This window comes from Microcoleus sp. M2_D5, assembly GCF_036701935.1.
Taxonomy (GTDB): Bacteria; Cyanobacteriota; Cyanobacteriia; order Cyanobacteriales; family Microcoleaceae; genus Microcoleus.
This window is the reverse complement of sequence record NZ_JAUBRP010000045.1, coordinates 1-51,118: the sequence shown is the minus strand read 5'-3', so window position 1 is coordinate 51,118 and position 51,118 is coordinate 1. Positions and strand designations below refer to the sequence as shown.

The window sequence follows — 51,118 nt, the reverse complement described above, 5'->3', positions numbered from 1 at the left end:
CATGACGGGCCCGACGCCCATCCCACTTTCAAGAGTGGAAGTTATTTAATTCTCATTCCTAAGCCGCCCACCTTACAAAAGAAGGCGGGCGGCTTAAGAATTACTGAATACTGGGCTTAAATCTTCTAAGCCCCACACGCTAAAAAAATCTCAAATTAAGCTTTGGGAGCGGGATCTGCAATGTATTTGAAAGTAGGTTCCGAGTTCCAAGGGCCGCGTTCATCCTTGCCATTTGTGGATAAGTTAAAGTAGAGATCCACAGTGGAATCTGGTTGAATATTGCCGAACATCGGATCGGTGAGTTTACCCAGCGATTCCAGAGCTTTCATGAACATTTGAGTGTGAGAAATTTCGCGAGTCAACAGAAACTGCAATGTCTTTTTCGTTCCCATATCCGGCGCTAGTTTAATCAACTCTTCGTAGGTTTGGCGAGCTCCTGCTTCCGCACCGATATTAGCGCGCAAATCGCGCACTACCTCCCCGCCTTCGTTGACATAAGCTGCCGTCCAAGCTTGACCTTGGCTGTCCAACAAGTGCGGGCCTACACCGCGCACCGCAAATAAAGTGCTTTTGTAAGCTTCTGTTTGGTCAACGTTTTTGGTGTGCATTTCGATAAGTTGGCCCACCATTTCTAAGTGGCTGAATTCTTCTATTGCAATATCTTGGAGCATATCCTTAATCCCTGCATCTTCACAGTGAAAGGACTGCACCCAGTATTGCAAAGCTGCTGTCAGTTCTCCGGTTGCTCCGCCAAACTGTTCTAGCAGCAATTGGGCAAAACGGGGGTTGGCTTCGTCTACAGTCACCGCAGCCATTAGTTGTTTTTTGTGAAAAAACATGGATAGATACCTCTCTTTAATTCTGTTGCTACAGTCTCAGGATCGCAGACTTGTAGCTGTGTTCACCTTCTGAATCCATTGTGCGACAATCGATCGCACCGAGCCTCGGTCGATGGATACATCTAGCTCAACAAATTTCTCTGCTTTCCGGTAGAGTTTAAATATGAAATTATACTTAGTGAGTCGGTAGACCCAATTACAATTTAGGATCGGGATTATTGTCGCACTCGGTTAATTTTGCTGACAGGGCATCGAGATGCCGCAGCCACTGAATGCCGCCAACCCAACTGCGAGAGGGGAGGTGTCCGATTGGTGCTTGCTGACTAAATTTAATCTGCCCTAAAGTAGTAGCAGAATTGTAGGTTTGCCAGTTGACCCGATCGCAAAATCTGATATAGTCTCCCTTAACGCTTTCGTAAATCTGCTTTTGGACGCTGAAGCCAAACCGACCTTGACTGTAGTGCAACCACAGGCGATCGACTGTTTGCAAGTCTTCGCAGGGGATCTGGTAAATTTGGCTGATTTCTAGCTGAGTTCCCGGTGGCTGGGAAAGAGATTGACACATCAGAGTCCAAGTTTCGCGATCGGCTTCTTTCCACTTTGTGTTTGACAAAAAATCCCGCAGTTTGGTATAATCTACTCCCCGTGCAGAAATCATGGTGGGAGCTAGATTTGAAGTAACAGATAAGGAAAAAGTTTCTGGGGAATTGGCGACGGCATTTGTGGGTGAAATTGGAGAATCAGAAGTTTGTAGCGGGCCGATATCGGCAGAGTTGTCGCTATTACCGAGAGCAGGAGCGATGAGCGGCTTTTTTTGCGATCGCAAATTTTGATGGCGAATATCTAAAGCTGCTTGGATATCTTGCAAAACTTCCGCAGCAAAACTGTAACGCTGAGTGAGACGAGTTTGCAGCAATTTATCTAAAATTTCGCCTAACTCGTCGCTAATACTCGTGGCTTTGGGAAGAAACTCGCGCCACCACCAGCGATCGTTGTTGCAGTCGTACATATCCAAAGGAGGAACTTGTGTCATGAGGCGAATGCAAGTAACACCTAAACTGTAAAGGTCGCTAGCAGGAAATACTTTGCCGCGCATTTGTTCGGGAGCTACATAATCTTGACTGCCGATGAGCGTTGCTGAACGGAGTATCGCTGAATCAGTCAGCAGTTTGGCAATGCCGAAATCAATCAATACGAGTTTGTTGTCCGACTGGCGGCGGATAATATTTTCGGGTTTGATGTCGCGGTGAATGACGCGCTTGTCGTGGATAAATTGCAGCACGGGCAATAAGTCTTGCAGCACTTGCCAAATTTGATTTTCATCGTAGACACTCTTGTCTAATTCTTGTTTAAGAGTCGATCCCTCTATAAACTCTTGAACTAAATAAATATGACCTTCTTGTTCAAAGCCCGCTAATAATGTGGGGATTTGCGGGTGTTTTCCGAGTTCGTCTAAACGGACGGCTTCTTGCCGAAATAATTCAACGGCTTTGTTGAAAATTTCGGGATCGCGATCGTAAAAATAAAATTGCTTGACTGCACAGCGGGGTAAAGATGGGATGTCTTCATCAATTGCTAGGAAAGTTTTACCAAATCCGCCTCTACCTAAAAGTTCAATCGGGCGATATCGCTGTCTCAGCAACAGGTTAAAGCCACAGTTTAAGCAAAATTTGGCGGTGTGGGAGTTTTGAGGATTTTGACATTCTGGGTTGATACAGTAGCTCATATTGATTTTAGATTTTAGATTTTGGATTTTAGATTGCGGACAAGACTTTTTTTTAAACGAACCGCGAAGACGCGAAGCTGCGCGAAGGAAGAGGGAAGAGAGAAGAGAGAGAATAGGGATGGTTGATAGCTGTCCCGCTTCTGGCGTTATATTTTTCGGGCGGGCGGGACACCCCACAAGCATTTCATCTGAGATGTTGCACCATTCTCAATCAGGCTTTTAGGGGCGGGCTAGAAGGGCCCACCCTACAAGAAATTCATTCTTTGTGGAACAGGCATCTTGCCTGTTCTTAAAAATGGTGTCAGAGGTGAGTTTTTATCAAACTGGACTTTAAAATGTAGATGCGCCTGGGCTGATAAGGCTATTTTAATGCGCTGGGTCGAATCGGGACGCGGCCAAAGCTGCTGAGTCCGGGCCACACGACAGAAAGCATCCAGGATACCCGCCACGTGGTTCATCCGTGGAGACATAAAAAACCTGTATCCGATAAAGGATCCCCCGAATTTATCTCGCGCAAGTCAATGCTTCAATTCTAAAATCTAAAATCTAAAATCTAAAATCTAAAATCGATTGAGTGCTGGGGGCGGGATAATTGCCGATCGCACAGGCCGATCGCACAGGCCGATCGCGCGGTGCGAAAATTCGGCGAAACTCTTAATGTGCCTGGAATTTAAGGTACAATCTATCTGTCGGGTTCAGGGACGCTCAGAAATATTTCAAAAAATTTTTGCTTTACCCCCTAGACTTGTACTGATATCTGATGCTATAGTTAAAACTGATACGGCGAGCGTAGCCAAGTGGTTAAGGCAGTGGTTTGTGGTACCACCATTCGTGGGTTCAAGTCCCATCGTTCGCCCTTTTGATTCTAAACTGTTTAATTCGATCGCCCGTCGCCTGTACGGTAACTTGCGATGGTCGTAGGGTGTGCACTGCACACCTTAATTTTTTTTGGGATGTAGCGGTTCGGTCGGCACAAGTTCCGATGTGCTAATCTTGAATCCAATCTAAAATCTAAAATCTAAAATCTAAATATGCCATCTTTAGTAACAGAAGATTGGGGATATAAATTTAGCGGCGATCGCACAATTAATAAGTTTATTCGGGATATAGAAGGAGAAGCAGCTTTAGCGAAATATTCCGATTGGGAATGCAAAGAGCGTGCGGAAATTCTGATGTCGGAGATAGCTGGGAAATCGCACAATCTGTTCTACGTGCGCCGCCAAAAGGTAAATGAGAGATTTTCTGAAGAAGAAATCTGGGAATTGCTGCTTGCTACGGATGAAGAGGATTTTGAATTACCTCAATTGTTGCAAAAAGCAGATCGCACTTTGCGTTTGTTAGCAACTGTACGCTGTGAAGACGGAATCGGCGGTTTAAAACTGCTGGATGCTGGTTTGGTGGCGGTTCCTAGAGGGAGGAAAGATGGGTATGCTTTGCCGGTTCATTTGCGACTTTTGGCTAACAGCAGATCGCCAATTCCTGCAAAGTCGATCGCCCGCGTCCAACAAATGCCATTTTGGGAAGACAGGCACATACCGACTACGGAACAGCTAAAAGTTTGGCATACTTTTTTAAATGTTGAAAAACGCATCGCCGAAGCGCGTCAATTTTGCGTGCCTTTTCGAGGACACAATTACGGTTCCGGCTTTAAAATAGTCACTTTTCAAATTGAGCGCAATTCCGCAACTCTTGACGGCTATGAGGAAAATCCCTTAGAATTGGGCGACTTTCGCGAAAGGCTAAAAAAAGCCAGAAATGAAGAAATTATCCTTTTTGATTCGCCGCCCGGAAGCAGAAGCAGCCGCGATGGAGAGACATTGGGTAGCATGGCCGAAATTGACTTTGAACATAGTAAATTACGGATTAAGTTAGATGTTGATTTAGGAGTTCGCATGGCGGGCGGCAGATATCAAATGCCCAAACAAGGATTCTTGTATTTTGAGGCTGCGGGCGATATCAGTCAGATTGAACGCAAGAAAAAAGCTTTAAAAATGCTGACAGATGGCCGCGCTCAAAATCCCTATTTGAGCGAGTTTTTATTCGACTCTTCTCAGGCGAGAAAGCCCGAAAAACTGATTAAATTGGAGCGGGAAAACTTATTAAATCGCAATGCTAATGAGGATCAACTTGCCGCCGTAGAAACGGTGCTTTCGGCGCGGGATTTAATTTTGATTCAAGGCCCGCCGGGAACGGGCAAAACGACTGTGATTGCGGAGATTTGCTATCAAATTGCCCGTCAGGGCGGCAAAACGCTCATTGCTTCCCAAGCAAATTTGGCTGTAGACAATGCTTTGAGTCGGTTAGTTCACAATCCGGCGATTCGGGCTTTGCGGAAGGGAAAAGCTCATAAGGTGCAGGAAGAAGGGCAGCCGTTTTTAGAGGAAAATGCGATCGGCACTTGGCTGCAAAATACGGCGGCTGACTGCGAACAAAAGCTCTCGCAGCGCCAAACGAATGTCAAATCTTTGCGCCAGTTGGTGGCAGACTCCGAGCGATTTACCGCCTACTTTGCCGCCGAGAAAGATTTTTTTAATGAACTCAAACACCTGCACGACAGTAAAGCAAGTCTTGAGGAAAAGTGCAGCCAGCAAGCAGCAGATTATGAACTGATTTTAACCGAAAAAAGCGAGATTGAATCTGTTGTTGCGGGGCTAGAAAATATACTGGATGCGCCGCAAGTTAACTGGGAATCTCCAGAAGTTGCCGAGTTTATGCCCCGACTAAAACCCTATTCAGAAGGCAATGTTTTAGTAGAAAACTTTATGGCAAATGTTCGGATTGCCGCTAGCAATGCTACTCAAATTGGGTTCGATCGCCCTGCTTGCGGCGCGTTTGGGATTGGGGTTTGGCTGCTGGAAACTGTAGCAGCGCAAATATCGGAATTTAAGACGGCTTTCGATCGCGCTGATGATGTTTGTCACGCTATGTCGGCGGTTGCGGAGTCGCTGCGGGTGTCGCGGCAGATGTCTGAGGCTGTGAATCAACTCGAATTGGGCGATCGACAAAATCAGACACACCGCCAAAATCTCGAACAGAAAATCAAGAATTTGGAACTGCGAAAAGCGGAAATTGCAGCCGTTGTCGTCGCCGTTGCACAGTGGATCGAGACGGCGGATACGAAACTCTATGAGGTGGTGAAAACTTGCTGGGAAACGGGCGCAATGCTTACGGATGATATGGTAGGATTGCCGCCAGGATTGCTGAAAATTGCCCGATCGCTCAAATTGCCGATCGTGCCGCCCAAATGCAAAGTCAATTTGCCCGATTTGGATCGGTTGCAAAAGGCGGTAGCCCACGAAGAAAGCGCTGGTTTTAAGGACATACAAGGGCAACAATTCCGGTTTAGCGAGTTTTTGCACCTAAATTTGACTCAAACGCCGATCGTGCTCTCTGCGGGCGATCGTACACAGTGGCAGCAACTAGCCAAAGACTTCGCCAGCTATTCCCAAGTCAGCCAAAGTCAGCGCAAATTCATCATCGAAAAAGCAGCGACTTTCTTAGCTAACATTCAACAATTTTACAGTCAATCCTTGCAGCCAAATCAGATCCAGGCTACGTGCGATCGCCTAGTCAAAGAATTGCTGCACAGCATCCTCGCAAATGCGCGTCAGTGCGTACTTCCCCTGAAAACCGAAACCGAACAGCAGCTTATAAAACAGCAACAGTTATTAGATAAAATCGGTCAAACCTTAAACCAGCAGCAAATATCCGCTGCTAAACTTCAGGTAGAAACAGCGCAGCAAGAGGCGAATTTAAAAATTAGCGAAGTTACTAATTTGTTGCAAGCAATTGTGCAACAGCCAAATGTACCTGAAAAGTTGCGGATTTTAGCAGAACAATATCTCGCCCAAAAATCCAATATTTGGGAGCAACCGCAGCAGTTTGTCAAGCAAGTTGAGGCTTGGAAAGCAAGCGCGATTCAGCTAGAAAAATCCATTGCTGACTTAGATCCTTTTGGGGTTTTGGAGACAATCAAAAACACTCTTGACGAGCATTTATCCCCGCTGCAAACTGCGGCTGCAACTTCGCAGCAGCAACTCGCCGAACTTCAAGCAGAGTTGAGCGAAATTAACGCTCAACTGCAACAGCAGCAACCAACACCAGCATTGCTTGTTGAGAGAAATTGGTGGGAGTCAGCATGGCAAACTATCCCGACTCAATACCAGCCAGAAGTTCCAAATACAGGATTATTCAGCGCACCTTTTTTAAACAAAATTAAGCGTTTGTTCAAAACTTGGCAGCGGAAATTAGAACAAGAAGAAACAGCACTAAACCGTTTTCAAAACTTTGTGACAGATTGGATTGAAAAACTCCGCAATCCATCAGAAAAAGACCGCAACGATTTAAAGCAAATTTATATTGACAATGCCAACGTGATCGGCATTACTTGCGTACAGGCTGCTAGTTTCGATTTTACTAAAAACTTTCCCAGCTTTGATGCAGTTATCATTGACGAAGTTAGCAAATGCACTCCGCCAGAGTTGTTAATCCCCGCTTTGAAAGGCAGAAAGTTAGTATTGGTGGGCGATCACAGGCAATTGCCGCCGATGTTCAATCAAAGTACGATCGACGATATTGCCGAAGACATCGGCTGTACCGGAGACGAACTTAGCTTCATCAAAGAATCTTTGTTCAAAGTATTGTTTGAAAATGCCAGCGACAGCATCAAAAAAATGCTGACAACTCAATACCGAATGCACCCGCAAATCATGGGCGCCATCAATCAGTTTTACCAGCAAAAACTCAACTGTGGCATTCAGGAAGCTGACACCAAGCGCGCCCACAACCTCGCAGGTAGAATCATTCAAGAAAACAATCATATCCTGTGGGTGAAAACGCCTATCGGACAAGGGTTTGAAGAGGAAAAACAGGGTACTTCGCGGTTGAATGTCAAGGAGATTGACGCGATCGAGCTTTTGTGCGAACAAATGGAGATAGCTTGGCAGCCCAAAGTTGCCGACGGTGAACCACCGAAAGAAATCGGAATTATCACTTTTTATGCTGCTCAATTAAATGCAATTAAAGACAGAATCGAAGGCGAAAGATTCCCTGCTTTGAGCATCCGTACTGGTACGGTTGACATATTTCAAGGCATGGAAAGACCTGTAATTATTGTCAGCACAGTGTGCAATAATGTTAGGGGCGATATTGGATTTGCGAAGGAACCTGAACGGGTGAATGTGGCATTTTCCCGCGCTCAAGAATTGCTGATTGTTGTCGGCTGCCACGATTTATTTACCCAACAACTAGGTACGGTGGGAAAAATGTATCAGGAAGTTTCAAAGACGGTGCGTCACTGCGGAGGTTTTGTAGATGTCTCTAACGTCCTCAACTAAAACAATTGACTCAAATTTAATTTCGCTAGCGGAACAAATTGAGCAGCAAAATCCGGGTTTGTCAGTGTTGGCGGCGCGTCAATTCCGCTTTGCAATCCGGCAAACTCCGCTGGAGGTGGCAATTAGCGAACCGCGCGAGTTTAATGTGTTGGAAGAGTTCATTTTGCGGGCGGGCGTTGAGTTTGAACCTGCGCCAACTTTGAAGGAATTGGCGGATTTGCTGGGGTTAGACGAGATTTTTGTGAAGACTGCGGCGGCGACTCTGGTTAGTTTGGAAATCTTGGAGGTGGCTGAAAATGGCCAAATTGCGTTAGCGAAGCCCTCGAAGAGGATCGCCCCGCAAGGCAGAGATTTTTTGGATAAAGGTGCGGTTAGTCGATCGCAAATTCAATCAATTTACGCCATTTCCGATCCGCTGAATCAAACTCTTACCTTCAAGTTCGATGCTTTAACGCCAGAATCGGTCAACTTGCCCGATTTAGCCGATTTAGTATCCCTCGAACATAAAATTACTGACCTTGCGAATTTAAGTCTAGCAGAAATCCAGCCGTTAATTGAAGTTTCCGGCTTAGGAATTCACGTCCCAGAAAACGGCAAAATCGTGTCTGAGTGCGATGTAGTCGGCGACGATTTAGATATTTGGCAGACTGTCTCGATTTTTGTGTTGCTGGATGCGATCGAAGATAAAACTACTATTCAAGCCAGACAGGGGAAGCAAATACTAGAAAGCGCCTCAAACTTGCTAAACGAACTTGAATCGCAACAAAAACTTTCCTTAAACGACTTGTGCAACTCAACCTCAGATATCGCACAGCAAGAATTAGAGACAATCCCCGTCCAGAAAACTCCTAAGAAGCCATCTAAGAAGAAAAGCAAGGAAACAATATGATGAGGACTAAAGTCCTGATTGCGAACTGCTTTGTATTGAGAACTTTAATCCTGATTAACTGATATCTTGCACCCTTCTCAATTACTTGTTTAGGAACGGGCATCTTGCCCGTTCCACAATAAAATTACTTGTTTAGAAACGGGCAAGATGCCCGTTCTTGACAATAGTGTAACATATAAGTATTAACCAACAAATGAGGTAATTGTGCAATGGACAAACTAGCTCAATATCGTCAATACGTTCAGACATTAATGAGCCGCTATGCCGAAAATGATGTTTCCGATGATGAAGTCGAAGTGCAACTAATTTTAGACACAGAGCGAGATCGTTATCAGTGGATAAATGTCTGCTGGGAACACTTAACCCGGATTTATCAAACCTTCATTCACATTGACATCAAAGATGGAAAAATCTGGCTTCAACAAAATTTGACTGAGGAAAATCCTGCGGAGGAATTAGTTGCAATGGGAGTACCGAGAGAGGATATTATTTTGGGATTGCAACCGCCATACAAACGACCGTATACTGATTACGGTGTAGCGTAAAATGTCAAGCTAAAAAAAACAGAATACTCAGATACCCGACTTCGCCAAAGTTGTCGGATATCTAATTCGCCCTACTAAGCGTTAACGCATTTCAGCATCCGCAAAGTAGCAGCCGCCTAATTCCGTTTTGCAGAATCATTCGGAGCAAACCGAGCCAATTTCCTTAAAATCGGAAGCAACAGAACAATCAGAAGACATTTGAATGATAATAGAAGCAACCCAATAATTCTGAATGTTTGAAAAAGTTTGAGACGGCTCTTTAGCAACTAATTTTGGCTGCATTCCCCGCGCAGACAAACCACATTGCGGCGCCCGACGGCGCACCGCCATCAATTCAGCGCGAGTGACGGGCTGCGAAGGTTTAAATCTTCCATCTTGATAGCCGCTAACTATCTTGTTGTCCCGCGCAAATAGAACTTTTCCGGCACTCCAGCGGGAAATATCAACGTCGCTATAGGGACGGATAGAAATATGGCTAGGAAAGGTGATATTAGCACCTTGTATTCATTTCAAAAATTCCCAAACTAAAGATACCAATTGCTCTCTGGTAACAGCAAATTGCGATCGAAAGGTATTATCTTGAGAAAACCGGGCTACAAACCCAAAGCCCACAGCTTCTTGAATTTCGGAAGCGTGGATATCATCGGTAGCTATCTCCAAATTGTAGAAAAGCCCGTATTGCCTACGGTATTGGTATTTCCTGCAGTATTGGCTGCGGTATTGGCTGCGGTGTTGCCTGCGGTATTGGCTGCGGTATTGGTATTGGTATTGGCTGCGGTGTTGGCTGCGGTGTTGCCTCGGTATTGCCTCCGGTATTGCTAATTTCTTCCGGTGCGGGTTGATTGGTAGTGAAATAAAAGTGACCTAATGTGCGGCCTTGATAAGCTCTTTTGCTCAAGCGCCAAGCAGGATCGAGAGTGATTTTCATAAATTCGTTAGCATCGCCATTTGTGCGGCCTATCACCACCGATTTACCTTGGTAATCTACTGGAGTTCCAATTAGTAGAACATTGCCATCAACAATTTCCAAAGTCAGGGCGTATTTTAATGCTAAATCGGTGCCGGCCATGCGAATTGAAAAGCCGTTGCTGTCTGTTGCGCGGCCACAAATACCGGTGAAATCAAAACTAACTAATAATGGATCGACTTTCACGGGATTAGAGCCACTTTCGCTCCAGCATTGTCGCGTGTTAGATACCTGTTCTACAATTAGCAATTGGTAGCCGCCGGAAGGGCGGGGTTGGGCGATGACAATTACTCGGTCTTGGTTAATTTCGGTTTCGTCAAAAGTAAATGCTTTAGCCGAACCGATCGCCCCAAGTGTTAAAATTGCTGAACCTGCCAGTGCGGCGACTGTTCGTACAAGTGAATGTTTCATGATTTTTCCCTATTGGCTCCTTATGCTGATGAGACTTATCTAGAATATAAAAAAGTCGCCCTCTTCCAACAACAAGATAGAATTTTACCATCTCTTGTTCCGGTGGTACCAAGTGCGATCGGCGATCGTCACATTGGTTCGTAGTGAAAACTCAACTCCGAGCGAATTGTATGAGGACTTGAGTCCTCAGTACAAACTTATAACCGTTATTTTACCGAGGAACTTGATAAGCTGTTCGGCATCTAAATTGTATTTTCCGGGCGGGACACCCACTCCACAATAATTTGATGGGACTTGACAGTAAAATTTAGATGAGCCTGGGCTGATTACTTGCGGGAAACGATCGCACTCTTGGAAAAAAAACGGTGCGTTACACTCTTGTTAACGCACCCTCAAACAAACATTCAAAAAGTGTCTTTGCCCTCTAGCGGAACATACTGCTAACAGAACTATCTTCGTGAATCCGCCAAATAGTTTCTCCGAGCAAATTGGCTACCGAAAGCACCGTCAACTGCTTAAAACGGTTCTCTTCCGGTACAGGAATTGTATTCGTAACAATTACCTCTTCCAAAACCCCGCTAGACAAACGCTCGATGGCTGGAGGCGAAAACACCGCATGAGTAGCACAAGCATAAACCTGCCTCGCACCCTCGCGGCGCAACAATCTCGCGCCCTCAGAAATCGTGCCGGCAGTATCGATCATGTCGTCCACCAAAACAGCAGTTTTGCCCCTGACATCACCGATGAGGTTCATCACTTCGGCGACGTTGTGAGCTTGGCGGCGCTTGTCAATAATTGCCAGGGGAGCATCACCAAGCTTTTTGGCAAAAGCTCTCGCCCTAGCGACTCCGCCAACATCCGGCGAAACCACAACAATATCCGTCAATTGCTTGCTCGCCAGATAATCCAAAAGCACCGGCGAACCGTAAACGTGATCGAAAGGAATGTCAAAATAACCTTGAATTTGAGCCGAGTGCAAATCCATCGCCAAAATGCGACCTGCCCCAGCTTCCGTAATCAAATTAGCCACTAATTTTGCAGTAATCGACTCTCTTCCGGCCGTTTTGCGGTCAGCCCTAGCATATCCGTAATAGGGAATGACAGCAGTAATTTGTCTGGCCGAAGCGCGGCGACAAGCATCGATCATAATTAACAATTCCATGAGGCGATCGTTTACCGGACAGCAAGTTGGCTGAATCAAGTAAACATCGCAACCCCGAATCGATTCTTGAATTTGAACGTAGAGTTCCCCATCAGCAAACCGCTTGCGAACCATCGGCCCCAAATCGATCCCCAGATAGCGAGCCACCTCTTGGGCGAGGGGAATATTAGCAGAACCGGAAAACAGCCGCAGACGGTCATGAGCGGAAATTGGCGGCTCGGGAAGCGGAAGCGGTAAAGTAGCAGAACGGATCACAGCAGGCCTCTTGCAGGACGTTTATTCCATCGCTATCTTACCATCTGAAACTAGAAATATTCAGCCAATTTTTTAAGAGATTTAACATTCGAGGCGACCACAAGTGTTAAGTTAGGCCAATTGAATAGGACTTGCAGAAATATGTCCGATCGACCCAGTTTATAGCCCCGATTCAGCACCTTCAACTGTCACTATCGGTTTTTACTTATTTTTATCTAGAAATAAAAGTATAATTTATACTAGAGTACCGTAGATTAACGTAAATTTTTTAAAAAAGGATAAATTATTACTTTAAAGATAGAGTTTTCTGCGTAATTATGCTGTGTGACACCCCAGGGCGTGGAATGTGGGTTCTAGCTGAAATGTTGCACCATTGTCAATAAGCTTTTTAGGAACAGGCTGGACGGCCTGTGAAGCGAGAAAATCTACTCTTTGTGGAACAGGCCGTCCAGCCTGTTAAGCGAGAATGGTGCAAAATGTGAGTTCTAGCGAACTCTGTACTGGCAGAAGTACGATCGCACTTGTGCCCCTGCGTCTAAAAGTTCTGGCGAGAGTCAATTTGGGGCTGAGGCTGGAAGTGGAGCCACCCCAAATTCAGTCGAAAGCCCAAGGCATCCGGGTTAAAGCCGATAAAAATGCCACCAACAGGCAATAAACTTGAAAAATACTGTAAAAAAAGTTAAGAATCGGAAGCACACTTCAGATTTTTGATATCGGGCAAAGCAAGGTAGAAATCGATGAGCTTAAGAGAACGCATTGACGCAGAAATCAAAGCAGCCATGAAGTCCAAGGACAAAGTTCGCTTGGAAACAGTTCGCGGCATCAAGAAATTTATTCTCGAAAAAGAAGTCAGCCTTCGTCCTTCCGGGCAAGAAACGCTGACAGAAGCTCAAGAAATGGAAATTTTGATGCAAATAGCCAAACAGCGCCGGGATTCGATCGAACAATACCGCAAAGGCGGCCGCGAAGATTTAGTGGCACAAGAGGAGGCGGAGTTGGCAATTGTTGAAGAGTATTTGCCGGCGCAGATGTCAGACGAAGAGGTGAGTCAAGTAGTTGACGAAGTGATTGCCTCGGTTGGCGCTACTTCTGCAAAAGATATGGGCAAGGTGATGGGCAAGGCAATGCAGCAGCTTAAGGGCAAAGCAGACGGTAACAGAATTCAAGACATGGTGAAAGCAAAGCTTAGTCAGTAGTCATTAGTCAGTAGTCATTAGTCAGTAGTCATTGGTCATTGGTCATAAATAATCTCAAGCTTTATAGAGATGTATGGCTTAGGTCGGGGGGCGACAATTTATTAGGGCTAAGACCAAAAAACCCGGTTTCTACGAAAAATCGTGCATTTCTCCCTTGAGATATTGACGCAGAAACCGGGTTTTCGATCGGATATGCGGGTTGCAACCTTTGTATTTTGGTGAAAAAATCCGGTTTCTGACCATCATTGCGTCCAAGAATGTCATAAAAAATGTAAAATACTAACTTTGGTCGGGACTGGGGACTACAGATAGTGAAGTATGCTCAAGAGCATTAAAGACCTAGCATTACTAAGTCTGTGAGCGATCGTCTATTTTTTAACAGTTTCTACTTAAACTTATGCAGCCACCTATTGCTATTGGAACTCTCCTACAAAACCGCTACCGCTTGGTGAATATTTTAGGCCAAGGAGGATTTGGCAGGACTTATTTAGTAGAAGATTTGGGACGGTTTCAAGAACGCTGCGCCCTGAAGGAATTGATTCCGGTGCAAAGCGGGCCATACGTTTTGGAAAAATCGAAGGAATTGTTTCAAAGAGAGGCGGCAATACTTTACCAAATTGGGCACCCGCAAATTCCCCAGTTTCGGGCAATATTTGAAGAGAACCAGCGTTTGTTTTTAGTGCAGGATTACGTGGAAGGGATGACTTACCGCGAACTAATGCTCGATCGAACTTCAAAGGGTCGCACCTTCACCGAAGCCGAAGTCTTGGTATTTATCCGGCAAATGCTGCCGGTACTGGCTCACATCCACGCCCGCGGCATCATCCACCGCGACATCTCCCCAGAAAATATAATTCGGCGGGAAAACGACCAGTTGCCGGTGCTGATCGACTTTGGAGTGGTGAAAGAACTCGCCACCAAAGTCCAGTCTCCCGAAGGAACAGCCCACGCGACAACAGTCGGTAAAATCGGCTACGCGCCGATGGAACAGTTGCAAAGCGGGCGGGCAACAGCCAGCAGCGACCTCTACGCTTTAGCTGTAACGGCGATCGTCCTGCTGACAGGCAAAGAACCGCAGGAATTGCTCGATCGAACAACGCTGCAGTGGAATTGGCAGCAGCAAGCGCAGGTGAGCACGGGTTTGGCTTTAGTGCTAAATCGGATGTTGAGCCGGTCTCCGGGCGATCGATATCAATCTGTCAGCGAAGTCGCCCAAGCACTCGACGCCCAAACTAATCCTAAACCCAGCCAGCCAACTGTACCGCCCGCGCCAGCAGCGGTGCAGACAAACCCTTCGCTAATAGCAACGGTGGCCGTGGGCAGGCCGCCAGAGCCAGCCGCCCCCAGTCCCCCCCCGCCAAACCAGCCTGACCCGTTAATTGAGCCTGTTGGCGGCTCTTTTTGGGACAATCCCATCGCTGCGATCGGACTGCTGGCCGGCTTAGTAATCTTGACGGGCTTCGGTTCCTGGGCTTTAGTCGGCTCATTTCTCAACAATTCGCGCCCCAAACCCACTCCGACACCGCCAGCACTTATAAGTCCCACGCCGACACTAACTCCGGTACCAAACCCGCTACCTTTGCCAACCCCAACCCCCCAACCTTTGCCAACCCCAAGCCCAGAACCTTTACCGGAACCGAGCCCAAAACCTTTACCGGAACCGAACCCAGAACCTTTGCCGGAACCAACCCTAGAACCTTTACCGGAACCGAACCCAGAACCTTTGCCGGAACCGAACCCAGAACCTTTGCCGGAACCAAGCCCAGAACCAAGCCCAGCGCCAACTCCGACACCAAAACCGACGCCAGCGCCGACTCCAGCGCCCAAACCGACACCAAAACCGACGCCAGCGCCGACTCCAGCGCCCAAACCGACTCCCGCACCGTCGCCAACACCAGCACCAACACCCGCGCCAACACCGGAACTTGCCCCAACACCCGCGCCGGAACCGGAACCTGCCCCAACACCCGCACCGTCGCCGGAACCGGAACCAACTCCTGCACCGCCGCCGGAACCGGAACCGGAACCAGCGCCGGAACCGGAACCCGCACCAACACCCGCACCATCGCCAGAACTCTAAACTTCTGGCAAAATTCCCCTAGACTGAGGTTGAGGCCAATTACTTGTTAGCTATTTGCCAATGAACTCGCTGCTAATTGCTGGAACTGATACCGACGCGGGCAAAACTGTTTTGACCACCGCTCTGGCTGCTTATTGGCAAATGTATTTTCCCGATCGCAGTTTGGGAATTATGAAACTCATGCAAACAGGAACGGGCGATCGCGAACTTTACACCCGTTTGTTTTCCCTCGACCAATCCCCCGAAGAACTCAATCCGCTGCACTTTGATGCGCCTCTAGCACCGCCGATCGCCGCCGAACGGGAGGGGAGACGTATCGAACTCGAAAAGGTCTGGACGGCGTGGCAAAGCCTCTCGGAGCGCAAGGATTTTGTGTTGGTGGAAGCTTTGGGAGGACTGGGATCGCCTGTAACGCGGGAACTGACGGTGGCCGATATTGCCAAGGATTGGCGGCTGAGGGGGGTTTTGGTAGTACCTGTGAAGTTGGGGGCGATCGGGCAAGCTGTGGCGAATGTTGCTCTCGCCAGACACACTGGTTTTAAGCTGAGAGGAATTGTGCTCAATTGCGTTAAAGCTTATTCTGAACAAGAAATTGCCGATTTAGCGCCCGTTGATTTGATCCAGTCGCTGACTCAAATACCTGTGTTGGGTATTTTGCCGCATTTAGATGACCCGACTGACCTTGCTAAATTAGCTAAAATTGCTTCAGATTTAGATTTAGAACAGTTACTGCCAGGGGTTAATTTAGTTCCTCAGACTTCTAAATAACCCTATTCTAAACACCTCTCTTTTTCCATCTTTTCTTTCTCTGCGTACTCTGCGGCCTCTGCGGTTAAAAACTAAGATTTTATTTTAACCGCAGAGAGCGCAGAGAGCACAGAGAAAGAAAAGAGAGAGTTTTACAAATTGCTATAAGGAGAATAAAACATGGTTTCTACTTTACCGAATTTAACCTCTGTCGATTTATCTCAGTTGCGGCTGGAAATTAGAAATTTGCAGCCTCAGCTAGTCCAATGGCGTCGCCTTTTGCATCAAAAACCGGAGTTGAGTTTTGATGAAAATTTAACGGCGCAGTTTATATCACAAAAGTTGCAGGAATGGGGAATTGAGCATGAAACTAATATTGCTAAAACTGGTATTGTCGCAACTATAGACAGCGGCAAACCGGGGCGGGTTTTGGCAATTCGGGCGGATATGGATGCTTTGCCGATTCAAGAGGAAAATGAGGTGGATTATCGATCGCAGCATGATGGAATTATGCACGCTTGCGGCCACGACGGCCATACTGCGATCGCCCTCGGTACTGTTTGTTATCTGGCTAAGCACAAACACAGCTTTTCGGGTAAGGTAAAATTTATCTTTCAGCCCGCCGAAGAAGGGCCAGGAGGCGCAAAACCGATGATTGAAGCGGGAGTTTTGAAGAATCCTGATGTTGATGCGATCGTCGGCTTGCATTTGTGGAACAATCTGCCTTTGGGCACTGTAGGCGTCCGCAGCGGGGCGCTGATGGCGGCTGTGGAAGTTTTTGACTGCACGATTTTTGGCAAAGGCGGGCACGGCGCAATGCCGCATCAGACTGTGGATTCGATCGTAGTTACAGCCCAAATTGTCAGCGCTTTGCAGGCAATTGTCGCGCGGAACATTGACCCGATCGACTCAGCGGTAGTAACTGTCGGCCAATTCCACGCAGGCCACACCCACAACGTGATTGCCGACACCGCTCAAATCGGTGGCACGGTGCGCTATTTCAATCCAGCATATCGAGGTTATTTTGACAAGCGAATCGAGCAAGTAATTGCTGGAATTTGTCAGAGTCACGGGGCTAATTACCAATTAGATTATTGTTCGCTTTACCCGCCAGTTATTAATGATTCGAGAATAGCTGATTTGGTGCGCGACGTGGCAGAATCCGTTGTCGAAACTCCTGCGGGAATCGTTCCCGAATGTCAAACAATGGGCGGCGAGGATATGTCGTTCTTTTTGCAAGAAGTCCCCGGTTGCTATTTCTTTTTAGGTTCAGCAAATCCAGAGAAAAACTTGGCTTACCCGCACCATCACCCCCGTTTTGATTTTGATGAAACTGCCTTGGGGATGGGTGTAGAAATGTTTGTGCGGTGTGTGGAAAAGTTTTGTGTGAATCAATGAAAGATTGTGTCATCCGGTGGGGGCGGGTTTATGATATTATTGATTTTAGGCAATGATAGTTTTTAGAACCCGCCCCTACAGCGATCGTATCTATTTAACCAGATCTCTTGCACCCGCCGTCAAAAAACTGTAGGGGCGGGTTCACCAAAAGATTTAAAGAATGCAGACAGCTTAAATAAACCCGCCCCCACCCCACGCGAGAGTCTTTTTACCGAGTTTGAAAGATATTCTGCACCATTTTTTTATCCACACTCGCCGCCGCCCGATCCAATTCGGCAATCTCCCCGGAGTCTAACTCCCACCCCAAAGCACCAATATTATCCCTCGCCTGTGCCGCAGATTTCGCGCCCGGAATCGGAATAGTTTCTTTGCAGATACACCAGTTAATTGCTACCTGCGAAACAGTCTTGTTTCTGAATGCCGCTATTTCTCGCAAACACTCCAAAAGCGATCGCATTCCCGGAAGTAGTTGCTTGCACGCCAAACCTCGGATACCTTTAGGAAGAGGGCCGTTTTCGGAATATTTACCCGTCAGCAAACCCAAGGCTAGAGGACTGTAAGCAATCAATTTTATCCCCAATTCATCGCAAACATCTTTCAAGCCGAGTTCTGTCACCGGATAGGTAGAAAGTAGCGAATATTGCACTTGTAAAGTAACAATAGGAATTTGGCGCGAGCTAAATCTTTGATGCACCCATTTCAGCCGTTTCGGCCCGTAATTAGACAAGCCCACTCCCTTGACCAATCCTTGCTCGTAAAGGTCAGCCAAACCATCCAAAAGAGCCCCCTCTTGCCAAGGAGCGTAATTGGCTGTAGACCAGTGCATTTGCACCAAATCTACATTTTTTCCGAGGCGGGCTGCAGAGGCTTTGCCAGCCGATATCATTGATTGTCGCGTCAGTCTCCAAGGATAAGCAGCCAGTTTTGTCGCAATACAAATACTGTCTTTGTTTGCACCTTGATATTGTTGAGAAAACTGCCCCAAAAGCTGTTCGCTGCGTCCGTTTAATTTCCCTGTTCCGTAAGAGTCGCCGGTATCGAATAAAGTGACGCCGTTACTAACACAAAGATTGAAAACGGCTTGCAATTCCTCGTCCATACTTTCATTGTAGCCCCAAAGTAGTCGGTTGCCCCATGCCCAAGTGCCGCAGCCCATTTTTGGCAGTAAATTTTTTTGGTTAGTTTGCATTTTTATTGATGGTAGTTGTTGGTAATACGGATATTTTATAGGAACATAAATCGTATCCCCTAGCCCCCTGTAAAGCTGTTTCATTCTGCTACGGGCAGCCAGGGACTCAAGTCCCTGTCTAATAGCATAAGTCGGTTAAAACCGACTCAAATAGTAATCTCTATTTTGAAAATTAGAGTTACACATATATTCGGCGCTAACTCTATACAAAAACAGCTTTGATAGAATTGCTAGAGTCGTCTTTAGACGACTTCAGCTATGAGACAGGGGTTTAAACCCCTGTCGGACTGTCGGACTACTTGCACACCGAAAAAAATTACCAATGACTGATGACTCTTTAATTCTTTTACGTGGTTGGCAAGGGCGAAGGTGCGCTGTTTTTGATAGGTTGTTCTGGCTTAGCTTTGGGATCGGGTTTGGGTGGCGCAGGCGGAGGGAAAGTCGCCGCGCGTCTGGGCATTTGTAGCGCTGTTCGGAATGCAGAAGATGGGAAGAAGCCGCTAAATTGAGAAAGTCGAACTGCGATAGGTTCTGGTGCATATTCCCACAAGCTTTCGTAGTAGAAGAAAGCGGCGCCTAAGCCGTATTCTTGGACTGCTTGCACCTGAGATTTAATTTGCTGAATCGGTACTGGGTTATTTCTCAAACCTGTCATAATCCCAACTCCGGTGGGAATTTTTTGCTGTGCTTCTTGCATTTCTGGACGGTTAAGCTTGTCTACAAATGATTCTAGATTGGAACGGTAGACTTGCACGATTAGCTCGTCGGCAATATCCAAACGCACCCAAGTCAGCCAATCTTGTAGGTGATGTTTGTAAGCAAACTCGTAGTAATTGGGAGAAATTGAGAAAATTGCATTGGGTTTGACTGCTTTGACGGCTTGATTTAGCTGCGACATAAAAGCGGTAATTTTATTTGCTCGCCACTGCACCCATGCTGGATTTTGAAAATCTTTGGGCGGAGCTTTTTTTGTTTCTTTGGTATACAAAGCAACTGTGTACTCATCGTATCCAAATTCAGACGGCAAACTCATGTGATCGTCAAATTGAATGCCGTCGGCGTTGTATTGAGTGGTAATTTCTAGTACGAGTTGGGTAATGAATTGCTGAACTTCTGGATGAAAGGGATTGAGCCAAACTACTTCGCCACCTGCACCGATTGATGTTTGGCTGCCGTCCTGTTTTTGTGTCAGCCAATCGGGATGATTTAAGGCTAATTCTGAAGTGGGAGGAGCCATGAAACCAAACTCAAACCAAGGAATTACTAGCAGGCCTTGGCGGTGAGATTGATCGATTAAATCGGCGATCGTATCTTGTCCGTCTAACCCTCTGTAAACAAAGGGTTGAATGTCTTTTTGCTGCGCTACATTGCTGGGATACATTGCATAGCCAGAATTCCAGACAACGGGATAGATTGTGTTGAAATTTAACCGTTTTAGTTTGCTGACAGCATCTCCTAGTTTGCGACGATCTCTGAGGATGTCTTTGTCGTTTGTCGTCATCCAAACGCCGCGAATTTCCTGGCGGGGTTGCTGGGCGATCGCCGGAATGAAGTTGTTCGCCAGCAATACTATAATCAATGAGAGGGCAAACAGAAGCGGGAAAAGAGTTTTAATCGATCGCTGCCAACTGCGCGGAATGATGCGTAATGTCATAGTTTTGAATGGTGAGTTAGCTATTGAAACACACCCCGGAATAATTTGGTAATAAAATTTGCTCGCTCTACAGTCTACAGCCATTTGCGCTGATTTTGGAATCTGTTAAATGAAATGGGTGAATTGATGTTATGCGATCGCAACTAAACTCAGTATAATCTCTGAGACAGAGGGTAAGTGACAGCATTCTGTCTAACGGCTGGGAAATCAATTACGCACTGCCAGCTTTCCTTACCGGACAGTGCGGCCCCAGGAGTGCGAGTGCTGTACAATATTGGGGAAAAGAACATCTCGATCGAACATCTGTAATTGTGAAACATTTAGTGTTAATTGGCGGCGGTCACAGTCATGCTATCGTATTAAAAATGTTCGGTATCAAACCGCTGCCCGGTGTGCGTTTGACTCTGATTAGCGACGTGCTGCACGCGCCTTATTCGGGGATGCTGCCGGGACACGTTGCCGGGTTTTACAATTACGATCAATGTCATATCGATTTGCGATCGCTCGCGGAATTTGCCGGATGTCAAATATTAATCGATCCGGCGATCGCGATCGACCTTAACAAAAATTTAGTTATTTGTCAAACTTGTCCTCCGATTAATTTTGATGTGCTTTCTGTGGATATCGGCAGCACTCCTGCGACTTTATCTGTACCGGGTGCGGCAGAATATGCAATTGCAGCTAAACCCGTACCGGAGTTTTTAGCTAGCTGGAATCAGTTAATTTCCGCAAGGCAAAACCATCCCCAAAAACCGCTGCGGATAGCGATTGTAGGCGGCGGCGCAGGCGGCGTAGAATTAGCATTAAATATGCAATCTCGATTGGGGAAGGAAGAGGGGTTCGGCAGCGGATTGTGTAACGGATTTAACGGATGGATATTAAGGTACAGCGAAAGACGTAAGAGAGAAAAGGGAAGGGGGAAGAAAGAAGAAGAATTAGAAATTCATTTGTTTCACAGCGGTGCGGAATTGATGCAGGGACACAATCAGCGGGTACGTCGCCGCCTTCAAGAAATTCTGATTAGTCGCGGCATTCAATTGCATTTAAAGGAAAAAGTCTGTGCCGTAAAAAAGATTGAGAGGGAAACCAATCCTCAATTCCCTACCAATTACCAAATTTCCTGTAAATCAGGTTTAGAATTAGAGTGCGAGATCATTTTTTTGGTGACACAAGCATCGGCAGCCAATTGGATCGGAGAATCCGGTTTAGCAGCCGACTCAAACGGCTTTATGCAAGTCAACGATTGCCTGCAATCAGTATCTCACCCCAACGTATTTGGGGCGGGCGATATCGCTGCTATGGTTAATTATCCGCGCCCCAAAGCAGGCGTGTTTGCAGTGCGTCAGGGCAAACCGCTGTTTGAGAATTTGCAGCAGTTTTTATTAGAAAAACCGCTGAAACCCTTTGCACCCCAGGAACAATACTTAGGGTTAATTGGTACTGGGAATAAAAGGGCGATCGCCTCTCGCGGATCTTTCATGTGGGAATCGCGGCTGCTGTGGTACTGGAAAGATTGGATCGATCGCCAATTTATGCAAAAATTTAGCAATCTACCCAAAACCCGCAATATTAAATAGCAATACCTTCCGATCTAATCTCCTCTTCCTCTGTGTCCTCTGCGTCCTCTGCGGTAAATAAAAAAAGTATTATTCAAAAACCCTTTAAGCTTGCTATAGTAATATCAGAAGTCAGAAAAACTAACTATGTTCAGAAAAATAGGATTTTGGCTGATTTGGATTGCATTTAGCACCTACGCCTTTGTATTTGCACCAGCCGACAGCCCAGAAACCATCACACTAATTACCAATCTTTCCACAGGCAAAATAGCAGACATCAACCCTTTAATTGTAGCTTTATTCAACATCATGGGAGTCTGGCCGCTCATCTACAGTTGCGTCTTATTTGCTGACGGCAGGGGGCAGAAAATACCTGCATGGTTGTTTGCCACTTTATCCTTTGGCGTCGGCGCCTTTGCCTTGCTGCCTTATTTAGCCCTGCGCGAACCGAATCCAGAATTTCCCGGTCAAAAAAATATCTTTTTAAAGATATTAGACTCCCGCTTTACTGCCATTGCCCTAACATTGGGCGCGGCTGCTTTAGTTGCCTTTGGCTTGACAAAAGGCGATTGGTCTGATTTTATTGGACAGTGGCAAACCAGCCGTTTTATCCACGTAATGAGTTTAGATTTTTGTATGCTTTGCCTGCTATTTCCTGCCTTATTAGGAGACGATATGGCGCGCCGAGGAATGCAAAACTCTACAGCATTTTGGGCAGTAACATTAGTACCGCTGTTCGGGCCGCTGGCTTATCTGTGCACGCGCAAACCGCTGCCGGAAACTAATACTAAAACTGTTACAAATTAGACAGCAGTGCTGGTAATTTTCAGTTTAATGTAGGAATCCATCACAAGTAATCAGACAAGAAACAGGCAAGATGCCTGTTCCACAATAAGTAAGTCAGTTTTATTGTGGGGAGTAGGGGTTGGGCTTCTAGCCCGCCCATGAAACACTGATTACAAATAGTGCCAACTCTGAGTATTAATGTAAAAAATTATATCCCAGTCTCTAGCAAATGAAAAAATTTCCTATTGTTGGCATCACAACATACAACCGCTGTCCAGCAGGCGAATATCGCTTAAATGGAACTTATATTGATGCAGTGCAGGCGGCTGGTGGCATTCCGATTTTACTGCCGCCCAATCAATTAGATCCGGCTAGTATTTTGGATGCAGTAGATGGTTTGATTTTTTCCGGGGGCGGAGATATCAATCCAGAACTTTATGGCGGTTATGTCGATCGCACAGTTTACTCGGTTAATGCAGAACGCGACAATTTTGAATTAAGCTTAGCAAAGCTAGCTTTGAAGGCTGACATACCTGTGTTGGGGATTTGCCGGGGAATGCAAATGTTGAACGTAGCCAGCGGTGGCAGTTTGGTGATTCACGTACCGGATGCTTACGGATACGAGGTTAATCACGGATCGGGAATTCCCCCGCGCGCGATCGAGCATACCATTGAAATTGAGCCAACCAGTCGGCTAGCAAAAATTATGGGAAAAACTTCAACAACAGTTGTTTCCTGGCATCATCAAGCAGTGCGAAAGGTAACATCCGATTGGCAAATAGTAGCCGATGCACCTGACACTTTGGTAGAAGCAATGGAGCACTGCTATCACCCTTGGATGATAGCAATTCAATGGCACCCAGAAATGTCGCCAAACTGTTCGGTAAACTCTCGAATTTTTCAGGCCTTCGTAGAAGCAGCCGCTTCAAGATTTATGAATTCTACCAAGTCAGCCTCAAAGGCAATTCCGACATTTTTATAGTCACTTATTCTTGATAGTCAGTATCTATTTCAATATCCAGGGTATCTTCATCTATTCTGACATACAGAACATTCGGGCGACAGCAAACCTGACAATCTTCGATATATGATTGCTCCATACCACCGCTGATATCAACAAAAGTTGTACTCGGTTCGCCGCAGAAAGCACAGTAATATTCAGCCGTTGTTTGCATCTTTTTCGCACTCTCTTTTTGTAACTTCGTGGCGGTAGCGAAACATATCTGTTAACCGCATTTCCACCCACCAACCTAACAGCAAATCGACAATCGGGCCGCCGGGAATCGAAAATGCGTTAGCGAAGCCCTCGAAGAGGATCGCATCTGTCAATCTAGTCTTGCCATTTTCTGAGGTAAACTCGTGTCGGTGAACCCAACGTGCCATTGGCCCCTCAGTTTGTTCATCAACAAACAAGCGATATGGTTCGCACTCAGTGTGAGTCGCCACCCATTTTACAGGAATCGGCCCCAATAACAGGCGAAATTCTGATACAGCACCCACATCGAGTCCCCCTTCGCGGCGAATGATTTTCACCGGTTGCCAAGGCGGAGTCAAAAGTTGCAGAATGTCCGGCCTTTCGTGAAAGTTCCAGACTGCTTCAACGGTGGCATTAATCAGCGACGAATATTTAAAATTGGGCATTTTCTAAATTAAGTTAAACAGTTATTTCGGATTTCGTTTCAGCCTTTGCAGTATTATCCTCTGTATCAGTACAAACAGCAACAGTTAGTTTCAATCCCAAAGCAGTCAGCCAAGTTCCCAGATTGTAAATCGCATCATTTCCTTGCTGCGACAGCAATTCATCCAGTTTTTTTAAGTGCAATTCATATTGTTCGGGAGACATCTGCTGTTTGCCGAGAGCTTCTGCTACATTGCTAAGTACCATTTTTAGCAGTTCTGCTTCCGGGTTTTCTTCTTCAAAAAAAGCCTCTAGATACATAGCAGAATCTATTGGGTTTTTGAGAGATTCTATTAGAAAGGGATGGTAAGGTAAACTTTTAGGCATTATCTTCACTCCTGTAATCAGTCCAGTATTTGATAGCTTGCTGTATGTCTCGGTCTTGAGTGCTTTTATCCCCGCCTATCAAAAGCAGGATAATAGTTGTGCCGACTTGTCCGAAATAGATTCGGTATCCAGGGCCATAATCTATTTTTAATTCAAAGACTCCCTCTCCAACAAATCGATAATCTCCGAGATTGCCGATTTGAACTCTGTCTAATCTCAACCTAATTCTAGCTTTAGCTTTGCCATCTCGGAGAAAATTAAACCATTCCTCGAAAGGCACTCTGTTGTCTGGCGTAGTATAACGCTGAATTTCTTTCGGTTGGACTTCGGGCATAATTATATTATAGTGCGTCACTCATCCCAGTATCCTGGCAATTAATTATACTCAAGAAATGCTACAGGGGAAAGATGGAAAAACTTAGCTAACTTTTGAATTTGACTCGCCGTCAGTTCCCGCTTTCCATTCATCACCTCAGATACCCAAGACTCGGATTCAAAAATATCAACCAAATCTTTTTCTTGAATATTGTCCTCAACCATCAATGCTTTCAGTAGTGCGATACCTTTCAAAACTGGCATTGGCTCATGTTTTTGTTCGTAATCATAAACAAGACTACCCAACACGTTTAAGTAATCCCGATCGTCCTGCGTGAGATTTCTCCGACTCACAATAGAATCAATCCGATTTTGTGTAGCAATTAACTCAGCTTCACAAGTAATTGGACGCGGTGGAAAAGTTGTGATTATCTCCATATAGTAGCTACTAGGAGTTTTTAAACCAGTCGTCATTTTTCCAGTTCTCCTTATTATATTCTGCATGAGTTAAAACACAGCGGACAAACACTATCTAGTATTCATAATCGATAAAAGCAATTAACCGATAGTTATTGCCACCAATATTAAATACCGTAAAGTTACCTACTAAGTCAGCCGAAGGAAATACTTTACGAATATCTACTAAACTTTGCCATTCAGCATCACAACTACGCTGATACCACAGCAACAGACTTGTTTCAGCATTGGGGTGTGTTTCCCAAAATTCTTTTAGTCGTTTTCGGCTAATGACACGCATGAGACTATTATAATCTAATTTACTAAACGGGACTTAGTGAATTCTCACATTCTTGATTTTGCTGTCGTGTTGTATGAGTCATCGCCTCAGCCAAATGCTTCTTCAAAGTCGCCTCCGGTAGCGGCCCTTTTAAATGACTCCAAGGCAAAACCTGCTCCAATTCCCACTCTTGAAAAACATAAAAATCCATCTCCGGTAACTGTCCCCGCAACTCCTTAAACGCCCGCCGATAACTGCCCAAAGTATCGCCGTAATGCCGCACTAATTCCAACAGCTTTGACAAACGCCGATCGCCTTTTGACAACAAACCCTGAATCACAGACCAATTATAGCTTTCAGGTCTAAATTCCAAACCTAACTTCCGCAATTCTTTATCTAAAAACTTCAGCCTCTTCTCAGCATCTTTATTCACTCCAAACCACTGAAAAGGAGTGTGAGATTTCGGGACAAAAGTGCTGCATCCCAGAGTCAACCGCAAACCGGGAACAGCTTTTCTAATCGCCCGCATCATCGCCACCGTCTCCTCTAAATCCTCCATTTCTTCGCCGGGAATTCCCGCCATCCCGTAAAGTTTAATTCCCTTTAATCCTCCCGCCTTAGCATTGATAGCAGCTTGAATAATTTCGTCATTTGTGAGTTTTTTGTTAACGATTTTGCGGAGGCGATCGCTCCCGCTTTCCACCGCAATTGTCACAGATTTGCTGTCTCTGTTGGTCAATATTTCTGCCAATTTAACAGTCACCGTATTCGTCCGTACCGAAGAAAGACTCAGCCGCACCCCGTCGTATTTCGGATGATTCAAACGATCCAGCAACGCTTCAAATTCCGGGTGCTGAGTCACCGAAGCACCCAACAAACCTAAACGATTAGTCACAGCTAAACCGAGATCGATCGCCGGAATTAACGAATCCTCCAAACTTGCAGTTCTAAACGGCAAAGTCAGATAACTAGCCAAACAAAAACGGCACATTTCTGGACAACTCCGAACCACTTCCACCATGTAAATATTTTCCCAAGCCGCTTTTTCTGTCACCACAGTGGAAGCAGATAAAGTATTGCCGCGATAAGTCTGTTTTTCCACCATACTGGGAATTCCCGAATCGACAGGATGAATCGATTTAATCCCCTCAGTCGCATCCAGATAAGCTACTTCGTACAAACTGGGAACGTAAACTCCCGGAACTCGGGCTAAATGCCGCAATTTAGTTTGTCTGTCGGCGCTACGGACTTCTTTACAAGCATCAATAAAATTGTCTATGAGATGTTCGCCATCTCCCAGCAAAATCACATCAAAAAAATCGGCAAAAGGTTCTGGATTAGCAGTAAAAACCGGGCCACCCCCGAATACGATCGGATGATTATCAGTTCGTTGTGACGCCCAAATCGGAATTTCTAGAGATTCCAATAAATTTAGAATATTTACATAGTCAAGTTCCCAAGAAAGCGAAAATCCCAGTAATTCTGGATTTCGGGGAAGTTGTTCGCTGATATCAGTAAATAAACGACTGACTTCAATATCCGATCGCACAGCCAAAGTGGCCCAGACTATCTGATAGCCGAGACTGGTAATACCCACCGTGTACTCGTTGGGAAAAGCAAAAATAGTCGGGATAGCATCAGCATCGGGGGTTGCTGGGGCAAATAGTAAGCGTTCTTGACCAAAGGGATTAGGATTCACGGGCAAATTTAGTTTTAACAATAGGTCTGTTCTTATCTCATTTTAAGCCATTTCCAAAGTCATTGTAGGGTGCGTCAGGGTTGAATGTGGCGACCACAAACTAAGGAGCTCCCCGCTGACGCACCCTACAGTTAGTTAGCTGTTACATCCGTTACATCCGAAGAAAGCGAATCGGTTGGCGAACTTCCTTCTTGCTTCTTCAAATTTACTCTGAAATAGAATCGCGATCGTCCTGACTTTTCGGAGTCGGCGGTGCACTGTGAAAAGTTGCAATCAGCAAACAGACAATCCCAGCATTAATAAACACATCGGCTAGATTAAATACGGGGAACCGAATGATCCGAAAATCGATAAAATCTACAACGTGGCCCGAAACAAATCGATCGATCCCATTCCCTAGTGCTCCCCCCAAAATCAAACCGTAGCCAGCTTGTTCCCAGCGGTTAATCCGCGGCCCGAACCAAGCCAGCACCATCAATCCCACACTAACGCCCAAAGACAGCCACCGCAACCAAATCGCCCCGCCATTGCTGAACAGACTAAAAGCCGCACCGGTATTAACAACATAAGTGAAGTGAAACACCCCAGGTAACAGTGGCTGCGTTTGCGGAGGAACCGTCAATTCAAAATTTTGCACCACCCAAAACTTAGCCAGGTGGTCTAAAACTAAACTGATAACAGCAGCAACCCAGAACAAGGGATTTCTTTTAAAACGCATGAATTAAGCAATAGAAAATGGGGCATCGGGCCTGAGAGAATTTACTCCAATCTCACTTGTCATTGCGAGCAGAATGCAGTGAATCAAAGCAATCCCAGCCGCAGCGAGATGACTCTCCCGTTGGGCAATGTACAGTATAACCTTATTTGACACAACAACCAATCCCCGATTACCGATTCCCAATTCCCAATTCCCAATTCCCAATTCCCCAATTAATAAAACATCAAGCGGCGCAAAGTAAATGACAGCACTGCGATCGCACAAACTACCGCCAATTGTCCCGGCAGAGGATAAACCGAATATTTAAGAATCTCATCGAATAAAGGTGTTTTTTTTGCTGGAGGTAGCCAGTAAGTAAAAATTAGATAAATTAAGCCGATCGCGTGAACAGTGAACAAACCGCACAAACAGCTAAAAGCCATAGATTCCAGCCGCGAAGCCACCTTAAAAGCCACCCAACCGCACACCCAAGCACCCGGTACAAAACCCAGCAAATACCCAAAACTCGCTTCTTTGAGATAGCCGATGCCCCCGCCTTGAGAAAAAACTGGCCACAAAGTTAATCCTAATGCCAAATAGGCAATTTGCGAGAGAGCCGCAGCATTTTTTCCCCCCATGCAGCCTACTAGCAAAACGGCTCCAATTTGATAGGTAACACCTAAAGAGTACGCCTGAAGTCCGCGATCGTCCCACAACCCAATCGGAATTGTGACAGATGCAGGCAAAAAAGTGCCTCCTATCGTCAGGAGCAAACCAATAACAGCCCAGATTAGTTCAATAGGAGCAGGCATTATAACAGAAGAAAGAAGGAAGACCGAAGTTGCAATCGACCGTTTATGTTTGTGCAATTAAGAACGTCCTAACCGTCAGGGCGGTTGCTGTATCATCAAACGGCATTCGTCAGAAGGTATTTGTCAGATGCAAGCTTCAATGCCCGCAGCTTTTAAATTCTTAATAATAGCACTACTATCAAAATAACCACCATTGTATGGTTTTCTGGTTCTCAAGCCTCGATCTTGTGATAATTTAATGGGGAATTTTTCGCGATCGGGCGATCGACTCCTTGTTTCCGTAGCTATTTCTCTTCCCCCCTATCTTATAACTTCACAATTGTCAAGGTCATAAATAACATTAATAATATTAATTAATATTAAATTGGGTTTAAGTGTAAAGATTCTTAACCTAACCTTTACTTTTGCGCGCTATGCTGATGCGGGACACCCATATAACGATCGCAGATTTTTTATACCTATGCTTTTTCGTCTCAACTTGATTAATCCAAACCGTCTGACTACAGCAATTTCCGCTATGGCGATCGCCCTGAGTGTAGCAGCTTGCGGCGGCGGCACAACCACAAGCAGCAGTCCCAGCCCCGGCGACACCGCAGCATCCCCCGGCGCATCCCCCGTTGCAGCCACCGGCACAACACCAAACACCAAACTCGCCCTAGCCTCAGACGTAGCCCTGACGGGTGCCGGCGCGTCATTCCCAGCACCGCTGTACCAGCGCTGGTTTCAAGACTTCAACACAACCAACCCCAAATTACAGATCAACTATCAGTCAGTCGGCAGCGGTGCCGGAGTCGAACAGTTTACCAAAGGCACAGTAGACTTTGGAGCCAGCGACACCGCAATGAAAGACGAGGAAATTGGGAAGGTGCCAGCCGACAAAGGCGTGCTCTTGCTGCCGATGTCGGCTGGTAGCATCGTCATCGCCTACAACCTGCCAGACGTACCCGAACTGAAGTTGCCAAGAGCCGTTTACACAGATATCTTCTTGGGGAACATCACCAAGTGGAACGACCCCAAAATTGCAGCAGCTAACCCAGGCGCTAAACTGCCCGACCAAAATATCACAGTTGTACACCGTTCTGACGGCAGCGGTACGACAGACGTATTCACAAAACACCTCAGCGCCATCAGTCCAGAATGGAAAGAAAAAGTAGGGGAAGGCAAGACAGTAGAGTGGCCTTCTGCCGGTAAGATTGGCGGCAAGGGGAATGAAGGTGTCACAGCTTCTATTCAACAAACCGTTGGCGCTATAGGCTACATTGAGTACGGCTACGCCAAGAACAACAATATCAAGTTTGCTGCCCTGGAGAATAAAGCCGGCAATTTTGTAGTGTACAGCGACGCAGCGGGGGCAAAAACCCTTGAAGCAGTCGTACTACCGGAGAATCTCCGGGCGTTCATTCCCGATCCGGAAGGGGCAGACTCCTATCCTATTGTTAGCTACACTTGGCTACTCGTCCCCAAAACAGTTGCTGACCCCAACAAAGCCAAAGCAATCGAGGCCATGATTGAATACGGCTTGAATGAAGGTCAAAAGGTCAGCCCTGAATTGGGCTACGTTCCTCTGCCCCAAAACGTTAAAGAAAAAGTAGCCGCAGCCGCTGACGGCATCAGCCCCGACTACAAAATTGAGGTTGCCAAATAGTAATTGTTGACTGTTGACTGTTGACTGTTGACTGTTGACTGTTGGAAAAAAGGGGAAAGAAAAAAGCAAGAGAGATATTTCTGTAGGGGCGGGTTCACCGACAATAATTGCCTAAAATCAATAATCCGATAAACCCGCCCCACCCAACGGTAAATCGCCATTTACCTCTTTCAAAATACAATGGTCAGGTTTTACCAAAAATAATTGTTGAAAAGTCAGGGGATTAATAAACCAGCCCCTCTTTGATTTTATTTACGGTATTCCTTTCTGCTTCCTTCTAACTTTTTCCGAAACAGACTATTTTCCGCTACTATATATTTGGTTTTTTTTCTATGATTTCAGACAATCACAGCGCTCAATCACAGAGCAGATCGCGCTCTGGGGCAGAAAAATCCTTAGACCAAGGCTTTATCTGGCTGACTCGGATTTTGGGCATAGGAGTTGGTTTAACTTTGCTGGCAATCGCGCTCACCGTTGCTTACCGGGCTTTACCTGCGATTCAACAGTACGGTTTGGGCTTTCTGTTTGGCAGTAGCTGGAATCCGGTTAAAGAAGAGTACGGTGCGCTGCCGATGATTTACGGGACGATCGTCAGTTCGGCGATCGCGCTCCTAATTGCTGTACCATTAGGAGTAGGGACTGCCATCTTCTTGAGTGAAGATTTTTTGCCGCTGCCAGTGCGTACAGCTTTAGTTTTTTTAGTAGAACTTTTAGCTGCCATTCCCAGCGTAGTCTACGGTTTGTGGGGAATTGCTGTATTGATTCCCATGATTACCACTCTCGGCAAGTTTCTCAACGGCACTTTCGGATGGCTGCCGATTTTTAGCACCCCGCCAGTTGGGCCGGGAATGTTACCAGCAGGAGTAATATTGGGAATCATGACTTTGCCCATTATTACTGCTATCTCCCGCGACTCTTTGGCCAGTCTCCCGCCCGAATTGCGGCAAGCATCTCTAGGTTTAGGAGCTACTCGCTGGACAACAATTTTTAGAGTGCTCGTACCGGCGGCTTTTTCCGGCATTGTCGGCGGAATTATGCTCGGGCTCGGTCGCGCTATGGGAGAAACAATGGCTGCAACTCTGTTAATTGGCAATTCCAATCAGTTAAGTCTTTCTGTGCTAGCTCCGGCAAATACTATTGCTTCTTTGATGGCCAATCAGTTTGCGGAAGCTTCGGGATTGCAAGTAGCAGCTCTGATGTACACTGGGCTAATTCTGTTTATTCTGACGCTGATTGTTAATATTTTGGCAGAGTGGATTGTTTCTCAAGTAAGAGCGAAGTACAACTAGAAGTTTGCCCCAATTTCCTACATAGTTTTAGTTTATGTCAAATAGCGTCTCCGACGAGAATCCTTTCGTATCGAAAACAGGCAGTTTGAAGAAGGTTAAAAACAGCCCGCAAGCGCTGTTTAATCTGGGGATGACTGTAGTGGCTGGAGCTAGTCTGGCCATCACTCTGCTGCCTTTGTTTGCCGTTCTTTCCTATGTCACCGTACAAGGTTTCAATCGCCTGAATTTAGACTTGTTTACCAAGCTGCCGCCGCCGCCCGGACTGTCGGGAGGCGGTATCGCCAATGCAATTGTCGGTACGTTAATGACCGTAGGAATTGCTTCTTTAATTGCTGTTCCTTTTGGTGTATTGGCAGCAGTTTATTTGTCGGAGTTCAGCAGCGGACAAGTAGCTCGCTGGGTACGCTTTGCTACCAACGTCCTCAGCGGCGTTCCGTCGATTATTGCCGGGGTGTTTGCCTACGGTTTGTTCGTGGTAAATATGGGAGGTTTTTCGGCAATTGCAGGGGGCGCGGCGCTTGCCGTGCTGATGTTGCCCACGATTGTGCGGACTACTGACGAAGCTCTACAAATCGTCCCGCAAGATATTAGATGGGCGTCGGTTGGTGTGGGTGCTTCTAATTATCAGACGGTGTTGCAGGTGGTTTTGCCTGCGGCAATTCCGGCTATTTTAACGGGTGTCACCCTGGCAATTGCCCGCGCTGCTGGAGAAACTGCTCCTTTGATTTTCACGGCGCTGAATTCGCCTTTTTGGCCGGCAGGATTTGATAAGCCAACTCCGAGTCTTTCGGTTTTGGTGTACAACTTTGCAACGGTTCCTTTTAAGGCACAGAAAGAATTGGCTTGGGCTGCATCTTTGATTTTGGTGATTATGGTTTTGCTGACGAGTATTCTTTCTCGTTGGGCTACTCGCCAAAAAGTGTATTAGTCAGTTGACAGTTGACAGTTGTCAGTTGACAGTTGGCAGTTGTCATTAGTCATATCATTTTCGGTTAAATAAATATAATTATTGTAGGGGCGGGTTCGCCAAGATATTCAATACAAACCCGAGTTCCAGTAAACCCGCCCCGACCAAGATATTATAAGCAATCTACCGGAATTGAGACCGTTCTTCAGCGGTAATTTGAAAAATTCAATTAGAGTATTAACTGTATGATGATGGATCTAGACAAGCAAACGGAAACAATTTTACGGACAGAAAATATCAATATTTTTTACGGCGCTTTTCACGCAGTTAAAAATGTTTGTATGGAGATTCCTAAAAATCGCATTACTGCTTTGATTGGGCCGTCTGGGTGCGGTAAAAGTACAATTCTGCGATGTTTTAACCGCCTCAACGATTTAGTTAACGGTTTTCGTTTAGAGGGTAGAATTGATTACTACGATCAAAATCTTTACGCTCCTGATATTGATGCTGTAGAGGTGCGCCGCAAGATTGGGATGGTATTCCAAAAGCCGAATCCTTTCCCGAAGTCGATTTATGACAATATTGCTTACGGTGCGAGGGTAAACAATTATAAGGGGGATATGGATGAGCTGGTGGAAAAATCGCTCCGCCAAGCTTATTTGTGGGATGAGGTGAAGGATAAGTTAAAGCAAAGCGGTTTTTCTCTTTCGGGTGGCCAGCAGCAGCGTTTGTGTATTGCTAGGGCGATCGCGATTAATCCTGATGTAGTGTTAATGGATGAACCTTGCGCTTCTCTTGACCCGATTTCTACGATTAAGATTGAGGAGTTGATGCGGGAACTCAAGGAGAAGTATACGATTGTGATCGTTACTCACAATATGCAGCAGGCTTCTCGGGTTTCTGACCTGACTGCTTTTTTCAATGCTAAACTTTCTGACGATGGGAAGCGGTTTGGCTATCTTGTGGAGTGTGACAAGACTGAGGTAATTTTCCAAAGTCCGAAGGAAGAGTCTACTTTAGATTATGTGAGCGGCCGTTTTGGTTGATTCCCCGACAGGTTGAAACAATCGGGCTACACAAACTCTCGTCCCTCTCGCTTGAGACTAAAAAGATTTAATTTGCTGAGTTTGGTAGCGACAAAAAAAACTGCATAAAACTTTTGTCAATTTAGAATCCCGCTTTCTTGGAGAAAGCGGGATTCTGGGTTTTATCTTTAAAAGGTCGATCTGAGATGTTGCACCATTCTCAATAAGCTTTTTAGGAACAGGCTTTTCGGCCTGTGAAGCGAGAAAATTCACTCTTTGTGGAACAGGCCGAAAAGCCTGTTCTTGACAATGGTGCAAGATGTGAGTCGATCGCACTTTTTGCAGATACAATCCGCTGATTTTTGTGAAGAAATGCTCGAAGAGTTCACATATTCTTCATCCAATGCTTTAACAGGTTTTCTTTAACCATGTTTTGTCGCATAACTTCGAGCAAGTATTCCTGAGCTTGGTCTTGGCTTAACCTTTTGACTTCTTCGCGCAGCACTTGAAGTTTGAACTGCTGTTCCATGCTGAGGCTGGTTGTAGGCATATCCATAAATCGCTCCTCCAGTTTGCTGAGATTGATGCGAGATCGATCGGAATGACGTTTCGCAGGATTTGTTGTGTCTCTACATTGTAAACTATCATAACATTCCCTTGACAATATGTCCAAAGTAGACATTTTGAGACTAATTTGTGTAGCAAAAGTACATCTAAGTGGGGGGAGCTTTATCATAAAAAGGCGTAAAGACCGGGAAGCCTAAGCCAAAGGAGATAGTTTGTATGGATGCAATGGAGTTTTTTCAGAGCAGCGCTGGGGAGTGGCGTTCTCAGCGCAGCACTCACCACCTCGCTTTCCGCCAAGCGGAGATTGGGGATTCAAATATTCAGGTAACGGCGCTGGGTGCGGATGACGCGCGAGTGGCCGAGATTTGCAAGATGCACGAAGTCGATCCGAGCCGGGCTGCTGGGGGGGCTTTTGTGACTTGGCACGGCTCGATGGCGTGGGATAAGGATGATGAGAATCATAAAGGGTCTACGGTGTTCGCGATCGTCCCCGATCCTGAAAATCCCCGACAGGGCTTGATGTTGCGCGAACGGGGCTATGCGGAAATTGTGCCGGTGGCTGGCCGTTTTGAGATGGATGACGAGGATGGGCTGCTGCTGATTACCGAATACGAGACGATGAGTTCGATCGAGCGTTTTTGGTTTGCTAATCCGAACGTGCGGATGCGGACGAGTACCGTAAAGCGCTTTGGCGGTTTCAGCACATCGACTTTTTGTACCGAAATTCGGGTGCAACCAGACTCGGATGCAGCATCAGAACCCGCAGCCGATCAAGTGGCCGGCAGCGAGTTTTATTCGGCTCTGGGTTGGTAATTTAGTCATTAGTCATTAGTCTTTACTTTGGCTTCATTTCCAGCCTGGGCCTGGGCCTGGTGGGGTTCAGGCTCTGCCTCCGGTTAGAGTAGACGAGGCAGAGCCTCTAAAGTGGCGTTCCCAGCCAGAGACTCGAAGAGTGACTTCTAACTACTGACTACTGACTTCCCCAAAGTCAACAAATGTTACAGATTGTTGCAAAAATTCAGGAAAATCAGATTTAGATTGCGGGAATCCCCTAATCTGTATGTTGGTTAGTTGTATCCGTTTTGCTGGCAGCTCACGGTGTCAACTATTTCTGAAATTTGAGATAACGGAGATTTTAACGTGGCGCTTCCTTTATTAAGCTACGCCCCCAAGAGCCAAAACCAGCGCGTTGCTGGTTATGAAGTGGGGAGCGACGAGCAGCCGAGAATTTTCACAACTGAAAATGTGCTCTCGTCTGGAGACATGGAAAATTTGATTTGGGCTGGATATCGCCAGATTTACAGCGAACACCAAATCCTCAAGAGCAACCGCCAAACGTCTTTGGAGTCGCAACTCAAGTTCGGCCAAATTACTGTGCGGGACTTTATTCGCGGTTTGGCGACTTCTTCTCCTTTCTTGGAGCGGAATTATCAAACTAACAGCAACTACCGGTTTGTAGAAATGTGCGTGCAGCGCATTTTGGGTCGGGATGTGTACAGCGAGCGCGAAAAGATTGCTTGGTCGATCGTCGTAGCCAATAAGGGGCCTCAAGGCTTTATTGACGAGTTGGTCAATAGCGAAGAGTACCTGGATAAGTTCGGCTACGATACCGTACCTTACCAGCAGCGCCGAATTTTGCCTCAGCGAGTTGGAGGAGACACTCCTTTCAACTTGAAGACGCCCCGCTACGGCGAGTACCACCGTTCGCAGCTTGGCTTCCCGCAAATCATCTGGCAGACTGGCGTGCGCCGTTTTGTTCCTCAAGAGAAGCAACCGAAGGCTGGCGATCCGTCGAACTATTTGGGTATGGCGCGCAATATGCCCATGCCTGCTACTCCGCCCCAGCGCGTGCCTCTAGCTAATATCAATATCGACACGATGGTTCCCCGTCGCCGGTAATTGATGCTGCCCTGATGCGATTATTTGTGTCGGGCATCGACTGAATCGATCGGCTTTTAGGCTGAGAGAGTTTTGAGTCTTGAGTTTTGAGGTTTGAGTTTTTTGATAAACTTGGAATCCAAAACTCAGGGCTCATACTTTTTGGGAAAGAACTTTGGCAACAAGCAATGTATGGGATTTAACAGATAAATATTATAGTTGAATAGAAGCCCTTATTCGCTCTCCTATCTTTAAATGTATCTGCGTTTATCTGCGTTTATCTGCGGTTTTCTTCTTGTATCAAAGATTTAGGCAAGAAGTTTATTAATGAAAAAAAAGCAGGGGAAAAAATGTTTATAGTAAAGACTTTAGTCATTAAAAAGGTAAAGGATCTGGTTCTGACGGTAACAAACTTACGCCAGTATAAGCTGATTGGAGCCGATCGAAAATGTATTCAAAAGCTTCTTCAAAGTGTCTGGGTTCATCAATGAGAATCTTGAATTCGTGACCCCAAGGATAAACCGTGACAATGAAATTGTCAATAACTTTGTTAACACTCAAAGATATTTCGACTGTTTCGCGATCGCCATTTTCGGGATTTTCGGAATTTTCGCAAACATCGATCGCACCATCAAAATACAGAATGCCATTGTCATCAAACTTCTGATTTTGGTTTTGAATCGGGCATTCCAAATAATCGCTCATTTGCTTGATAAAAATTTCACTAAAATCCTGACAAGCTTCGCAGGATTCTCGGTATGCTTGCCGGGATGCGGCGTAAGCTTTGCAAAGTTCCTCAAATTTCGACATAGAAATTACCAGTTTTAACTGCCCACAATATCAAATATTTGCTCGCAGGCGCAATATTTTCAACAAGGTGTTGAATTGATCGGGTAAAGGGGCGATCGCCTCTATTAATTCTCCGGTTACGGGATGCTGCAATGTCAGCCGCCATGCGTGGAGGGCTTGTCCGGTTAAATTGACGCCGATAGAACGGTTGGAACTGTACATCGGGTCGCCGACAATCGGATGTTTTATTTCGGCTGTATGCACGCGAATTTGATGGGTGCGGCCGGTTTCTAATTGATAGTGCATTAAGCAATAGTTGCCGATTCTTTCTTTAATTGTCCAGTGAGTAACTGCGGGGCGACCGCCTTTTTCTACTGGTACTACTGCCATTTTTTTGCGGTCTGTGGGATGCCGCCCGATGGGTAAGTCTACTGTGCCTGTTTCGGTGTTGGGAGCACCGTAAACTATGCCTAAATATTCGCGGCGGGCGGTTTTGGCTTTGAGTTGGGCTTGCAGGTGTTGGTGGGCGATGTCGGTTTTGGCGATCGCGATCGCACCTGTTGTATCTTTGTCTAATCTGTGCACGATTCCCGGTCGCTGAACTCCGCCGATTTCTGCTAGGGGACAGTGGGCTAAGAGGGCGTTGACTAATGTACCGTCTGCGTGTCCGGCGGCTGGGTGGACGACTAATCCGGCTGGTTTGTTGATGATAATTAGGCTGTCGTCTTCGTAGAGAATGTCGAGGGGAATTGCTTCCGGCTGCAACTTTGTGGGCTGGGTTTCGGGTAATGTGAGGTGGATGCGATCGCCCGTTTTTACTGATATTTTTTTCGATGTGCAGGTTTCGTCGTTGACTTTGACATTACCTTGTGATATGAGGCTTTGGATTCGCGATCGGGATAAGTCCGGTATCTGGTTTGACAGCCAAATATCTAATCGCCGATCGACATTACTGCGATCGAATTCCTCTGTATTTTCTACTGTGTAAATCTGTGCCGCAGTGTCTGTTTCTATCATTATACTTTCTTTGGTAATCGGTAATCATATCATGTCCGAGCGATTAACCATACTATCCCGGTCGGGGCGGGTTTTTGGGATGGTCAATTATTGGCAGGTATTGTTGGTGAACCCGCCCCTACAAAAATCCCGGCCCCTCAACCGGACATGATATCACTAATTTAAAATCGATCGATTTGTATGCAGTACATATCCTGTAGGGGCGGGTTTCACCAACAATACGCGCCTGTAACTAATAATCTCGTAAACCCGCCCCCACCCACGGTAAATTTCCAATCACCGGCAATTATCGCAGTGCCCGCACCGCATAAATTTAGCCTCATTTGCAAACCCAAAAGCTTGCAGCAAAAATTGCCACCTGCACTCGCGATGTTTCAAATATTTTACCATTTCCTCAGCGGCGGTAAAATTTGATTTTTCCGCTTTTTGCTGGGGAGATTTATTAATCGCATAATTAAAAGGATCTCGCCATGTTAATTGTCCGCTGCTGTGCAAGATTGAAAGGGCGATCGCACTTTCGGGAAATTCGCGGGAAACTGCTTCTATATCACCTTTAACTGGCAGTTTTTTGGCTAATTGCTGAGCTTCTCGGTATTGCGATCGCAATTTATCTTGAAAAAATTCCTTTCTTTGTTTATCTTCAGGATAAAGCAAACCCGTAGGTTCGCTAATCAATGTCAGGGCGATCGCCGGTTTGCCGTCGCGTCCGCCTCTACCAATTTCCTGAATGTATTCCGATAATAGCAAAGGTGCTTGATAATGAACAACCCACCGGACATCGGGCTTGTTAATTCCCATACCGAATGCTGAGGTACAAGTCACGAATTTAAGCTCGTTTTTCAGCCAAGCGTTTTCGATTTTTCGCCGTGATTCTGGACTCAAACCTGCATGATATGCTGCTGTTTCATAACCTGCTTCTTTCAACAATTCCGCCAAGTTTTCGCTATCTTTTCTAGTGCGGACATAGACTAAACCTGCTTGTTTTGGTCGAGCTTTGATAAAATTTAATAACTGCTGTTTTCGTCCTCTCGGCGTCCAGACTGTCTGCACTTGCAGGTGCAGGTTGGAACGGTAGGGACTTAGCAAAAATGCTTCTGGTTTTTGCAGTTGCAAGACATTTTTGATTGTCTGCTGTGCTTCCGGGTTGGCTGTAGCGGTGAAAGCTGCGATCGCAATTTTACTGTTGGCTGGTTTAGCTTTCAACAAAGACGATCTCACTGTTCCCAAACGGCGGTAAGCTGGTCTAAAAGTATCGCCCCACTGTACTAAACAGTGAGCTTCATCTAATATTAAACCGTTGATTTGGATGTGCGGCTGACTGATAATTTCCCAAACTGGTTTGCTGAGTAATGTTTCGGGAGACAGGTACAGCAATCTTAATTTGTTTTGTTGCAGCGACTGCATAGTTTGTCGGCGCTGCTGTGTTGGCAATTGACTGTGGATGAGGGAAGCGGGAAGATTGCGATCGCGCAATTCTTGTACTTGGTTTTCCATCAGTGCGACTAAGGGCGAAACTACCAAAGTTAAACCTGTTTGTAACAAAGCTGGCAGTTGAAAGCAGATGGATTTGCCGCCACCTGTCGGCATAATTATAATTGTATCTTTTCCGGCTAATAAACTGCCGACGATTTCTCCTTGGGGCGGTCGGAAGTCGTCGTATCCCCAAATTTGTTGGAAGGCGGCGCGGGCTTGATTTAATGATGTTAGTTCTGGTTGAAAGTTCATTTGACTGAGTTAAAAAACTTGTATGGTTTCGCCACAACTAACGAATTTTTGGCAAATTCGGATCTTTTCGACAAGTTGAGAGAGGTAATTGTTCACCACCTTGTATCGTGGTAATTCTCATTCGATTTCTATCTGTCACCACATTTAAACAAGCACACCCGTATCCATAATTAACATTAGTTTTGACATATTCATCGTCGTTAAAAGGAGGAATATTGTTCATTCCTCCGGCTTGATATCCCCCTTGCGCCGAGATTGTCCACTGAGCATCTTTGTCTTTGAGATACCAATTAGCAGGCGTGGGATTTATTAACCATCCGCACCTGGTTTCAGCCGCTTTTGCAGGAATAACAACAATCGAAAAATATGAGATAATTGCAGGTATCAACCACTTGAGTTTCATAGCTTTATATCCTATTTTTTGAGCGACAATCATACAGGAATTACGCGCTTCGAGAAAAGAAACAGAAACCTGGTTTTTTAGCGAATCTGCGGGTGACAACGAAATATTGTCGCAAAAACCAGGTTTCTAACTACCTGCGCGTAAGTTTTGTCCAAAATCCCAAATCCCAAATCCCCTAAGACTCCTCGCCGTCACGGCGGCCGAGCTCGTACACGCCACCGCCAATACAGGCGATCGTACCCATAGATACTGCCCAACCAGTGCCCAGAGATAATTCGACGCCCCAATTGCACAATCCGCCCGCAATCAAAAAGGGCAGAATACTCAACAGCGAAGCGTAAAACGTATTTTGAGCTTCTCTGGCTTGGCGGGTTCTTTCAAACTCGGCTTCTGAGGTGTAGAGGGATCTCTCTGCAAAATTCATCCAGCGGTTCAGTTGCAGAATTACCCATTCTGTGAGGGGCGACAGGCCCCAGTATAGGGCCAAAGACCACAAGGACGCACCGGCGATCGCAGTTGCGTCTATGGCAAAACTAAAGGGAAAAATTTCAGTAAGCATTGCTTGATGTGTTATGAATTTGAGATTTTGGATGTCATCCAAAATCCCCGAACTTAACTATAGTGTCAAGCAAAAGCTCGATCGAATTCAACCGCAGCACGAATTTCCAATTTTTTTTATCACCCCCGGGCATTTACCCGGAAGCCTTGACACGGGTTTTGGATGGAGTAAGATACACGTTGTTGATAAACTGATTCGCGATCGCGGGTAGAGCTCAAAGCCAATCTTGCAGCGAATTGGCATCACTTACATCTTGCACCCTCGTCAGAAACGGGCTTTCGGGCCCGTTCCACAAAGGATGATTTTTTTGTGGACTGGGCCCGAAAGCGCGCCCCTGAAAGCTTTATTGACAAGGGTGCAAGATGTGAGCCTAACAGACAACGCACACTCCCACACACATTTAACTTTGAGCCGTGAAAAAAATCCTGCAAGACTCTAGAGGCCCGCTGACGGCAAAACGCTTTTTTCGTCTCAGACAGATGCTGCTGCTGGCACTTTCGATCGGCATTGTGTTGATCGGCCCTTATTTGCAGCAGCAGGTGGTCAAAGCTCAGTCAGGCTTACCAACGAGAGTAGCGACGGGTAATTTGTGGCAAGAAGCTTCTTTTCCAGTCGAAAACTTTGAAACCTACACTTCCCCCTTCGGCCCCCGCGGCGGGGATTTTCATTACGGTTTGGACTTGGCCGCCCCGGAAGGCAGCTATATCCGCAATTGGTGGGGCGGGCAAATTGTGGAAGTTTGGGAAGATGGCCGATGCGGCACTGGTATGATCGTGCGATCGGGAAATTGGGAACACATCTACTGTCACCTCAGAGGCCGAGTCCTAACGGCTAACGGCGGGCGTTATTATACCGATCGCGAAGGCTTGCAAATTTGGCAAGGTCAAACAGTGCCTGCGGGTGCGAGAATTGCCAGAGTTGGGATGACCGGCCGCACGAGTGGGCCTCACTTGCACTGGGGATTGAAGTACGGCGGCCGCTGGGTTGACCCGGCTTTGGTACTCCGGGAAATGTACTCCCAACAATCTTAATTAGTCATTAGTTAGTAGTTAGCAGTCATTTTTATTGGTTTGTAGTAAGGAATAAAGTCCTTATTTTTTCGATAATGAGGACTTTATTCCTCACTACAAACTTTAATAACTAATGACTAATGACCAATGACTAATGACTCTTTACGTTGGTGCCAACTCTTTTTTTGTCAACTGGGTGTAGCGATCGACAATTTGGCGGAATTCGTCGCCGTCGATGGTTTCTTCATCCAACAGCGCTTCGACAAGTTTGTCTACCAAAGCGCGGTTTTCGCGGATAATCCGGCGAGCTTCTTCGTAGCAGTCAAAGGCAATTTCCCGGACTTGGCGATCGATCTTGATTGCCATTTCTTCGGAATACTCCGATCGCGAATTCCAGCTTTGACCCAAAAACACCTCATTGTTCGGACTTTCCAAAGCCACAGGCCCCAAATCCGACATTCCATAAAGCGTTACCATCTCCCTCGCGAGACTGCTAACTTTTCTGAGATCGCTACCGGCACCGGTGTCGATTTCAGCATCGCCATAAATTTCAGCCTCCGCCGCCCGTCCACCCAAAGCTACTGTAATCCGGTTTAACAGCAAAGCCCGACTCCTCAAACCTTCGCTGTCAAGCATTTCGTCGTCGAGCGCAAAGCTAGTAAAGCCTTCTACGCCGCCGGAACGGGGAATAATCGTTACTTTTTCTACCGGGTCGGCATTTTTGAGCATGGTCGCGACTAGGGCGTGTCCGACTTCGTGGTATGCTGTCATCCACTTTTTCTTGCTGTCCAGCAGCGGGTTGAGGGTAAGCCCGATCGTGATCCGGTCGATCGCGTCGTGAACTTCTAGGTTACTAATCGTGTCTTTGCGACGCCTCGCTGTGAGAATAGCTGCTTCGTTGAGCAAGTTTGCCAAGTCGGCGCCGGAAAAGCCGGGAGTGCGGCGGGCGATCGTGTCTAGGGCCACTTCTGGGTCGAGTTTTTTGTTGCGCGCGTGAACTTGCAAAATCCCCAAACGCCCTTTGTAACTGGGTAAATCTACCGTTACTTGCCGATCGAACCTGCCGGGCCGCAGCAGGGCGGTATCGAGCACGTCGGGCCGGTTTGTAGCTGCAATCACAATCACGCCGCTGTTACCCTCAAAGCCGTCCATTTCTGTCAGCAACTGGTTGAGAGTTTGTTCGCGTTCGTCGTTGCCGCCGCCGATACCAGCGCCGCGCTGCCTTCCTACGGCGTCTATTTCGTCGATGAAGACGATGCAGGGGGCATTTTCTTTAGCTTTCTTGAACAAGTCGCGGACGCGGGAGGCGCCAACTCCGACAAACATTTCGACAAATTCGGAACCGGAGATGCTGAAGAATGGGACGGCTGCTTCGCCTGCGATGGCTTTTGCCAGCATTGTTTTGCCGGTTCCGGGAGGCCCGATTAACAGAACTCCTCTGGGAATTTTGGCGCCGATGGCGTTGAAGCGTTCGGGTTTTTTGAGGAAGGTTACGACTTCTTGCAGTTCTTCTTTAGCTTCTTCGATGCCTGCTACGTCGTCGAACATCACGCCGGTTTTGGCTTCCATTTGGAAACGGGCTCTGGATTTGCCGAAGTTCATGGCATTTCCTTGAGATTGGGTCGATCGGCGCAGGATTGCCATCAGCACTGCCAAGACTGCAAAAATCACTAGCAAGTTTATTACTAAACTGACGGCTGCTGCGTTATCTGCTGTTTGTTTGACTTCAAAGTCTATCTTTTTGGCGCGGATTTGCGAGTACAGTTCTCGGTTGTTGTAATCGAACAGACTAACTGATTGGGTTTGATCGCTTTTTTGATTTTTTAGCCTAACCTTGGCAATTTTTTGAGTTTCGTCTACTTCGATTTTACTGACTTGCCCTTTTTCTATGTTGTCGATGAGTTGGCTGTAACTCATGGTGTTTGGCGCACTCTCGGCAAACACCGGGCCCGAGAGCAATATTCCTTGAGAAATCACCAAACTGCCCAGGATGCGCCAAAGATTCCGTCCTGGAATTGATTTTTTAGGATTCTGGCTCGACTTGTCTTTGTTTACAGCTAGATGCCCCAGCCATGCGTGTTTCCAAGAATTTTTCATATTGCTTTGCCCAAGGTTGAAGACTGCCAAGATTGACCGCTTGTGGTTTGCTACGTTCATTTATTTTAACAAGAGGGCGGGTGTTGAAGGGGTTTATCTCTCGCGGGCCTCTTAAGAGACCCCTCTTGAGGGGGGTTTTGAATCCACGGTTCCTCAAGAAACCGGGTTTTTTACGTAATCTACGGGCTATAACCAAGAATTTTGCTCAAACAACCCGGTTTCTCGGCCCCGTTCTTCAACTTACGCACTGCGACTCAGAAACCGGGTTTTTCCCCTAATCTGTGGCTTTTACAAAGAATTTTGGCAAAAACCCGGTTTCTCTGCCGCGTCCGTAAATCTAAAATCTCAAATCTAAAATCTCAAATCGATTGACAGTTGTCGATCGAACTTGCTATCTTAATCATAGTCGTAATGAGTACGTTTTAGTCGAGCAGTTATCGTTTTTAAGCTTTATGGTAAAAATTGTCGGCATTGGCGGAAGTTTGCGGGCTGGCTCCTACAGCCAGTTAGCGTTGAAGGTGGCAGCAGAACGGGCCGATGCCCTGGGCGCGGAAGTTGAAATATTGGATTTGCGATCGCTCAATCTGCCATTCTGCAATGGTGAGAATGATTATCTCGATTACCCGGATGTGGAAAAGCTGCAGAATGCAGTTAAGCAAGCCGACGGCTTGATTTTGGCAACGCCGGAGTATCACGGTAGCGTCAGCGGTGCTCTCAAGAATGCCCTGGATTTGATGAGTTTTGAGCATTTGGACGGGAAAGTTGCGGGTGGGATTAGCGTTTTGGGAGGGCAAGTTAACAGCAACGCACTCAACGATTTGCGAACCATTTTGAGATGGGTACACGCTTGGGTAATTCCCGAACAAATTGCGATCGGACAAGCTTGGAAAGCTTTTAGTCCCGACGGTAAATTGTTGGATGAAAAACTGTCTGAAAGGTTCGACGAATTTACTCGGAGTTTAGTAGAAAATACGCGGAAATTGCGAGGAATTTCTTAGAAGACGGCTTATTTTCGCCAGTAGTCATTGGTAATGGGTAATTGGGAATTGGGAATTGGTAGTAACTAACCAATAACCAATAACTCATGACTATTGGTAACGGGCAAGGAGTAATTTGTATTGGTTATTGGCAATTGGTAATTTGCAGCAACTGACAACTGACAACAGTCAACAGTTAACAGTCAACAGTCAACTGAGTCAAAATGGCATATCGATCATGTCTCCGAAAGGATGGGGTACGTCGATCGCCATTCTTCCGGGTTTTGACTCATATTTGTCTATCCACTTTTTGGCTAATTCCAAAGCTTCCTCCTCAGTCTTGGCATTTTGAACAGCCACGTGGCGGTTGCCGCGGCTATCCCAAACCTCGACGTAGAATACTTTCTGGGATTGAATAATCCAACCTTTATAAGTGTCTGCTGGTTCCATAGTTAGAATCCTAAAATAATCGGGCGGGGAGTTCGACTGGCTAGCTAATTGTAAATATTGCCCTGCATAAAATGAATTTTACGGGGGTTTCTATAGTATTTTTGGAAAAAAGTCAGTTTTACGGTTAACCTCATGACTAGACTCCTGAAGCAATTATTTAACTGGAGAAAATATCTCCAACCTTTGGCGGCGACGATCGCGATCGCCCTAATCGCATCCCAGATGGCGGTATTGCCGGCATTGGCGACTGGCGTTTACGAAATACCGGTGTTGTCGGCGGGCGATCGAACTTGGGTGTTCGACAAAGGCGACGTGCTCAGCCGCAGCAGCGAAAGCAATATCAGCAGCGTGCTCGACAACCTGGAAAACAAAACAGGGAAACAAGTCCGATTTGTCACCATTCACCGCTTAGACTACGGCGAAACGGCTGCCACTTTCACCGACCAACTGTTTGAACAGTGGTTTCCCACAAAAGAAGACCAGACTAATCAAATTTTACTCGTTCTCGACACTGTTACCAACAGCGCGGCAATTCGTACCGGGGAAGGGGTGAAATCCCTGCTAACCGATGAAATTGCCCAGAGTGTGGCCGGGGAAACTGTGCAAGTGCCGCTGCGGGAAGCGAATAAATACAACGAGGCATTTGCCGCTGCAAGTACGCGCATTGCAACTGTTTTGTCGGGCGAACCCGATCCGGGCCCTCCTGAAGTTGTTGACAACATTCAAGTTGAAGGCACGTTTAAAAAAGCTGAAGAAACAGACCAAGGCAATGCCACAGTTGTTGTGGTTGTGCTGTTGGTGTTGGCGACAGTGATTCCGATGGTGACTTATTTCTGGTATCAAGGTTTTTCGTGATCGGTTGCTGTCTGATGCAATAGACTTGCATTGCTTAAATCTTTGATAGATCGACCGCAGATGACAGGCTGATACACACAGATGAACGCGGATAATTTCAAGAATAAGGATCGCCTGAATCTAATGCCAGTCTAGTAAGTTGCCGTTTTGTCAAGAAATTATGGCAGGGCTGCACTAATCTTGAACGTATTCTCGATCGCTCAACAATGCAATCTCTGCCCGTACAAATTCCCGTCCCAGATAAGCCGCGTGATCTAACATTGTCACCGGGTTGGGGCGGGTTTCTTCTAGGATTTTCACACAAAGTTCTTTGGCGGTTCGGCCGGTAAAAAGTGTGGATTGGGTGCGTTCTACTTTGCCGCGGGCGGGGATGGGTTTGCCGGTTTCGGGATCGACGGCGAGGCCTCGATCGTCGATGATGTTGGTGAAATGTTTGGCACAAATTAAGCTGGTTTCGCGATCGAGATAGATGATGAAGTAGCCGCCCGGATCGAGGTCGATGTGGCGTTTGGATAGCTTGTCATCGATTGCGGTGAGGTTTTCCAAGGTTTGACTCATGGTTGGTGAAAGGAAGTAAAGAATAGCTATATTTTTTTTGCTATTTCTAGTTTAGTCGGCTGCGGGACAAGTTTGGGACATTGGTTGGTTGAATGGGGGGAAAGTTTGGGCGATCGACATTCTATCCGATATCTCTGGGGACAGGGCATTGCCGTGTTCGGCGCTGGCTGCTGCGACTTTTAATGAGTGGTATAAGATTGAGAACTGTCACAATACTTGTGGAACTTGATAGAATGAACCGCAGAGAGCGCCGAGAACGCAGAGTGAAATAAGAGAGAAAAACAAAATATGTTATCACTGAGATATTGCACCATTTGCAATCACCTTTTCAAGGGCGGGTTGTCCTGCCCACCACCATAAATTCACACTTTGTGGAACAGGCATCTTGCCTGTTCTTGAGAATAGCGCTCTTCGGTGAGTTATCATTGGGTTGAGTAATTTGTTGATTAAATTGTAAATGAAATTTATAGATTTATTTTCAGGAATAGGAGGTTTCAGACAAGGTTTTGAAAAAATGGGCTTTGAATGCGTTTTTTCCTGCGAAATTAACAGCAAATGCCGACAAGTTTACACGGAGAACTTCGGTGAGGTTCCTTTTGGAGATATCAGGAAAATTAATCCCGTCGAGTTAGAAGACTTTGATGTTTTAGTCGCCGGGTTTCCGTGCCAACCTTTTAGCATCTGTGGCAAAAAGCTAGGTTTTGAAGATACTAGAGGGACGCTATTTTTTGATATTTGTAAAATTATCAAAGTTAAGCAACCTCAAGTTATCGTTCTCGAAAATGTCAAGCACTTAATTCATCACGACAAGGGAAATACCTTAAAAGTAATTATTGCCAGTCTTGAAGATTTGGGGTACAGCGTTAATTACAAAATGCTGAATGCTAAAGACTTTGGAATAGCTCAACATCGTGAAAGAATATTTATCATTGCAACTAAAGGTAAAGAATTCAATTTTTCTCGACTTAAAAGCAAGTTTCCTCCGCAACTCAGGGAATTTCTAGACGAGACAGGGGATTTTGAAATATTGGACAAATCAGAGTATACTTTAATTGATTATCCGAGAAAGCAAGATTCGGGACTTTTGTTTGTAGGTTACAGAAATAAAGGTACTTGGAAAACTGGCGTAAGGCCAAATACAGAACATTTATCGAGAGTTCACAGACAGCCTAATCGAATTTATTCGGTAGATGGAGTGCATCCGACAATTCCTTCGCAAGAAACCTCGGGCAGGTTTTTTATCTACATTCCTGAGCAAGATATGGTGAGAAAGTTGACACTGAAGGAATGTTACCGTCTTATGGGTTTTCCTGAAGATTTTAAAACTTATCCGACGGCGGGGGAAAGTTACAAGCAAATTGGGAATTCGGTTTGTGTGCCGGTGGTGGAGGCGATCGCCCAAGAAATATTAAGTCAAAATTTGTTGTATGATGAAAAGAAGGAACTACAAAGATGTCCCGACTCCCGATTTCTGCAATCAGTTGGGAGTCTAGTTAACACTATTACTTGAGATTAATTTGGTTATTAAACAATTTTAGCATTAACCAAGCGCTAACCTTGAGCTATAATATAAGTTACCAAAGATAGATATAGTCGTCATGGAAGAATTACTCACCTTAAAAAGGTTACTGCTAAAAGGGGATATACCTGGGTCATTAGCTATAGTTGAAGAACTAGAAGAAATGAGCAAAAAAGACATCATTAAAACTATTCGCAGCTATGCAGTTATTTTACTATTGTATCTGATTAAACAGCAAGCTGAAAATCGCACAACTCGCTCTTGGGATATCTCGATTCGGAACTCGGTTCTAGAAATTCAGGAGGAAAATAAGCGACCGAGAGGCGCGGGATTTTACTTACCTCTATAAGAGTTACTCATTGTTTTAGAAATGGCGTATCGACAAGCTATTAACAAAGCTTCCCTAGAAGTGGAAGAAGGGCGTTATGAACCAAGAGAATTGTCGCAGTTAGTGAATCAAGAGGCACTTATTAATCAAGCAATGACTTTAATTTCACAAGAAGCTGAAGATAAGGACTAAAGTTACCCAAAGTCAGGAGACGGCAGTGCCGTTTCCCTACAATTAATTGAGGTAGGGAAACGGCACTGCCGTCTCCTCGATTTTTGTAAGGACACGGCAGTGCCATTTCCCTACTTGTCTTAAGCTGGAACTTGGATTCTTTCGGTGCCGGCAAGTTCAAAGGCTGCGTGAATTGCCTTCAAAGCAGTTACGGCTTGTTCCTCATCCACAACGCAGCTAATTTTAATCTCGGAAGTTGCAATCATTTGAATGTTGATTTGCTGCCGGGAAAGCGCTTCAAACATCTTTGCTGCTACTCCCGGATGCGCTACCATCCCGGAACCGACAACGCTAACTTTGGCTATTTGTGTATCGACTGCTACTTCGCCCCATCCGAATTCTGGGGCGGATTTTTCGAGGACTATTTTAGCAGCTTCGGCGTCAATCTGTGCTACGGTAAATGCAATGTCGCGAGTTAATATGCCGTCGATATTGTGGCAGCGCTGCGACTGAATAATTGTGTCTACGCTGATATTTTCCTCGGCTAAAAGTCCGAACAGTTTTGCTGCTACTCCGGGTCGATCGGGCAATTGGCGAATTGCGAGACGCGCTTGATTGAGATCCAACGCAACGGCGCGGACTGCGGGCGGTTTGTGGGATGATGAACGCAGCCCTATAGGGGAGTTGGCGACATCAAATGCTTTGCAGAGTTCGGCAACGGCCCGATCGCAATCTTCGGCATCGATCGCACAACTAACTTTTACCTCGGATGTAGAAATCATTTGAATGTTAATTCCCGCATCCGCTAAAGTCTTAAACATCTGCGCCGCTACCCTCGGACGCCCGATCATTCCCGCACCCGCAATGCTAACTTTAGCGATCGGCTTTTCTTCTGCTTTCACTTCCGGTTCTCCCAATTCTGGGCGAGAATTCTTGCCGAGGGCGGGTACGATCGCATCTGCAACCGCGACAGCTTGATTCAGCGAATTTCTCGTCACTGTGAAGGCAATATCGTTAGTATTTCCTTCATGAATTGACTGGATAATTAAGTCTACATCGAGGTTTTGTTGCGCGATCGCACCAAACAACCGCGCTGCTACACCGGGGCGATCGGGCAAACGCAGTAGCGACACCCCCGCCTGATCTAAGTCAAATTCCACCGCATCCACCGCTTTTGCGAGCTCCAAGCCCTCCAAAGGCCGGGGTTGCGGGGGTGGGGACACTACACGGGTACCGGGGGCGTCACTCCAGCTAGAAAGCACTACCAGCGGCACGCCGTAATTCTTGGCAATTTCTACCGCGCGCGGGTGGAGGACTTTTGCGCCCAAACTCGCCAATTCCAGCATTTCGTCGCAAGTGATTTCGTCCATCAATTGCGCGTCGGCAACCAAGCGCGGATCTGTAGTCAGAATTCCGGGCACGTCGGTATAAATTTCGCATCTGTCGGCCCGCAGCGCTGCAGCTAAGGCTACTGCGGTTGTGTCGGAACCGCCGCGCCCCAAGGTGGTAATTTCCAATTCTCCGGCATCGGCGATACCTTGGAATCCCGCAACAACAACGACTTTACCGCTGTTTAACTGACTCTCAAGCCGATTCGGATCGATTCGCAAAATCCGGGCGCGGGTGTGGGCGGCTTCGGTGACGATGCCGACTTGGGCGCCGGTGAGGGAAATTGCGGGCTGTCCCATTTCCTGCAATGCCATGCTTAAAAGCGCGATCGAGACTTGTTCCCCAGTGGAAAGCAACATATCCATTTCCCGCTTGTTGGGATTTGCGGAAATTTCCTTGGCGAGTTTAATTAAACCGTCGGTGGTTTTGCCCATCGCCGAAAGTACCACAACCAGAGAGTTGCCGAGCTGTGCTGTTTTTACAACTCGTCGGGCTACTTCCAAAATGCGATCGACTGTACCAACCGAGGTGCCGCCATATTTCTGAACAATTAGTGCCATAGATTCTACACAAAGCTACAAAATACTTATCAAATAATACAAGCAGCTTCTGGATTAGAACCGATGTCGATCTTGTTTTTGAGGCTGGTAGGTGCCAATCAAGAAACCGGGTTTTTGGCTAGATTGAAGGTTTGAATCGAATACTTTGGGGAAAAAACCCGGTTTCTCGTCACCGCTGCGTAAGTTCAAAGAAACCGGGTTTTTGGGAGATTGAGGATTTTTTGCGAATATTTTGGCGGAAAAACCCGGTTTCTGGCTACCTATTAACCTCCTTCTAACTCTCGCAAACGCGCTTCTAAAGCTTGAATTCGCAACTCAGCTTCTAAGCTGCTACGCAGCTAAACCGGATAAAATAGCATTGCCTTTATTTTTGATTTTTCGATCCCATTTAATAACCAGT

General features: G+C 46.3%; 51 protein-coding genes, 1 tRNA gene and 1 pseudogene. 26 read left to right on the top strand and 27 right to left on the bottom strand.

Features of this window, described 5'->3' with window-relative positions:
• Positions 1-155 precede the first annotated feature (155 nt).
• A complete protein-coding gene (locus QUA50_RS19000; protein WP_333264922.1) occupies positions 156-839 on the bottom strand; it encodes a manganese catalase family protein in 684 nt (227 codons plus the stop codon).
• A 196-nt stretch (positions 840-1,035) separates the two neighbouring features.
• The gene (locus QUA50_RS18995) at positions 1,036-2,565 is read right to left on the bottom strand and encodes a serine/threonine-protein kinase (RefSeq protein WP_333264923.1); all 1,530 of its coding nucleotides are present in this window, start codon (positions 2,563-2,565) and stop codon (positions 1,036-1,038) included.
• Positions 2,566-3,348: 783 nt separating this feature from the next.
• Between QUA50_RS18995 and QUA50_RS18990 the strand changes: the two genes are divergently transcribed.
• The 4 genes from QUA50_RS18990 (at position 3,349) to QUA50_RS18975 (ending at position 9,335) form a co-directional block, all read left to right on the top strand.
• Positions 3,349-3,421, top strand: a tRNA-His gene (locus tag QUA50_RS18990).
• Positions 3,422-3,596: 175 nt separating this feature from the next.
• A complete protein-coding gene (locus tag QUA50_RS18985; protein ID WP_333264924.1) occupies positions 3,597-7,901 on the top strand; it encodes an AAA domain-containing protein in 4,305 nt (1,434 codons plus the stop codon).
• The gene (locus tag QUA50_RS18980) at positions 7,879-8,790 is read left to right on the top strand and encodes a hypothetical protein (RefSeq protein WP_333264925.1); all 912 of its coding nucleotides are present in this window, start codon (positions 7,879-7,881) and stop codon (positions 8,788-8,790) included. Before QUA50_RS18985 ends, QUA50_RS18980 begins: the two co-directional genes overlap by 23 nt.
• 209 nt (positions 8,791-8,999) lie before the next feature.
• A complete protein-coding gene (locus QUA50_RS18975) occupies positions 9,000-9,335 on the top strand; it encodes a XisI protein (protein WP_333264926.1) in 336 nt (111 codons plus the stop codon).
• A gap of 135 nt (positions 9,336-9,470) precedes the next feature.
• Here QUA50_RS18975 and QUA50_RS18970 read toward each other — a convergent pair whose 3' ends face one another.
• The 3 genes from QUA50_RS18970 to QUA50_RS18960 all read right to left on the bottom strand — a co-directional run bounded on the left by QUA50_RS18970 (position 9,471) and on the right by QUA50_RS18960 (position 10,713).
• Positions 9,471-9,776, bottom strand: coding sequence for an S-layer homology domain-containing protein (locus QUA50_RS18970; protein ID WP_333298815.1), 306 nt, complete (start codon positions 9,774-9,776; stop codon positions 9,471-9,473).
• Between the two features lie 63 nt (positions 9,777-9,839).
• Positions 9,840-9,995 carry a hypothetical protein gene (locus QUA50_RS18965; protein ID WP_333264927.1) on the bottom strand — a complete coding sequence of 52 codons (156 nt, stop codon included), beginning with the start codon at positions 9,993-9,995 and terminating at the stop codon, positions 9,840-9,842.
• A gap of 22 nt (positions 9,996-10,017) precedes the next feature.
• A complete protein-coding gene (locus tag QUA50_RS18960; protein ID WP_333264928.1) occupies positions 10,018-10,713 on the bottom strand; it encodes a DUF3747 domain-containing protein in 696 nt (231 codons plus the stop codon).
• Here QUA50_RS18960 and QUA50_RS18955 point away from each other — a divergent pair.
• Complete coding sequence (locus tag QUA50_RS18955) at positions 10,705-10,857, top strand: hypothetical protein (protein ID WP_333264929.1); 153 nt, start codon at positions 10,705-10,707, stop codon at positions 10,855-10,857. The genes QUA50_RS18960 and QUA50_RS18955 overlap by 9 nt on opposite strands.
• A gap of 280 nt (positions 10,858-11,137) precedes the next feature.
• Here the strand turns inward: QUA50_RS18955 and QUA50_RS18950 are convergent, their stop codons facing one another.
• Positions 11,138-12,130: a ribose-phosphate pyrophosphokinase gene (locus tag QUA50_RS18950; RefSeq protein WP_333264930.1), complete on the bottom strand. Its 993-nt coding sequence runs from the start codon at positions 12,128-12,130 to the stop codon at positions 11,138-11,140.
• A 478-nt stretch (positions 12,131-12,608) separates the two neighbouring features.
• Between QUA50_RS18950 and QUA50_RS18945 the strand changes: the two genes are divergently transcribed.
• From QUA50_RS18945 to QUA50_RS18925, 5 genes are all read left to right on the top strand, one after another.
• Positions 12,609-12,785, top strand: coding sequence for a hypothetical protein (locus tag QUA50_RS18945; RefSeq protein WP_333264931.1), 177 nt, complete (start codon positions 12,609-12,611; stop codon positions 12,783-12,785).
• A gap of 82 nt (positions 12,786-12,867) precedes the next feature.
• Entirely contained in the window at positions 12,868-13,326 is a 459-nt protein-coding gene (locus QUA50_RS18940) for a GatB/YqeY domain-containing protein (RefSeq protein ID WP_333052152.1), read from the top strand.
• 397 nt (positions 13,327-13,723) lie between these two features.
• Complete coding sequence (locus QUA50_RS18935) at positions 13,724-15,406, top strand: serine/threonine-protein kinase (protein WP_333264932.1); 1,683 nt, start codon at positions 13,724-13,726, stop codon at positions 15,404-15,406.
• Between the two features lie 60 nt (positions 15,407-15,466).
• Positions 15,467-16,174, top strand: coding sequence for a dethiobiotin synthase (gene bioD / locus QUA50_RS18930; protein ID WP_333264933.1), 708 nt, complete (start codon positions 15,467-15,469; stop codon positions 16,172-16,174).
• Between the two features lie 159 nt (positions 16,175-16,333).
• Positions 16,334-17,551, top strand: coding sequence for a M20 family metallopeptidase (locus tag QUA50_RS18925; protein ID WP_333264934.1), 1,218 nt, complete (start codon positions 16,334-16,336; stop codon positions 17,549-17,551).
• A 208-nt stretch (positions 17,552-17,759) separates the two neighbouring features.
• Here QUA50_RS18925 and QUA50_RS18920 read toward each other — a convergent pair whose 3' ends face one another.
• Complete coding sequence (locus tag QUA50_RS18920; protein WP_333264935.1) at positions 17,760-18,740, bottom strand: aldo/keto reductase; 981 nt, start codon at positions 18,738-18,740, stop codon at positions 17,760-17,762.
• A gap of 346 nt (positions 18,741-19,086) precedes the next feature.
• Positions 19,087-20,478: a glycoside hydrolase family 10 protein gene (locus tag QUA50_RS18915; RefSeq protein ID WP_333264936.1), complete on the bottom strand. Its 1,392-nt coding sequence runs from the start codon at positions 20,476-20,478 to the stop codon at positions 19,087-19,089.
• A gap of 93 nt (positions 20,479-20,571) precedes the next feature.
• Here QUA50_RS18915 and QUA50_RS18910 point away from each other — a divergent pair, with 93 nt between their 5' ends.
• From QUA50_RS18910 to QUA50_RS18895, 4 genes are all read left to right on the top strand, one after another.
• A complete protein-coding gene (locus QUA50_RS18910; protein ID WP_333298814.1) occupies positions 20,572-20,703 on the top strand; it encodes a hypothetical protein in 132 nt (43 codons plus the stop codon).
• A gap of 2 nt (positions 20,704-20,705) precedes the next feature.
• Positions 20,706-21,971, top strand: coding sequence for an FAD-dependent oxidoreductase (locus QUA50_RS18905; RefSeq protein WP_333264937.1), 1,266 nt, complete (start codon positions 20,706-20,708; stop codon positions 21,969-21,971).
• A 126-nt stretch (positions 21,972-22,097) separates the two neighbouring features.
• Positions 22,098-22,757 (top strand): DUF2834 domain-containing protein, encoded by a 660-nt coding sequence (locus QUA50_RS18900; RefSeq protein ID WP_333264938.1) that lies wholly within the window; start codon positions 22,098-22,100, stop codon positions 22,755-22,757.
• 208 nt (positions 22,758-22,965) lie between these two features.
• Positions 22,966-23,718, top strand: coding sequence for a gamma-glutamyl-gamma-aminobutyrate hydrolase family protein (locus tag QUA50_RS18895; protein WP_333264939.1), 753 nt, complete (start codon positions 22,966-22,968; stop codon positions 23,716-23,718).
• A gap of 4 nt (positions 23,719-23,722) precedes the next feature.
• Here the strand turns inward: QUA50_RS18895 and QUA50_RS18890 are convergent, their stop codons facing one another.
• The 9 genes from QUA50_RS18890 to QUA50_RS18850 all read right to left on the bottom strand — a co-directional run bounded on the left by QUA50_RS18890 (position 23,723) and on the right by QUA50_RS18850 (position 29,000).
• A complete protein-coding gene (locus QUA50_RS18890) occupies positions 23,723-23,911 on the bottom strand; it encodes a CPXCG motif-containing cysteine-rich protein (protein ID WP_006635525.1) in 189 nt (62 codons plus the stop codon).
• Complete coding sequence (locus QUA50_RS18885) at positions 23,895-24,377, bottom strand: SRPBCC family protein (protein ID WP_333264940.1); 483 nt, start codon at positions 24,375-24,377, stop codon at positions 23,895-23,897. Before QUA50_RS18885 ends, QUA50_RS18890 begins: the two co-directional genes overlap by 17 nt.
• A gap of 13 nt (positions 24,378-24,390) precedes the next feature.
• Positions 24,391-24,741 (bottom strand): transcriptional regulator, encoded by a 351-nt coding sequence (locus QUA50_RS18880; RefSeq protein WP_333264941.1) that lies wholly within the window; start codon positions 24,739-24,741, stop codon positions 24,391-24,393.
• Positions 24,734-25,075 carry a type II toxin-antitoxin system RelE/ParE family toxin gene (locus QUA50_RS18875; RefSeq protein ID WP_333264942.1) on the bottom strand — a complete coding sequence of 114 codons (342 nt, stop codon included), beginning with the start codon at positions 25,073-25,075 and terminating at the stop codon, positions 24,734-24,736. The genes QUA50_RS18880 and QUA50_RS18875 overlap by 8 nt, the downstream gene beginning before the upstream one ends.
• A gap of 41 nt (positions 25,076-25,116) precedes the next feature.
• Entirely contained in the window at positions 25,117-25,530 is a 414-nt protein-coding gene (locus tag QUA50_RS18870) for a transcriptional regulator (protein WP_333264943.1), read from the bottom strand.
• A gap of 58 nt (positions 25,531-25,588) precedes the next feature.
• Complete coding sequence (locus QUA50_RS18865) at positions 25,589-25,813, bottom strand: type II toxin-antitoxin system HigB family toxin (protein ID WP_333264944.1); 225 nt, start codon at positions 25,811-25,813, stop codon at positions 25,589-25,591.
• Positions 25,814-25,835: 22 nt separating this feature from the next.
• Entirely contained in the window at positions 25,836-27,491 is a 1,656-nt protein-coding gene (locus QUA50_RS18860) for a radical SAM protein (RefSeq protein WP_333264945.1), read from the bottom strand.
• A 205-nt stretch (positions 27,492-27,696) separates the two neighbouring features.
• The gene (gene lspA / locus QUA50_RS18855; RefSeq protein WP_333264946.1) at positions 27,697-28,209 is read right to left on the bottom strand and encodes a signal peptidase II; all 513 of its coding nucleotides are present in this window, start codon (positions 28,207-28,209) and stop codon (positions 27,697-27,699) included.
• 212 nt (positions 28,210-28,421) lie between these two features.
• Positions 28,422-29,000 carry a biotin transporter BioY gene (locus QUA50_RS18850; RefSeq protein WP_006635529.1) on the bottom strand — a complete coding sequence of 193 codons (579 nt, stop codon included), beginning with the start codon at positions 28,998-29,000 and terminating at the stop codon, positions 28,422-28,424.
• Positions 29,001-29,460: 460 nt separating this feature from the next.
• Between QUA50_RS18850 and pstS the strand changes: the two genes are divergently transcribed.
• The 4 genes from pstS to pstB all read left to right on the top strand — a co-directional run bounded on the left by pstS (position 29,461) and on the right by pstB (position 33,887).
• Complete coding sequence (pstS, locus tag QUA50_RS18845) at positions 29,461-30,645, top strand: phosphate ABC transporter substrate-binding protein PstS (RefSeq protein ID WP_333264947.1); 1,185 nt, start codon at positions 29,461-29,463, stop codon at positions 30,643-30,645.
• Positions 30,646-30,977: 332 nt separating this feature from the next.
• On the top strand, positions 30,978-31,934 hold the full coding sequence (pstC, locus tag QUA50_RS18840) for a phosphate ABC transporter permease subunit PstC (protein WP_333264948.1): 957 nt from the start codon (positions 30,978-30,980) through the stop codon (positions 31,932-31,934).
• Positions 31,935-31,968: 34 nt separating this feature from the next.
• Positions 31,969-32,862, top strand: a complete 894-nt coding sequence (gene pstA / locus QUA50_RS18835) for a phosphate ABC transporter permease PstA (RefSeq protein WP_333264949.1) — start codon at positions 31,969-31,971, stop codon at positions 32,860-32,862.
• 224 nt (positions 32,863-33,086) lie between these two features.
• On the top strand, positions 33,087-33,887 hold the full coding sequence (pstB, locus tag QUA50_RS18830) for a phosphate ABC transporter ATP-binding protein PstB (RefSeq protein ID WP_333264950.1): 801 nt from the start codon (positions 33,087-33,089) through the stop codon (positions 33,885-33,887).
• Between the two features lie 364 nt (positions 33,888-34,251).
• On the opposite strand, the gene QUA50_RS18825 is transcribed toward pstB, so the two are convergent.
• Entirely contained in the window at positions 34,252-34,422 is a 171-nt protein-coding gene (locus QUA50_RS18825) for an NblA/ycf18 family protein (RefSeq protein ID WP_242716365.1), read from the bottom strand.
• 227 nt (positions 34,423-34,649) lie between these two features.
• On the opposite strand from QUA50_RS18825, the gene QUA50_RS18820 reads away from it, so the two are divergent.
• Together QUA50_RS18820 and QUA50_RS18815 are read left to right on the top strand one after the other, a co-directional pair.
• Entirely contained in the window at positions 34,650-35,246 is a 597-nt protein-coding gene (locus QUA50_RS18820) for a phycobiliprotein lyase (protein ID WP_333264951.1), read from the top strand.
• A 327-nt stretch (positions 35,247-35,573) separates the two neighbouring features.
• Positions 35,574-36,332 (top strand): phycobilisome rod-core linker polypeptide, encoded by a 759-nt coding sequence (locus QUA50_RS18815; protein ID WP_333264952.1) that lies wholly within the window; start codon positions 35,574-35,576, stop codon positions 36,330-36,332.
• A 354-nt stretch (positions 36,333-36,686) separates the two neighbouring features.
• On the opposite strand, the gene QUA50_RS18810 is transcribed toward QUA50_RS18815, so the two are convergent.
• The 5 genes from QUA50_RS18810 to QUA50_RS18790 form a co-directional block, all read right to left on the bottom strand.
• Entirely contained in the window at positions 36,687-37,121 is a 435-nt protein-coding gene (locus QUA50_RS18810) for a hypothetical protein (RefSeq protein WP_333264953.1), read from the bottom strand.
• Between the two features lie 30 nt (positions 37,122-37,151).
• Positions 37,152-38,117 carry an RluA family pseudouridine synthase gene (locus QUA50_RS18805; protein WP_333264954.1) on the bottom strand — a complete coding sequence of 322 codons (966 nt, stop codon included), beginning with the start codon at positions 38,115-38,117 and terminating at the stop codon, positions 37,152-37,154.
• A 276-nt stretch (positions 38,118-38,393) separates the two neighbouring features.
• Complete coding sequence (locus QUA50_RS18800; RefSeq protein WP_333264955.1) at positions 38,394-39,842, bottom strand: ATP-dependent DNA helicase RecQ; 1,449 nt, start codon at positions 39,840-39,842, stop codon at positions 38,394-38,396.
• A gap of 37 nt (positions 39,843-39,879) precedes the next feature.
• Positions 39,880-40,245, bottom strand: coding sequence for a DUF4087 domain-containing protein (locus QUA50_RS18795; protein WP_333299478.1), 366 nt, complete (start codon positions 40,243-40,245; stop codon positions 39,880-39,882).
• 175 nt (positions 40,246-40,420) lie between these two features.
• Positions 40,421-40,804 carry a hypothetical protein gene (locus QUA50_RS18790; protein WP_333264957.1) on the bottom strand — a complete coding sequence of 128 codons (384 nt, stop codon included), beginning with the start codon at positions 40,802-40,804 and terminating at the stop codon, positions 40,421-40,423.
• A gap of 31 nt (positions 40,805-40,835) precedes the next feature.
• Here QUA50_RS18790 and QUA50_RS18785 point away from each other — a divergent pair, with 31 nt between their 5' ends.
• Together QUA50_RS18785 and QUA50_RS18780 are read left to right on the top strand one after the other, a co-directional pair.
• Positions 40,836-41,015 carry a hypothetical protein gene (locus QUA50_RS18785; RefSeq protein ID WP_333083634.1) on the top strand — a complete coding sequence of 60 codons (180 nt, stop codon included), beginning with the start codon at positions 40,836-40,838 and terminating at the stop codon, positions 41,013-41,015.
• A 268-nt stretch (positions 41,016-41,283) separates the two neighbouring features.
• Entirely contained in the window at positions 41,284-41,835 is a 552-nt protein-coding gene (locus QUA50_RS18780) for a M23 family metallopeptidase (protein WP_333264964.1), read from the top strand.
• A 141-nt stretch (positions 41,836-41,976) separates the two neighbouring features.
• On the opposite strand, the gene ftsH is transcribed toward QUA50_RS18780, so the two are convergent.
• Positions 41,977-43,911: an ATP-dependent zinc metalloprotease FtsH gene (gene ftsH / locus QUA50_RS18775; protein ID WP_333264958.1), complete on the bottom strand. Its 1,935-nt coding sequence runs from the start codon at positions 43,909-43,911 to the stop codon at positions 41,977-41,979.
• 452 nt (positions 43,912-44,363) lie between these two features.
• Between ftsH and QUA50_RS18770 the strand changes: the two genes are divergently transcribed.
• Positions 44,364-44,909 (top strand): NADPH-dependent FMN reductase, encoded by a 546-nt coding sequence (locus QUA50_RS18770; protein ID WP_333264959.1) that lies wholly within the window; start codon positions 44,364-44,366, stop codon positions 44,907-44,909.
• Positions 44,910-45,107: 198 nt separating this feature from the next.
• Here the strand turns inward: QUA50_RS18770 and QUA50_RS18765 are convergent, their stop codons facing one another.
• Positions 45,108-45,338 carry a hypothetical protein gene (locus QUA50_RS18765; RefSeq protein WP_190734279.1) on the bottom strand — a complete coding sequence of 77 codons (231 nt, stop codon included), beginning with the start codon at positions 45,336-45,338 and terminating at the stop codon, positions 45,108-45,110.
• A 132-nt stretch (positions 45,339-45,470) separates the two neighbouring features.
• On the opposite strand from QUA50_RS18765, the gene psb32 reads away from it, so the two are divergent.
• Positions 45,471-46,193 (top strand): photosystem II repair protein Psb32, encoded by a 723-nt coding sequence (gene psb32, locus QUA50_RS18760; protein ID WP_333223532.1) that lies wholly within the window; start codon positions 45,471-45,473, stop codon positions 46,191-46,193.
• 174 nt (positions 46,194-46,367) lie between these two features.
• On the opposite strand, the gene QUA50_RS18755 is transcribed toward psb32, so the two are convergent.
• On the bottom strand, positions 46,368-46,751 hold the full coding sequence (locus QUA50_RS18755) for a DUF4346 domain-containing protein (RefSeq protein ID WP_333052232.1): 384 nt from the start codon (positions 46,749-46,751) through the stop codon (positions 46,368-46,370).
• A 457-nt stretch (positions 46,752-47,208) separates the two neighbouring features.
• On the opposite strand from QUA50_RS18755, the gene dcm reads away from it, so the two are divergent.
• Together dcm and QUA50_RS18745 are read left to right on the top strand one after the other, a co-directional pair.
• Positions 47,209-48,261, top strand: a complete 1,053-nt coding sequence (gene dcm, locus QUA50_RS18750; RefSeq protein WP_333264960.1) for a DNA (cytosine-5-)-methyltransferase — start codon at positions 47,209-47,211, stop codon at positions 48,259-48,261.
• Between the two features lie 88 nt (positions 48,262-48,349).
• Positions 48,350-48,790 (top strand): annotated as a pseudogene (locus QUA50_RS18745) (DUF29 family protein).
• A 119-nt stretch (positions 48,791-48,909) separates the two neighbouring features.
• Here the strand turns inward: QUA50_RS18745 and QUA50_RS18740 are convergent.
• Positions 48,910-50,718 carry an aspartate kinase gene (locus QUA50_RS18740; RefSeq protein WP_333264961.1) on the bottom strand — a complete coding sequence of 603 codons (1,809 nt, stop codon included), beginning with the start codon at positions 50,716-50,718 and terminating at the stop codon, positions 48,910-48,912.
• Positions 50,719-51,118: the final 400 nt, after the last annotated feature.

Coding starts and splice junctions, on each gene's coding strand:
- QUA50_RS19000 (WP_333264922.1), bottom strand. CDS start 839: ATGTTTTTTCACAAAAAACAACTAATGGCTGCGGTGACTGTAGACGAA.
- QUA50_RS18995 (WP_333264923.1), bottom strand. CDS start 2,565: ATGAGCTACTGTATCAACCCAGAATGTCAAAATCCTCAAAACTCCCAC.
- QUA50_RS18985 (WP_333264924.1), top strand. CDS start 3,597: ATGCCATCTTTAGTAACAGAAGATTGGGGATATAAATTTAGCGGCGAT.
- QUA50_RS18980 (WP_333264925.1), top strand. CDS start 7,879: ATGTCTCTAACGTCCTCAACTAAAACAATTGACTCAAATTTAATTTCG.
- QUA50_RS18975 (WP_333264926.1), top strand. CDS start 9,000: ATGGACAAACTAGCTCAATATCGTCAATACGTTCAGACATTAATGAGC.
- QUA50_RS18955 (WP_333264929.1), top strand. CDS start 10,705: ATGTTTCATGATTTTTCCCTATTGGCTCCTTATGCTGATGAGACTTAT.
- QUA50_RS18960 (WP_333264928.1), bottom strand. CDS start 10,713: ATGAAACATTCACTTGTACGAACAGTCGCCGCACTGGCAGGTTCAGCA.
- QUA50_RS18940 (WP_333052152.1), top strand. CDS start 12,868: ATGAGCTTAAGAGAACGCATTGACGCAGAAATCAAAGCAGCCATGAAG.
- QUA50_RS18935 (WP_333264932.1), top strand. CDS start 13,724: ATGCAGCCACCTATTGCTATTGGAACTCTCCTACAAAACCGCTACCGC.
- bioD (WP_333264933.1), top strand. CDS start 15,467: ATGAACTCGCTGCTAATTGCTGGAACTGATACCGACGCGGGCAAAACT.
- QUA50_RS18925 (WP_333264934.1), top strand. CDS start 16,334: ATGGTTTCTACTTTACCGAATTTAACCTCTGTCGATTTATCTCAGTTG.
- QUA50_RS18920 (WP_333264935.1), bottom strand. CDS start 18,740: ATGCAAACTAACCAAAAAAATTTACTGCCAAAAATGGGCTGCGGCACT.
- QUA50_RS18915 (WP_333264936.1), bottom strand. CDS start 20,478: ATGGCTGTAGACTGTAGAGCGAGCAAATTTTATTACCAAATTATTCCG.
- QUA50_RS18900 (WP_333264938.1), top strand. CDS start 22,098: ATGTTCAGAAAAATAGGATTTTGGCTGATTTGGATTGCATTTAGCACC.
- QUA50_RS18895 (WP_333264939.1), top strand. CDS start 22,966: ATGAAAAAATTTCCTATTGTTGGCATCACAACATACAACCGCTGTCCA.
- QUA50_RS18890 (WP_006635525.1), bottom strand. CDS start 23,911: ATGCAAACAACGGCTGAATATTACTGTGCTTTCTGCGGCGAACCGAGT.
- QUA50_RS18885 (WP_333264940.1), bottom strand. CDS start 24,377: ATGCCCAATTTTAAATATTCGTCGCTGATTAATGCCACCGTTGAAGCA.
- QUA50_RS18880 (WP_333264941.1), bottom strand. CDS start 24,741: ATGCCTAAAAGTTTACCTTACCATCCCTTTCTAATAGAATCTCTCAAA.
- QUA50_RS18875 (WP_333264942.1), bottom strand. CDS start 25,075: ATGCCCGAAGTCCAACCGAAAGAAATTCAGCGTTATACTACGCCAGAC.
- QUA50_RS18870 (WP_333264943.1), bottom strand. CDS start 25,530: ATGACGACTGGTTTAAAAACTCCTAGTAGCTACTATATGGAGATAATC.
- QUA50_RS18865 (WP_333264944.1), bottom strand. CDS start 25,813: ATGCGTGTCATTAGCCGAAAACGACTAAAAGAATTTTGGGAAACACAC.
- lspA (WP_333264946.1), bottom strand. CDS start 28,209: ATGCGTTTTAAAAGAAATCCCTTGTTCTGGGTTGCTGCTGTTATCAGT.
- QUA50_RS18850 (WP_006635529.1), bottom strand. CDS start 29,000: ATGCCTGCTCCTATTGAACTAATCTGGGCTGTTATTGGTTTGCTCCTG.
- pstS (WP_333264947.1), top strand. CDS start 29,461: ATGCTTTTTCGTCTCAACTTGATTAATCCAAACCGTCTGACTACAGCA.
- pstC (WP_333264948.1), top strand. CDS start 30,978: ATGATTTCAGACAATCACAGCGCTCAATCACAGAGCAGATCGCGCTCT.
- pstA (WP_333264949.1), top strand. CDS start 31,969: ATGTCAAATAGCGTCTCCGACGAGAATCCTTTCGTATCGAAAACAGGC.
- pstB (WP_333264950.1), top strand. CDS start 33,087: ATGATGATGGATCTAGACAAGCAAACGGAAACAATTTTACGGACAGAA.
- QUA50_RS18825 (WP_242716365.1), bottom strand. CDS start 34,422: ATGGATATGCCTACAACCAGCCTCAGCATGGAACAGCAGTTCAAACTT.
- QUA50_RS18820 (WP_333264951.1), top strand. CDS start 34,650: ATGGATGCAATGGAGTTTTTTCAGAGCAGCGCTGGGGAGTGGCGTTCT.
- QUA50_RS18810 (WP_333264953.1), bottom strand. CDS start 37,121: ATGTCGAAATTTGAGGAACTTTGCAAAGCTTACGCCGCATCCCGGCAA.
- QUA50_RS18805 (WP_333264954.1), bottom strand. CDS start 38,117: ATGATAGAAACAGACACTGCGGCACAGATTTACACAGTAGAAAATACA.
- QUA50_RS18800 (WP_333264955.1), bottom strand. CDS start 39,842: ATGAACTTTCAACCAGAACTAACATCATTAAATCAAGCCCGCGCCGCC.
- QUA50_RS18795 (WP_333299478.1), bottom strand. CDS start 40,245: ATGAAACTCAAGTGGTTGATACCTGCAATTATCTCATATTTTTCGATT.
- QUA50_RS18790 (WP_333264957.1), bottom strand. CDS start 40,804: ATGCTTACTGAAATTTTTCCCTTTAGTTTTGCCATAGACGCAACTGCG.
- QUA50_RS18785 (WP_333083634.1), top strand. CDS start 40,836: ATGTCATCCAAAATCCCCGAACTTAACTATAGTGTCAAGCAAAAGCTC.
- QUA50_RS18780 (WP_333264964.1), top strand. CDS start 41,284: ATGCTGCTGCTGGCACTTTCGATCGGCATTGTGTTGATCGGCCCTTAT.
- ftsH (WP_333264958.1), bottom strand. CDS start 43,911: ATGAAAAATTCTTGGAAACACGCATGGCTGGGGCATCTAGCTGTAAAC.
- QUA50_RS18770 (WP_333264959.1), top strand. CDS start 44,364: ATGGTAAAAATTGTCGGCATTGGCGGAAGTTTGCGGGCTGGCTCCTAC.
- QUA50_RS18765 (WP_190734279.1), bottom strand. CDS start 45,338: ATGGAACCAGCAGACACTTATAAAGGTTGGATTATTCAATCCCAGAAA.
- psb32 (WP_333223532.1), top strand. CDS start 45,471: ATGACTAGACTCCTGAAGCAATTATTTAACTGGAGAAAATATCTCCAA.
- QUA50_RS18755 (WP_333052232.1), bottom strand. CDS start 46,751: ATGAGTCAAACCTTGGAAAACCTCACCGCAATCGATGACAAGCTATCC.
- dcm (WP_333264960.1), top strand. CDS start 47,209: ATGAAATTTATAGATTTATTTTCAGGAATAGGAGGTTTCAGACAAGGT.
- QUA50_RS18740 (WP_333264961.1), bottom strand. CDS start 50,718: ATGGCACTAATTGTTCAGAAATATGGCGGCACCTCGGTTGGTACAGTC.